51 protein-coding genes and 1 tRNA gene (1 of these 52 cut by a window edge) are annotated in these 56,059 nt (G+C 65.9%); 24 read left to right on the top strand and 28 right to left on the bottom strand.

Features of this window, described 5'->3' with window-relative positions:
• Positions 1-730: the 5' portion of a LacI family DNA-binding transcriptional regulator gene (locus U1E69_RS18315; RefSeq protein ID WP_322245861.1), read on the bottom strand. Its footprint begins 299 nt before the window's first position; only the first 730 of its 1,029 coding nucleotides appear in the window; its start codon is at positions 728-730; the stop codon falls past the left edge of the window.
• Between the two features lie 78 nt (positions 731-808).
• Positions 809-934: a hypothetical protein gene (locus U1E69_RS18310; protein ID WP_322245860.1), complete on the bottom strand. Its 126-nt coding sequence runs from the start codon at positions 932-934 to the stop codon at positions 809-811.
• Between the two features lie 47 nt (positions 935-981).
• Between U1E69_RS18310 and U1E69_RS18305 the strand changes: the two genes are divergently transcribed.
• From U1E69_RS18305 to U1E69_RS18295, 3 genes are all read left to right on the top strand, one after another.
• Positions 982-1,752, top strand: coding sequence for a GNAT family N-acetyltransferase (locus U1E69_RS18305; protein WP_322245859.1), 771 nt, complete (start codon positions 982-984; stop codon positions 1,750-1,752).
• A 153-nt stretch (positions 1,753-1,905) separates the two neighbouring features.
• A complete protein-coding gene (locus U1E69_RS18300) occupies positions 1,906-2,691 on the top strand; it encodes a phytanoyl-CoA dioxygenase family protein (protein WP_322245858.1) in 786 nt (261 codons plus the stop codon).
• A gap of 102 nt (positions 2,692-2,793) precedes the next feature.
• Positions 2,794-3,786: a tellurium resistance protein gene (locus U1E69_RS18295; protein WP_322245857.1), complete on the top strand. Its 993-nt coding sequence runs from the start codon at positions 2,794-2,796 to the stop codon at positions 3,784-3,786.
• Between the two features lie 139 nt (positions 3,787-3,925).
• Here the strand turns inward: U1E69_RS18295 and U1E69_RS18290 are convergent, their stop codons facing one another.
• On the bottom strand, positions 3,926-4,624 hold the full coding sequence (locus tag U1E69_RS18290; RefSeq protein ID WP_322245856.1) for a type 1 glutamine amidotransferase: 699 nt from the start codon (positions 4,622-4,624) through the stop codon (positions 3,926-3,928).
• Between the two features lie 145 nt (positions 4,625-4,769).
• Between U1E69_RS18290 and guaB the strand changes: the two genes are divergently transcribed.
• Complete coding sequence (gene guaB, locus U1E69_RS18285; RefSeq protein WP_322245855.1) at positions 4,770-6,218, top strand: IMP dehydrogenase; 1,449 nt, start codon at positions 4,770-4,772, stop codon at positions 6,216-6,218.
• On the opposite strand, the gene U1E69_RS18280 is transcribed toward guaB, so the two are convergent.
• Complete coding sequence (locus U1E69_RS18280; RefSeq protein WP_322245854.1) at positions 6,203-7,267, bottom strand: zeta toxin family protein; 1,065 nt, start codon at positions 7,265-7,267, stop codon at positions 6,203-6,205. The two genes, guaB and U1E69_RS18280, sit on opposite strands and share 16 nt — an antisense overlap.
• Complete coding sequence (locus U1E69_RS18275) at positions 7,258-7,473, bottom strand: hypothetical protein (protein ID WP_322245853.1); 216 nt, start codon at positions 7,471-7,473, stop codon at positions 7,258-7,260. Before U1E69_RS18275 ends, U1E69_RS18280 begins: the two co-directional genes overlap by 10 nt.
• Positions 7,474-7,653: 180 nt before the next feature.
• Between U1E69_RS18275 and U1E69_RS18270 the strand changes: the two genes are divergently transcribed.
• Positions 7,654-8,799, top strand: a complete 1,146-nt coding sequence (locus U1E69_RS18270) for an RsmB/NOP family class I SAM-dependent RNA methyltransferase (protein WP_322245852.1) — start codon at positions 7,654-7,656, stop codon at positions 8,797-8,799.
• A 236-nt stretch (positions 8,800-9,035) separates the two neighbouring features.
• Positions 9,036-10,961 (top strand): ATP-binding protein, encoded by a 1,926-nt coding sequence (locus U1E69_RS18265; RefSeq protein ID WP_416200304.1) that lies wholly within the window; start codon positions 9,036-9,038, stop codon positions 10,959-10,961.
• A gap of 94 nt (positions 10,962-11,055) precedes the next feature.
• On the opposite strand, the gene hemB is transcribed toward U1E69_RS18265, so the two are convergent.
• Positions 11,056-12,054, bottom strand: a complete 999-nt coding sequence (gene hemB, locus U1E69_RS18260) for a porphobilinogen synthase (RefSeq protein ID WP_322245850.1) — start codon at positions 12,052-12,054, stop codon at positions 11,056-11,058.
• 120 nt (positions 12,055-12,174) lie between these two features.
• Here hemB and U1E69_RS18255 point away from each other — a divergent pair, with 120 nt between their 5' ends.
• Together U1E69_RS18255 and mfd are read left to right on the top strand one after the other, a co-directional pair.
• The gene (locus tag U1E69_RS18255) at positions 12,175-12,699 is read left to right on the top strand and encodes a component of SufBCD complex (RefSeq protein WP_322245849.1); all 525 of its coding nucleotides are present in this window, start codon (positions 12,175-12,177) and stop codon (positions 12,697-12,699) included.
• Positions 12,700-12,728: 29 nt separating this feature from the next.
• Positions 12,729-16,175, top strand: coding sequence for a transcription-repair coupling factor (gene mfd, locus U1E69_RS18250; RefSeq protein WP_322245848.1), 3,447 nt, complete (start codon positions 12,729-12,731; stop codon positions 16,173-16,175).
• On the opposite strand, the gene U1E69_RS18245 is transcribed toward mfd, so the two are convergent.
• From U1E69_RS18245 to U1E69_RS18235, 3 genes are read right to left on the bottom strand one after another with little or no spacing between them, the layout of a single operon-like run.
• Entirely contained in the window at positions 16,172-17,377 is a 1,206-nt protein-coding gene (locus U1E69_RS18245; RefSeq protein ID WP_322245847.1) for a multidrug effflux MFS transporter, read from the bottom strand. The genes mfd and U1E69_RS18245 overlap by 4 nt on opposite strands.
• On the bottom strand, positions 17,374-18,021 hold the full coding sequence (locus tag U1E69_RS18240; protein ID WP_322245846.1) for a DsbA family oxidoreductase: 648 nt from the start codon (positions 18,019-18,021) through the stop codon (positions 17,374-17,376). Before U1E69_RS18240 ends, U1E69_RS18245 begins: the two co-directional genes overlap by 4 nt.
• Positions 18,018-19,550: a class I adenylate-forming enzyme family protein gene (locus U1E69_RS18235; RefSeq protein WP_322245845.1), complete on the bottom strand. Its 1,533-nt coding sequence runs from the start codon at positions 19,548-19,550 to the stop codon at positions 18,018-18,020. The genes U1E69_RS18240 and U1E69_RS18235 overlap by 4 nt, the downstream gene beginning before the upstream one ends.
• A gap of 25 nt (positions 19,551-19,575) precedes the next feature.
• Here U1E69_RS18235 and U1E69_RS18230 point away from each other — a divergent pair, with 25 nt between their 5' ends.
• Positions 19,576-20,199, top strand: coding sequence for an XRE family transcriptional regulator (locus U1E69_RS18230; RefSeq protein ID WP_322245844.1), 624 nt, complete (start codon positions 19,576-19,578; stop codon positions 20,197-20,199).
• Between the two features lie 105 nt (positions 20,200-20,304).
• On the opposite strand, the gene U1E69_RS18225 is transcribed toward U1E69_RS18230, so the two are convergent.
• Together U1E69_RS18225 and U1E69_RS18220 are read right to left on the bottom strand one after the other, a co-directional pair.
• Positions 20,305-20,418 (bottom strand): entericidin EcnA/B family protein, encoded by a 114-nt coding sequence (locus U1E69_RS18225; RefSeq protein WP_295079026.1) that lies wholly within the window; start codon positions 20,416-20,418, stop codon positions 20,305-20,307.
• A 14-nt stretch (positions 20,419-20,432) separates the two neighbouring features.
• Positions 20,433-22,253 carry an extracellular solute-binding protein gene (locus U1E69_RS18220; protein WP_416200303.1) on the bottom strand — a complete coding sequence of 607 codons (1,821 nt, stop codon included), beginning with the start codon at positions 22,251-22,253 and terminating at the stop codon, positions 20,433-20,435.
• Between the two features lie 258 nt (positions 22,254-22,511).
• Here U1E69_RS18220 and U1E69_RS18215 point away from each other — a divergent pair, with 258 nt between their 5' ends.
• Both U1E69_RS18215 and U1E69_RS18210 read left to right on the top strand, forming a co-directional pair.
• Positions 22,512-23,285 carry a 3-hydroxybutyrate dehydrogenase gene (locus U1E69_RS18215; RefSeq protein ID WP_322245843.1) on the top strand — a complete coding sequence of 258 codons (774 nt, stop codon included), beginning with the start codon at positions 22,512-22,514 and terminating at the stop codon, positions 23,283-23,285.
• Positions 23,270-24,295 (top strand): patatin-like phospholipase family protein, encoded by a 1,026-nt coding sequence (locus U1E69_RS18210; protein ID WP_322245842.1) that lies wholly within the window; start codon positions 23,270-23,272, stop codon positions 24,293-24,295. The genes U1E69_RS18215 and U1E69_RS18210 overlap by 16 nt, the downstream gene beginning before the upstream one ends.
• Here the strand turns inward: U1E69_RS18210 and U1E69_RS18205 are convergent.
• The 5 genes from U1E69_RS18205 to U1E69_RS18185 form a co-directional block, all read right to left on the bottom strand.
• Positions 24,292-24,975, bottom strand: a complete 684-nt coding sequence (locus U1E69_RS18205) for a DUF502 domain-containing protein (RefSeq protein ID WP_322245841.1) — start codon at positions 24,973-24,975, stop codon at positions 24,292-24,294. The genes U1E69_RS18210 and U1E69_RS18205 overlap by 4 nt on opposite strands.
• An 81-nt stretch (positions 24,976-25,056) precedes the next feature.
• Complete coding sequence (locus U1E69_RS18200) at positions 25,057-25,974, bottom strand: pseudouridine-5'-phosphate glycosidase (RefSeq protein WP_322245840.1); 918 nt, start codon at positions 25,972-25,974, stop codon at positions 25,057-25,059.
• On the bottom strand, positions 25,967-26,536 hold the full coding sequence (locus U1E69_RS18195) for a DUF1349 domain-containing protein (protein WP_322245839.1): 570 nt from the start codon (positions 26,534-26,536) through the stop codon (positions 25,967-25,969). The genes U1E69_RS18200 and U1E69_RS18195 overlap by 8 nt, the downstream gene beginning before the upstream one ends.
• Positions 26,533-27,423 (bottom strand): PfkB family carbohydrate kinase, encoded by an 891-nt coding sequence (locus U1E69_RS18190; RefSeq protein WP_322245838.1) that lies wholly within the window; start codon positions 27,421-27,423, stop codon positions 26,533-26,535. The genes U1E69_RS18195 and U1E69_RS18190 overlap by 4 nt, the downstream gene beginning before the upstream one ends.
• Before the next feature lie 40 nt (positions 27,424-27,463).
• Positions 27,464-28,630: a mandelate racemase/muconate lactonizing enzyme family protein gene (locus U1E69_RS18185; RefSeq protein ID WP_322245837.1), complete on the bottom strand. Its 1,167-nt coding sequence runs from the start codon at positions 28,628-28,630 to the stop codon at positions 27,464-27,466.
• 240 nt (positions 28,631-28,870) lie between these two features.
• Between U1E69_RS18185 and rpsB the strand changes: the two genes are divergently transcribed.
• Together rpsB and tsf are read left to right on the top strand one after the other, a co-directional pair.
• On the top strand, positions 28,871-29,641 hold the full coding sequence (gene rpsB, locus U1E69_RS18180; RefSeq protein WP_322245836.1) for a 30S ribosomal protein S2: 771 nt from the start codon (positions 28,871-28,873) through the stop codon (positions 29,639-29,641).
• 78 nt (positions 29,642-29,719) lie between these two features.
• On the top strand, positions 29,720-30,628 hold the full coding sequence (tsf, locus tag U1E69_RS18175; RefSeq protein WP_322245835.1) for a translation elongation factor Ts: 909 nt from the start codon (positions 29,720-29,722) through the stop codon (positions 30,626-30,628).
• A gap of 319 nt (positions 30,629-30,947) precedes the next feature.
• Here the strand turns inward: tsf and U1E69_RS18170 are convergent, their stop codons facing one another.
• The 4 genes from U1E69_RS18170 to ndk all read right to left on the bottom strand — a co-directional run bounded on the left by U1E69_RS18170 (position 30,948) and on the right by ndk (position 33,849).
• Positions 30,948-31,730: a helix-turn-helix transcriptional regulator gene (locus U1E69_RS18170; RefSeq protein WP_322245834.1), complete on the bottom strand. Its 783-nt coding sequence runs from the start codon at positions 31,728-31,730 to the stop codon at positions 30,948-30,950.
• A gap of 175 nt (positions 31,731-31,905) precedes the next feature.
• The gene (gph, locus tag U1E69_RS18165) at positions 31,906-32,574 is read right to left on the bottom strand and encodes a phosphoglycolate phosphatase (protein WP_322245833.1); all 669 of its coding nucleotides are present in this window, start codon (positions 32,572-32,574) and stop codon (positions 31,906-31,908) included.
• Positions 32,567-33,256 carry a ribulose-phosphate 3-epimerase gene (gene rpe / locus U1E69_RS18160; RefSeq protein ID WP_322245832.1) on the bottom strand — a complete coding sequence of 230 codons (690 nt, stop codon included), beginning with the start codon at positions 33,254-33,256 and terminating at the stop codon, positions 32,567-32,569. Before rpe ends, gph begins: the two co-directional genes overlap by 8 nt.
• A 170-nt stretch (positions 33,257-33,426) precedes the next feature.
• Positions 33,427-33,849 (bottom strand): nucleoside-diphosphate kinase, encoded by a 423-nt coding sequence (gene ndk / locus U1E69_RS18155; RefSeq protein ID WP_322245831.1) that lies wholly within the window; start codon positions 33,847-33,849, stop codon positions 33,427-33,429.
• 127 nt (positions 33,850-33,976) lie between these two features.
• Between ndk and U1E69_RS18150 the strand changes: the two genes are divergently transcribed.
• The 3 genes from U1E69_RS18150 to U1E69_RS18140 all read left to right on the top strand — a co-directional run bounded on the left by U1E69_RS18150 (position 33,977) and on the right by U1E69_RS18140 (position 37,259).
• On the top strand, positions 33,977-35,827 hold the full coding sequence (locus U1E69_RS18150; RefSeq protein ID WP_322245830.1) for an ABC-F family ATP-binding cassette domain-containing protein: 1,851 nt from the start codon (positions 33,977-33,979) through the stop codon (positions 35,825-35,827).
• A gap of 184 nt (positions 35,828-36,011) precedes the next feature.
• Positions 36,012-36,632 carry a MarC family protein gene (locus U1E69_RS18145; RefSeq protein ID WP_322245829.1) on the top strand — a complete coding sequence of 207 codons (621 nt, stop codon included), beginning with the start codon at positions 36,012-36,014 and terminating at the stop codon, positions 36,630-36,632.
• Between the two features lie 51 nt (positions 36,633-36,683).
• Positions 36,684-37,259, top strand: a complete 576-nt coding sequence (locus U1E69_RS18140) for a retropepsin-like aspartic protease family protein (protein ID WP_322245828.1) — start codon at positions 36,684-36,686, stop codon at positions 37,257-37,259.
• Positions 37,260-37,411: 152 nt separating this feature from the next.
• Here the strand turns inward: U1E69_RS18140 and U1E69_RS18135 are convergent, their stop codons facing one another.
• Together U1E69_RS18135 and U1E69_RS18130 are read right to left on the bottom strand one after the other, a co-directional pair.
• The gene (locus tag U1E69_RS18135; RefSeq protein WP_322245827.1) at positions 37,412-37,879 is read right to left on the bottom strand and encodes a DNA polymerase III subunit chi; all 468 of its coding nucleotides are present in this window, start codon (positions 37,877-37,879) and stop codon (positions 37,412-37,414) included.
• Between the two features lie 82 nt (positions 37,880-37,961).
• Positions 37,962-39,431, bottom strand: a complete 1,470-nt coding sequence (locus U1E69_RS18130; protein WP_322245826.1) for a leucyl aminopeptidase — start codon at positions 39,429-39,431, stop codon at positions 37,962-37,964.
• Positions 39,432-39,594: 163 nt separating this feature from the next.
• Here U1E69_RS18130 and lptF point away from each other — a divergent pair, with 163 nt between their 5' ends.
• From lptF to rsmA, 6 genes are read left to right on the top strand one after another with little or no spacing between them, the layout of a single operon-like run.
• A complete protein-coding gene (lptF, locus tag U1E69_RS18125) occupies positions 39,595-40,710 on the top strand; it encodes an LPS export ABC transporter permease LptF (RefSeq protein WP_322245825.1) in 1,116 nt (371 codons plus the stop codon).
• Positions 40,707-41,804, top strand: coding sequence for an LPS export ABC transporter permease LptG (lptG, locus tag U1E69_RS18120; RefSeq protein ID WP_322245824.1), 1,098 nt, complete (start codon positions 40,707-40,709; stop codon positions 41,802-41,804). Before lptF ends, lptG begins: the two co-directional genes overlap by 4 nt.
• A gap of 1 nt (position 41,805) precedes the next feature.
• A complete protein-coding gene (locus U1E69_RS18115; protein WP_322245823.1) occupies positions 41,806-43,944 on the top strand; it encodes an LPS-assembly protein LptD in 2,139 nt (712 codons plus the stop codon).
• A gap of 49 nt (positions 43,945-43,993) precedes the next feature.
• Entirely contained in the window at positions 43,994-45,223 is a 1,230-nt protein-coding gene (locus tag U1E69_RS18110) for a peptidylprolyl isomerase (RefSeq protein WP_322245822.1), read from the top strand.
• Positions 45,220-46,173 carry a 4-hydroxythreonine-4-phosphate dehydrogenase PdxA gene (gene pdxA, locus U1E69_RS18105; RefSeq protein WP_322245821.1) on the top strand — a complete coding sequence of 318 codons (954 nt, stop codon included), beginning with the start codon at positions 45,220-45,222 and terminating at the stop codon, positions 46,171-46,173. The genes U1E69_RS18110 and pdxA overlap by 4 nt, the downstream gene beginning before the upstream one ends.
• A 55-nt stretch (positions 46,174-46,228) precedes the next feature.
• Positions 46,229-47,065 carry a 16S rRNA (adenine(1518)-N(6)/adenine(1519)-N(6))-dimethyltransferase RsmA gene (rsmA, locus tag U1E69_RS18100; RefSeq protein ID WP_322245820.1) on the top strand — a complete coding sequence of 279 codons (837 nt, stop codon included), beginning with the start codon at positions 46,229-46,231 and terminating at the stop codon, positions 47,063-47,065.
• Here rsmA and U1E69_RS18095 read toward each other — a convergent pair.
• The 4 genes from U1E69_RS18095 to U1E69_RS18080 form a co-directional block, all read right to left on the bottom strand.
• Positions 47,062-47,943, bottom strand: a complete 882-nt coding sequence (locus U1E69_RS18095) for a choline/ethanolamine kinase family protein (RefSeq protein WP_322245819.1) — start codon at positions 47,941-47,943, stop codon at positions 47,062-47,064. The two genes, rsmA and U1E69_RS18095, sit on opposite strands and share 4 nt — an antisense overlap.
• Before the next feature lie 152 nt (positions 47,944-48,095).
• On the bottom strand, positions 48,096-52,022 hold the full coding sequence (locus U1E69_RS18090; RefSeq protein WP_322245818.1) for a PAS domain-containing protein: 3,927 nt from the start codon (positions 52,020-52,022) through the stop codon (positions 48,096-48,098).
• A 404-nt stretch (positions 52,023-52,426) separates the two neighbouring features.
• On the bottom strand, positions 52,427-52,786 hold the full coding sequence (locus U1E69_RS18085) for a DUF1304 domain-containing protein (RefSeq protein ID WP_322245817.1): 360 nt from the start codon (positions 52,784-52,786) through the stop codon (positions 52,427-52,429).
• Positions 52,783-53,949 carry a M20 aminoacylase family protein gene (locus U1E69_RS18080; protein ID WP_322245816.1) on the bottom strand — a complete coding sequence of 389 codons (1,167 nt, stop codon included), beginning with the start codon at positions 53,947-53,949 and terminating at the stop codon, positions 52,783-52,785. The genes U1E69_RS18085 and U1E69_RS18080 overlap by 4 nt, the downstream gene beginning before the upstream one ends.
• Positions 53,950-54,186: 237 nt before the next feature.
• On the opposite strand from U1E69_RS18080, the gene U1E69_RS18075 reads away from it, so the two are divergent.
• On the top strand, positions 54,187-54,339 hold the full coding sequence (locus tag U1E69_RS18075; RefSeq protein ID WP_322245815.1) for a hypothetical protein: 153 nt from the start codon (positions 54,187-54,189) through the stop codon (positions 54,337-54,339).
• 101 nt (positions 54,340-54,440) lie between these two features.
• Entirely contained in the window at positions 54,441-54,779 is a 339-nt protein-coding gene (locus tag U1E69_RS18070) for a TfoX/Sxy family protein (protein ID WP_322245814.1), read from the top strand.
• Between the two features lie 42 nt (positions 54,780-54,821).
• Here U1E69_RS18070 and U1E69_RS18065 read toward each other — a convergent pair whose 3' ends face one another.
• Positions 54,822-55,337: a Hint domain-containing protein gene (locus tag U1E69_RS18065; protein WP_322245813.1), complete on the bottom strand. Its 516-nt coding sequence runs from the start codon at positions 55,335-55,337 to the stop codon at positions 54,822-54,824.
• Positions 55,338-55,920: 583 nt separating this feature from the next.
• A tRNA-Thr gene (locus U1E69_RS18060) sits at positions 55,921-55,996 on the bottom strand.
• Between the last annotated feature and the right edge of the window lie 63 nt (positions 55,997-56,059).

The raw sequence follows: 56,059 nt of genomic DNA, 5'->3' as shown, positions 1-56,059 counted from the left end.
CGGTCGGCGCCTGCGGCAGGGCCAGCATCCGCTGGGCGGCGCGAAAGCCTGCGACCTCGCTCATCTCGTCGGAAGACATCAGCATCGGGTCGGGTTTCACCCCGCGCGCCTCCAGTGCCTCGACATAGCCACGGCGGCGGCGGATGGCGAAGTCCATGTATTCCAGACCATTGATCAGGGCGACGTGGCGGTGGCCCAGGTCAAGAAGATAGTCCGTCGCCCGCAGGAAGGCGCGGCGGTTGTTCACGTCCAGCCAGGAATAGGGTGCCGTAGTGCCGGTGGCACGGCCGTGGACGACGAAGGGCAGGCCGATCTCAATCAGCAGCGGGATGCGGGGGTCGTTTTCGCGTGGCGAGTGGACAATGACGCCGTCGACGTTCCCCTTCACCTTCATCGCGCGGTAGGTCTGTGCCTCGTCCTCGTCCGGGACGACGGACAGAAGCATGTCGTAATCGTTGCGGCTGTAGGTCTCGCCGGCCCCGGCGATGAAATCGGCGAAGACGGGATTCACGATCTCATGACGGGTGGCGATCGGGATGACGTGTCCGACGGCCATCGCGCGGCCCGTGGCCAGGCGGATGGCGCGGGCGTTCGGGTGGTAGTTGTGTTCCTTGGCCGCCGTCATGACCCGTTCGCGGGTCGCCTCGTTGACCTCGGGGTAGCCGTTCAGCGCGCGCGAAACCGTCGTCGGCGACAGGCCGAGCTTCTGGGCGAGTTCCTTCAGGTTCATCGCGGGGCGGCTACTCAATACGGCTGGGACCGGGGGACCATAGCCGCGGGGGCCGGGGGCGTCAAAGATTAACGCGGGCTAAAGCCGGATGAGCGCCAGAAGGCCAAGCCAGGCAAACGAGAGCGCAAGCGCGATGCTGGCGGGAACCCAGAGGGTAAGCCGCGGAGTCGGGGCCGGAGTCTTGCGAAGCGAGACACGTTTCATCCGGGCATTAAGGGCATGGAAAGGTTTCATCGTCGTTAATGGGCCCCATGTTCGATTGCGGTGAAACCGCGGCCTACGTGCCGTTGCAACAAAGTGCCGTCTATGCGGCGGCCGTCGCGTCCTGTGGTGCGCGGGTGCGCTGGCTGGACGGCGTGCTGGCGGTCGAGCGGGGTCCGCTGCGGCTGATCTCGCGCGTGGGCGGGCTGGACCGGGCGGGGCTGCGGCAGCTCGCGCGCTGGCCGGGGGCGACGGTGGTGACGCCCGAGGATGCGGTTGCGGGCTTCGGCCTGGTGCCACTGGTCACGCCAATGCACCACGCGGTGTGGTCGCTGGGCGAAGACCTGCGGGCGGGACTTTCCGGCAAATGGCGCAACCGGCTGGTCGCGGCAGAGCAGTCCGGGGTCCGGGTCCGGCGCGGTGGCCAGGCGGTGCTGGAGGCTTTGCTGGCGGCCGAGGGCGCTCAGCGCCGGCAGCGGGGCTATCGGGCGCTGCCGGAGGGGTTTTCGCGGGCGCTTCCCGACGGCGCCCTGCGGCTGTGGGAGTGGCGGCAGGCCGGGGCCTTCGGCGCGGGAATGGCCTTCGTCGTGCATGGCCGATCGGCCACCTATCACCTGGGCTGGGCATCGCAAGCTGCCAAGGCTGCGGGCGTGCATGGAGTGATGCTGATGCGCGCGGCCGAGGCCTTGCGCGCCGAAGGGGTGCGCTGGCTTGACCTCGGCTTGGTCGATACAGAAGCGGCCCCGGGGCTGGCGCGGTTCAAGCTGGGCACCGGGGCGCATCTGCGGCGGTTGGGCGCGACCTGCCTGGTCGTGCCGTGACGTCCTATCCGTGCGGACTTCCCCTCACCTCCCCGCGGACTTCCCCTCACCCCCAGCCCCTCTCCCCCCCGGGGGAGAGGGGGGGCACCCCTTTGTCGGGCCTTGCACCCCTGATGCCCGCGCGGCAGGGTGGGGCCGACGGGGAGGTGTCGCATGGTCACGGTGACGGACGAGATGATTCAGGCCTATCAGCGCGACGGAGTTGTGCTGGTGAAGGGGCTTTGGGCCGATTGGGTCGAGATGCTGCGGGCGGGTGTTGCGCGGAATATGGCGGCGCCGACGCATCAGATGGCGACGCTGAAGCCTGGCGAGCCCGGGTACTTCTTCGACGACTACTGCAACTGGCAGAAGGTGCCCGAATTCGGCGCGGTGATCCGGCAGTCGGGGGTGGCCGAGGTGGCTGCGAAGCTGATGCAATCGGACCGGGTGCAGATGTTCCACGATCATGTGCTGGTGAAGGAACCCGGCACGACGAAGCCGACGCCCTGGCACACGGACGGGCCTTACTACTTCGTCGAGGGGCGGCAGACGGTCAGCTTCTGGTCACCCTTGGACCCGGTGAGGGAGGCGGCCTTGCGCTGTGTGGCGGGGTCGCATCTTTGGGCCAAGGACGTGCTCCCGACACGGTGGATGAGCGAGACGAATTTCTATCCGGGCGAGGACGACTATATGCCCGTTCCGGACCCCGAGGCCGAGGCGATGGAAATCCGGGAATGGGAGATGGAGCCCGGCGATGCCGTAGCCTTCAACTTCCGCACCTTGCACGGGGCGCGCGGGAACACGACCCGGAACCGGCGGCGGGCGTTCTCGTTGCGGCTGGTGGGCGAGGATGCCCGGTATGTCGAGCGTCCGGGGCCGACCTCGCCGCCGTTTCCGGGGCATGGGATGGAGGCCGGGCAACGGCTGCGCGAGGACTGGTTTCCGGTCCTGCGCGGGTGAGGCGCCCACGCAGGACCAGGCGTCCGGGTTGAGCAGGATCAAGGACTTGGGCGCGGGCATTTGTGATAGGTTCACCCTGTCCATCGCCGTCAGGAGTGTTGCATGACCCGTGAGCCGCGCCCCAAGCGCTATCCCCCGCCCGAGTTTCCGGCGCGGCGACCAGCGATGTTCGCAAAGACGCCGCCGGCGATCTTCCCGTCGATCCTGGGGCTTCTGGGGCTGGTGATTGCGCTGCGGATTGCCCTGGCGCGGCTGGGGCTGGACCAGGGACCGGCGGACCTGCTGGCGGGGATTGCCGTGGGCCTGTGGCTCTTTGCGGCGGTTGCCTATCTGGCCAAGATCGGACGGCGGTCAGGGGTGGTGGTCGAGGACCTGCGGGTCCTGCCGGGCCGGTCGGGGCTGGCTGCGTTGACAATGGGCGGCATGGCTGCGGCCGCGCTGATCGCCCCCTTTGTCCCCGAGACGGCCTGGGCGCTGATGGTCATGGCGCTGCTGGGTCACCTGGCGCTGGCGGTGCAACTGGTCCGGCTCATGCTGTCGCTGCCGCCGCCCGGCCGCGAGGTCAATCCGACCTGGCACCTGAGCTTCGTCGGCTTCATCGTCGCGGCTCCCGCCGCGCTGGCGACGGGGTGGGGCTGGTTGGCGGTGGCCTTGTTCTGGACCACCTTGCCGGTCGCGCTGGTGATCTGGGGGTTGAGCGCGCTGCAGTTCCTGCGCCAGGTGCCGCCCGCGCCGCTGCGGCCCTTGCTGGCGATCCATGTCGCCCCGGCGGCGCTCTTGGCGACAGTGGCTGCGCTGCTTGGGATGCCGGTGCTGGCGGGGGTGTTCGTGGTCCTTGGGGCAGGTCTGGCCGCAGTGCTTGCGGTCGCGGCGCGGTGGGTCGCGGCCTCAGGCCCAAGCCCGCTGTGGGGCGCGTTCACCTTTCCGCTGGCGGCGCTGGCGACAGCGATGCTGGTGGTGGGTGGCCCGTGGAACGTGGCCGGACTGGTGCTGGCGGCGGTCGGTCTGGCGGTGATCCCGGCGATTGCCTGGTGGGTGCTGAAACGCTGGCCGGGGGGCAAGCTTGCAGCGGTGACCAACGCCGCCGAGGCGTGACGCCCCCCTCACCCTGGCCCTCTCCCCCGATGGGGAGAGGGAAGCGCTTACTTGGGCGAGCCTTGTCCTGTGGGGAAACCTTGGGGGTTTTCCACCCCCAACCCCCCGGAGGATATTTGGAGCCAGGTGAAAGGGCTGGTCAGCCGACAAGCCCGACCCAGGCGCGGGCGAGGGCGAGGCCGTGGGCGTCGGCCAGTGCACCCCGGGTGCGGGCCAGGTCAGGGTGGGTCCGGGTCCAGCCGGGGGACATCCGCTCGGTCAGGTCGGGGAAGGTCCGGGTCCAGTCCTGGACCACGCTGCGGCTCGCCTCGAAATGGAACTGGGTGCCATAGGTGGCGCGTCCGATGCGAAAGGCCTGGTGTGCGGCCGTGGCGCTGTGGGCCAGATGCACCGCACCTTCGGGCAGCGTGAAGGTGTCGGAGTGCCACTGGAAGATCGGGAAGGTCTGGGGCACCTGTGACAGGACCGGATCGGCGCGGCCTGCATCCGTGAGGCTGACATCGACCCAACCGAACTCTGGCGCGGTGCCGAGATGGTTTTCCGCCCCGAAGGCGCGGGCGAGAAGCTGAGAGCCGAGGCAGATGCCAAGGACGGGTTTGCCTGTGGCGGTGTAGGCGGCCATCAGGTCGGCAAGAGCGGGGAGGTAGGGATGGGTGTGATCATCCGTCGCCGCCTGTTCGCCGCCGAAGACGACAAGGGCGTCGGCCGCGTCGGTGGTGGGCAGCAGGTTGTCGGCCCAGGGTCGCCACTGGTCGATCAGCGCGGCCCTTTCGTGCAGCGCCACGCCGACTTGGCCGTGGTGGGTGATCCGGGTGTTCTCGACAATGGCGACGCGCATGGGATGTCCTTTGCTGCCCTGGTAATCTGCATGGGTCGGCGGTGGCTGCAAGGGGCATGGTGGCCGACGGATTTGGCCTTGCATTGCGCCAAGCGCCGTGAAAAGGGGAACCGCCAAACGAGGCTTGCTCCCGGAGGGAAAACCCATGGAGATTCGTGAGGCTCTCACCTTTGATGACGTGCTTCTGGTGCCTGCGGCATCCAGCGTCCTGCCGTCGGATGCGGATACGTCGACCTGGGTGACCCAGTCGATCCGGATGAACATCCCGCTCTTGTCCAGCGCGATGGACACGGTGACCGAAGGCCGGATGGCGATTGCCATGGCGCAGGCCGGCGGGATCGGGGTGATCCACCGCAACCTTGACCCCGAGGCGCAGGCGCGGGAAGTGCGACGGGTCAAGCGCTTTGAAAGCGGGGTGGTGTATCAGCCGATCACGCTGACGCCCGACCAGACCCTGGCCGATGCCAAGGTGCTGATGGAGCGGTATTCGATCACCGGCTTCCCGGTCGTGGACGACTTGGGCCGGGTTCTGGGGATCGTGACCAACCGGGACATGCGCTTTGCCAGCGACGACAAGACGCCGGTGCGGGTGATGATGACCTCGGACAACCTGGCGGTCCTGCGGGAACCGGTGGACCGGGCCGAGGCGATTTCCCTCATGAAGGCGCGGCGGATCGAGAAGCTGCTGGTCACGGACGGGCAGGGCAAGCTGACCGGCCTTCTGACGCTGAAGGACACCGAGAAGTCGGTGCTGAACCCGCAGGCCTGCAAGGATGAGCTGGGGCGGCTGCGCGTCGCGGCGGCGTCCACGGTGGGGGATGCGGGGTTCGACCGGAGCCAGGCGCTGATCGACGCGGGCGTGGATCTGGTGGTGATCGACACGGCGCATGGACACAGCGAAGGGGTGGCCCGGGCGGTGGAGCGGATCAAGCGGTTGTCGAACACGGTGCAGGTCGTGGCCGGGAACGTCGCCACCGGCGAGGCGACGCGGGCGCTGATCGGGGCGGGTGCGGATGCGGTGAAGGTGGGGATCGGGCCGGGCAGCATCTGCACGACGCGGATCGTCGCCGGCGTGGGTGTGCCGCAGCTGACCGCGATCATGGATGCAGGCCGCGCGGCGGGCGATGTGCCGGTGATCGCGGATGGCGGGATCAAGTACTCCGGCGATTTCGCCAAGGCCATCGCGGCGGGGGCGTCCTGTGCGATGGTGGGGTCGGCAATTGCGGGAACGGATGAAAGCCCAGGCGAGGTGATCCTGTGGAACGGGCGGTCGTTCAAGGCCTACCGGGGGATGGGGTCCTTGGGCGCGATGGCGCGGGGCAGTGCCGACCGGTATTTCCAGAAGGACGCGGCCAGCGACAAGCTGGTGCCCGAGGGGATCGAGGGGCAGGTGCCCTACAAGGGCAGTGCGGCGGCGGTCATTCACCAGATGGTCGGGGGCCTGCGGGCGGCGATGGGCTACACCGGCTGTGCCACGGTGGCCGAGATGCGGACGCAGTGCCAGTTCGTGCGGATCACCGGGGCGGGGCTGAAGGAAAGCCATGTCCACGATGTGCAGATCACGCGGGAAAGCCCGAACTACCGGGTCGGCTGACCGGCAATCCGGCTGACCAGCTGCAAAAGTCGCTGGCTGCGCGGGGCAAGATCTTGCCGCGCCTTGACCTCGGGGCTGGCTTGGACGGCGGCAAGGTCGGCGCTGAGGCGCGCGATCCAGGCTTTGGCGGCGGCGGGGTCCGGGTCGGGCGCGTTCAGGTCGAAACGGCTGGCTGGATCGGCGACCAGCGCGCGGAAGTGGCGGTCGAAAGCCTCGGTCTCGGCAGGCGGCCAGGCGCAATGTCCCTCGGCGGTGATGCGGGGCAACAGCGCCTCCCAGTCGGCAAGAAGCGCCGCAAGGGTCGCGGTGGACCGCGGACGGGCGCGTTCGACCATCAGCGATTCAAAGGCGAAGGGGGGGTCGGACCACTGCCGCTGCTTGGGCGGGCCCTGGACCTGGTTGTCGAAACAGACCACGGCCTCGCGGTCGAGGATCGTGATCCGGTCAAAGGTCAGATCCTGTTCCACCCGGTCCAAAACCACCGGCCAGCGCAGGGCGGTTTCTGCGACCAGGGGCCAGCCGATCCGCATCGCGCGGGTGTCCCCCGCATCAAGGGCGGTCAGGCAGCGGCCAAGCGCGCCAATCCAGCTTTCCTCGACCGGGGTGGCCAGCACCAGACATTCGACCCGGTAGCCCAGTTGCCGCAGAGCGATCGCCAGACGCTCGATATTGCCGGGAATCGCGCGTTCCCACAGGATGTGCGAGCGCTGCGCGACGGCGTGGTCGGCAAGACGCTGGCAGTGGATGGCGCAGTGGGTCAGCCCATAGGCTTTGAGCGCTGCCCTGGCGACGGGGGTGTCCGCGTGCAGCAAGTCGAGACTGAAGACGAGGTCGTCGGGCACGATCCTCTGCGTTTCGTGCGGCCCGAGATCGGCCAGAAGCGCGTCGAGCGCGGTGGATTTGCCGCTGCCCTGATGGCCTGTGACGAAGATGCAGCGGGGCTGTGGTTGCCCGCCGCGACCGACCGCAAAAGCAGGATGGATGCGATCCCGGTAGACCGCATCCCAATCCGGTTCAGCGGCTTGGCTGCCCGTTTTGGTCAGCCGCACACGCTGATGCAAGGCTGCGGCGGGACCGGATCATCATCGTTGGACGAGATCAAGAGCCCGATGGCAACCACCGCCAGAAGCGGAATGATGATGTTCGACGTGGGGCGTTCGGCCACGACCTCGGTATCCTCCAGCAGAACCGGGCCACCGGCCATTGCCGGCGCGGCCAGGGCGGCCACCAGCGTCGCAGTCAGGGTCTTCTTCATCGCAAAGTTCCTTTGTAACAACTTATGCAGAAGTCTTGATACATCCGGATGGCAGCGGTCAACTCCTGTCGCAGGGTGTGCGTCGGACTGTTGCACAAAGGATGCGCGAGAGTGCATTCCGGCTTGTCCGGACGCGGAAAACCGGGGATCACGCGACGCAAATCGGAAAGATGGAATCGGATGACCCCTTCGGCACGACTTTCCGCGGCGATTGCCGTGCTTGACCGGGTCCTGACCGGCGAGCCGGCAGAGAAAGCCCTGACCAACTGGGGCCGGGCCAGCCGCTTTGCGGGCTCGGGCGATCGGGCGGCGGTGCGCGATCTGGTCTATGACGCGCTGCGCAAGCGGGCCTCGTCGGCGGCGCGGGGGGGCGGGCTGACCGGGCGCGGGCTGGTGCTGGGGCTGATGCGCGAGGCCGGGCAAGAGGCGCTGTTTTCAGGCGAAGGTCATGCCCCCGCAGGTCCCGGGCCAGAAGACTTCGGGCGGGAGCCGGACGCCGAAGCGGCGCTGGATCTGCCGGGCTGGCTGCTGCCCGAGCTGCGCAAAGGCCTGGGGGCGGACACAGGCGCGGTGGCCGCGGCGCTGCGGTCGCGCGCGCCGGTCTTTTTGCGGGTCAACCTGGGCAAGACCGACCTCGCCGCGGCTCAGGCTGCGCTTGGCGCGGAGGGGATCGTGGCGGTGCCGCATCCCCTGGCCGCGACGGCGCTGGAAGTGACCGAAAATGCTCGCAAGGTGCAGACCTCGGACGCCTATCTGACCGGGCTGGTCGAGTTGCAGGATGCCTCGTCACAGGCAGTGGTCGAGGCGCTGCCTCTGGTCGAGGGCATGAAGGTCCTCGACCATTGTGCGGGTGGGGGCGGCAAGACGCTGGCGATGGCGGGGCAGGCAAAGCTGCGGCTTTGGGCGCATGATGCCAACCCCCGTCGGATGACGGACCTGCCCGAGCGGGCCAGGCGCGCCGGGGAGAAGGTCGAGGTGACGGAGAAGCCCGAAGCAGGCGCGCCCTATGATCTGGTGCTGGTCGATGCTCCCTGTTCCGGCTCGGGCAGCTGGCGACGCGACCCCGAGGGCAAGTGGCGGCTGACGCCTGCCGCGCTGGATCAGGTGGTGGCCATACAGGCCGAAATCCTGGACCGGGTGGCGCCGATGGTCGGACCCTCTGGCTGGCTGGCCTATGCGACCTGTTCGCTGCTGCCGCGCGAGAATCAGGCGCAGATCGCCGCGTTTCTGTCCCGCCACCCCGACTGGCGGTTGCAGCGCGACCACGCCTTTACCCCCTTGCAAGGCGGCGACGGCTTCTATCTTGCACTTCTACAGAGAAGCTGACATCCCAGACGCAACCTGGGCGTGCTTCCGGGCCAAGTTAACAGTCGATTAACCTTGTCCGGCGATGGTCCGAACCAGTCTGGCACGGGTCAAGGCAGGGGCGGAGGGCCGATTTGGCGGGGCATGGGCAAGTTGAACGCGTCGGGCTTGGTGTGCTTGTGGCATTGGGGGTGCTGGGTCTGGGCCTGGTCCTGGCCTGGGCGCTGACCGACGGGTCCGACGGTGTGGCGCGACTGATGGCCGGTCTGGTACTGGTCGTGATCGGCCTGGGGATCGCCTTCTGGCTGATGCTTGGCCGGCGCCCGGAAGAAGCGGCGAACCTGGCCGCCTTCCGTATGCTGGCCGCCGATCCCGCCCCCTGCTTCATGACCGACCCGTCCGGCCAGCTGATCCTGCGCAACGAGGCCGCCGAAGCGCGGTTCGGCGCGGATGTGCGGGTCCTGCACTCGGCATTGGAACGCCACGTCCTGAACCCGGGCGAGTTGATGCTGCGGCTGCAGAAGGCGGCTGAGTCGGTGGGTTCGGCCCGTGAGGATCTGGTCGGCCACACATCGATCCTGCGCCTGACCGTGCATCTCGCCAGCGAGAATCGTTTCTTCTGGCGCGCCGACGAGGTTGACCTGCCCCGCGAGGATCAGGTCTATGACCGCAGCGACCGGCCGGCGCCGATGGCCGTCAGCTCGGACCTGGAAGAGGTGCCGGTCGCGATCATGACCTTTGGCCCAGACGGGGTGATGCGGATTGCCAACCACGCCGCGCGCGAACTGATCTGGCGCGGCGATATCCGCGCCGCGATGTTCCACGACCTGTTCGAGGGGCTGGGGCGGCCGGTCTCGGAATGGCTGGCGGACGTCGTCGCGGGGCGGCATCCCGGCGGGTCCGAAGTGCTGCGGGTGCGGGGCGAGGAAGAGCGCTTCCTGCAGATCACGCTGCGCCGCTATGTCGATGGCGGGCGGCCGGGAGGCCTTGCGATCCTGAATGACGCAACACGGCTGAAGACGATGGAGGCGCAGTTCGCCCAAAGCCAGAAGATGCAGGCGATCGGTCAGCTTGCGGGCGGCATCGCGCATGATTTCAACAACCTGCTGACTGCGATCTCGGGGCACTGCGACCTGCTTCTGTTGCGCCACGGGCGCGAGGACAGCGATTTCGCCGACCTGGAGCAGATCCGGCAGAACGCGAACCGGGCGGCCTCGCTGGTCGGGCAATTGCTGGCGTTTTCACGCAAGCAGACGCTGAACCCCGAGGTTCTGGACCTTGAGGACGTGCTGGCCGACCTCACGCATCTGCTGAACCGGCTGATGGTCGACAAGGTCGAGTTGTCGCTGGGGCATCCGGGGCGGGACATCGGCAAGCAGCTGGGCAAGATCCGGGCGGACAAGCGGCAGATCGAGCAGGTGCTGATCAACCTTGTGGTGAACGCGCGCGACGCGATGCCGAACGGCGGCAGCATCCGGATCGAGACGGAACCCGTGACGCTGGCCGAAGACCTGAAACGCGATCGGGCGACGGTTCCTGCAGGCGACTACACGGTGATCCGGGTCGTGGACCACGGCATCGGCATCCCCGAACACCAGCTGCGGCAGATTTTCGAGCCCTTCTTCACCACCAAGCGCGTGGGAGAGGGCACTGGTCTGGGCCTGTCGATGGCCTACGGCATCGTCAAGCAGTCGGGCGGCTATATCTTCGTCGATTCGGTGGTGGGCGAGGGCACGACCTTCAGCCTCTATTTCCCGGTCTACGAGGGTGAGGACGAGGCCCCTGTCGTCGAAACCCGGCGCCTGGCTGCAAAGCAGGGCGAGGGCGTCATCCTGCTGGTCGAGGACGAAGCCTCGGTCCGGGCCTTCGCCAGCCGGGCGCTCAGTTTGCGGGGCTACACGGTGCTGGAGGCCGCGAATGCCGAAGAGGCGCTGGCCAGGCTGGACGACAAGACGCTGCACGTGGATCTGTTCGTGACCGACGTGGTGATGCCAGGAATGGACGGTCCCGCCTGGGTCCGCCGCGCGCATCTGGATCGGCCGGGGGTGAAGGTGGTCTTCATGTCGGGATATGCCGAGGACGGGCTTGCAGAAGACCAGGCGCGGGTGCCGAACTCGGTCTTCCTGCCGAAACCCTTCTCGCTGAACGACCTGACGAACACGGTGCAGGGGTTGTTGAGCTGAGTGCGTCGGATGCCACCGGGACCAAATTTCTTGAGGAAGAAATTTGACAAATTCCTTGCTTAAGGAATTTGGGTCCCGGCGGAACCGTGGTGCGCTATCCCCGCAGCAGCCGTGCCACGGCAGGCGCGAAATAGGTCAGGATGCCGTCGCAGCCTGCGCGCTTGAAGGCCATCAGGCTTTCGACCATCGCCTTTTCCCCGTCGATCCAGCCGTTCCGTGCCGCCGCCTGGATCATCGCGTATTCGCCCGAGACCTGGTAGGCGAAGGTGGGGGCGCCGAAGGCTTCCTTCACGCGCAGGCAGATGTCGAGATAGGGCATTCCCGGCTTCACCATGACCATGTCCGCGCCCTCGGCCAGGTCGCGGGCGACCAGCCGGATCGCCTCGTCACTGTTGGCGGGGTTCATCTGGTAGGTCTTCTTGTCACCCTTCAGAGCACCCGACGCCCCCACCGCGTCGCGGAACGGACCGTAGAAGGCGCTGGCATATTTGGCGGCATAGGACAGAATCGCCACGTCCTTGTGACCCGACGCCTCCAGCGCCGCCCGCATCGCGCCGATCCGGCCATCCATCATGTCAGACGGCCCAAGGATGTCGGCCCCGGCATCGGCCTGGGCCAACGCCATCTTGACCAGCGCCTCGACCGTCTCGTCGTTCAGGATGATACCGTCGACCACCAGCCCGTCATGGCCATGCGCGTTATAGGGGTCCAAGGCCACATCGGTCATCACTGCGATGTCCGGCACCTGGGACTTGATCGCCCGGATCGCGCGGTTGGTCAGGTTCTGGGGGTTCCAGGCCTCTTCGCAGGTCGCGGTCTTCAGCGACGGGTCGGTGTAGGGAAAAAGGCAGATCGCCGGAATGCCAAGCTCGGCCGCCTCGGCAGCCGCCTCGACCACCAGATCAAGCGAGCGGCGTTCAACCCCCGGCATCGAGGTCACGGGCTGACGCTGGTTCACCCCGTCGCACAGGAACACCGGCCAGATCAGGTCCCCCGTGGTCAGGGTGTTCTCCTGCACCAGGTTGCGCAACGCGGCTGTGCGGCGCAGGCGACGGAACCGGGTGACAGGGTGTGGCCCTTGGGTGGGTTGCATGGCTGGCTCCTTTCCTTCCCGATCAAGGGACTTGCGGCTTTCGCTTCTGCCTGACATGGAAAGAGAGCCGCCTCAAGATATCTATGCGGGACACGACGATACACGAAGGAGACCGGGCAGTTGGATGTCCTGGATACGGCGCTTGAAGTCATCGACCTGAGGTCGTTCTCCAACCTCTGGTACTGGATCGCCCTGGCGGCCATGTGGTCCTCGGTCAGTCACTGGGTGCTTGGCGTGCCGCATGACATGATCCAGCGCGCCCGGCGCGAGGGGGGGCAGGCCCAGGCCGATGTCGAGGATCTGGTGCGGATCAACATCAACCGGCTTTTGCATGTCGTGGACAGCGGCGCGCTTTTGATGGTGGCGCTGGCGGCCTTCTGGCTGGCCGCCCTGCTGGTCTTGGGCTTCTGGTATGACATCGAGTTTGCCCAGGCCGTGGTGCTTTTGTTCGCGCCGATCCTGCTGGTGGTCTGGTTCAGCGTCCGTGCCAGCCGGCGGATCGTTGCCGAGGCCGCAACGGGCGAGGCACTTTTCCGCAGGCTGACCATTCATCGAAGGGTGGTGCAGGTGATCGGCATGCTGGCGATCACCGTCACCGCCTTCTATGGCACCTGGCAAAACATCAGCGTGTCCATTCTCAACTGACCGGACCTGACCGGGGAACCTCGGGACCCATGACAGCAGAACGCATCTTGATGGGCGGCGCGCCCGAGGGGTTTGACGCCCGGATCCTGGTCCGCGAGCTTTCGCGTGGCCAGCCCGTCGTGCACATCGCGCGTGACGACAAGCGGGCCGAAGCGATGCGGGCCGCTCTTGCGGTGCTGGCCCCCGAGGTCGCGGTGCTGGACTTCCCGGCCTGGGATTGCCTGCCGTACGACCGGGTCAGCCCGAACCCCGAAATATGCGCGCGCCGGATGGCGACCCTGGCGCTGCTGGCGGACGGTTTGCCAAAACCCTTTGTCCTCTTGACGACCCTGAACGCCGCGACCCAGAAGGTCCCGACGCGCGACGTGGTGCGGGCCGCGTCCTTTCGGGCCGAGGTCGGCAGCCGGGTGGATGAGGCGCGGCTGAAGGGGTTTCTGGCGCGGATGGGCTTCACGCCGGTTTCTACTGTGGCGGAACCCGGTGACTATGCCCTGCGGGGCGGGATCGTCGATATCTTCCCTCCCGGACCCGGTGGACCGATCCGGCTGGATTTCTTCGGCGACGTTCTGGATGGTGCGCGGCGCTTCGACCCCGAGACGCAGCGGACCACCGAAAAGCTGAAAAGGGTCGAGTTTTCCGCCGTTTCCGAGGTGATCCTGGATGAAGCCGCCATTGCGCGGTTTCGGCAGAACTACCGGATCAGCTTTGGCGCGGCGGGGACGGACGATCCCTTGTACGAGGCGGTCAGCGCAGGCCGCAAGCATCAGGGGATGGAGCATTGGCTGCCGTTCTTCCATGAGCGGCTGGAGACGCTGTTCGACTATCTGCCGGGGGCCTCGGTGGTGCTGGACGACCAGGTGACGCCGGCTCGGCTGGCGCGGTGGGAGGGGATCGCGGACAGCTACGACTCCAGAGCCGAGGCGATGGGGGCCAAGGGGCGGATCGACACGGTCTACAAGCCGGTGCCGGCCGAGGACTTGTATCTGGATGATGCTGGGTGGGAAACGGCGGTGGCCGCAGTCCGCGTCGTGCAACTGTCGCCCTTGCCGCAAAGCCCGGGACCGGGCGTTCTGGACGCTGGCGCCAGGGACGGGCGAAACTTCGCCCCGGAACGTCAGCAGGAAAAGATAAACCTGTTCAGCGCCTTGGCCGATCATGTTCAAGCCCTGTCCAAGTCCGGGCAAGTCGTCATCGCCTCGTGGTCGGACGGCGCGCGCGAGCGGCTGAAGGGCCTTCTGGTCGATAATGGGGTGACCGGCGCGAAGGAGATCGCGGATTTCCGTGACGTGCCCGAGGGGAAGGGCGGCCTTTTCCTGGTGGTCTGGCCGCTGGAGGCGGGGTTCGTCGCACCCGACCTTGCCGTGATCTCGGAACAGGACGTGCTGGGCGAACGGCTCGTCGGCAAGCCGCGCCGCAAGCGCAAGGCCGACAACTTCCTGCGCGAGGTCGATACGCTAAGCGTGGGCGATCTTGTCGTGCACGTCGAGCATGGCGTCGGGCGCTATCTCGGGATCGAGACGATCACCGCCCTGGGCGCCCCCCATGCCTGCGTGATGCTGGAATATGCCGAGAATGCAAAGCTTTACCTTCCGGTAGAGAATATCGAACTCCTCAGCCGCTATGGCCATGAAGAGGGCCTGCTGGACCGCCTCGGCGGCGGGGCCTGGCAGGCCAAGAAGGCCAAGCTCAAGGAACGGATCAAGGAGATCGCCGACCGGCTGATGCGGGTCGCGGCAGAGCGCGCCCTGCGCCACGCGCCGATCCTGGAAGCGCCCCATTCGATCTGGGAGGCCTTTGCGGCGCGGTTCCCCTATCAGGAGACCGACGATCAGCTGTCTGCGATCGCCGATGTTGTGGCGGACCTGGAGAAGGGCTCGCCGATGGACCGGCTGGTCGTGGGTGACGTGGGCTTCGGCAAGACCGAGGTCGCGATGCGGGCGGCTTTCGTGGCGGCGCTTTCGGGGATGCAGGTGGCGGTGATCTGTCCGACCACGCTGCTCGCGCGGCAGCACTATCGCAGCTTTGCCGAGCGGTTCCGCGGTTTTCCGATTTCGGTCAAACCCTTGTCGCGCTTTGTTCCAGCCAAGGAGGCCAACGCCACTCGGGCCGCCATAGCGGACGGATCGGTTGATATTGTCGTCGGCACCCATGCGCTCTTGGCCAAGGGGATCAGCTTCAAGAAGCTGGGCCTTCTGGTCATCGACGAAGAGCAGCATTTTGGTGTGACCCACAAGGAACGGCTGAAGGAGATGCGGTCCGAGGTCCACGTGCTGACCCTGACCGCGACACCGATCCCGCGGACCTTGCAGCTAAGCCTGACCGGGGTTCGCGATCTGTCGATCATCGCGACGCCGCCTGTGGACCGGCTGGCGATCCGGACTTATGTTTCCGAATTCGATACAATCACCATCCGCGAGGCGATCCTGCGCGAACGCTTCCGGGGCGGGCAGACCTTTTACGTCGTGCCACGCATCGCTGATCTGCCCGAGATCGAGGACTTCCTGAAGACCCATGTGCCAGAGGCGTCCTATGTCGTGGCACACGGGCAGCTGGCGGCGGGCGATCTGGATGACCGGATGAACCAGTTCTACGACGGGAAGTATGATGTGCTGGTCGCGACGTCGATTGTTGAAAGTGGGCTGGATATTCCTACCGCCAACACGATGATTGTTCACCGGGCGGACATGTTTGGCCTGTCGCAGCTGTATCAGATCCGCGGCCGGGTGGGCCGGTCGAAGACCCGGGCCTATTGCTACCTCACGACCAAGCCGCGCGCGCCGCTGACGCCGCAGGCCACGAAGCGGCTGCGGCTCTTGGGCAGTCTCGACTCGCTCGGCGCTGGGTTCAACCTTGCCAGCCACGATCTGGACCTGCGCGGGGCGGGAAACCTTCTGGGTGAGGAACAGTCGGGGCACATCCGGGAGGTGGGGTACGAACTTTATCAGCACATGCTTGAGGAAACGATCGCCAAGATCAAATCGGGTGAATTGCAGGGGCTGACCAGCATCGACGACGACTGGTCGCCACAGTTGAACCTGGGCGTGCCGGTGATGATCCCCGAGAGCTATATCCCCGACCTCGACATCCGGCTGGGTCTTTACCGGCGGCTCTCAAGCCTCACCTCGAAGGTCGAGCTGGAGGGTTTTGCCGCCGAGCTGATCGACCGCTTCGGCCCGCTGCCAAAGGACGTGAACACGCTGATGCTGATCGTCCGCATCAAGGCGATGTGCAAGCGGGCGGGGATTTCCAAGCTGGACGCCGGGCCGAAGGGCGCGACGATCCAGTTCCGCAATGACAAGTTCGCCAATCCGGCGGGGCTGGTGGACTTCCTCAAGGCTCAGGGGCCCGCCGCACGGGTGAATGGCAACAAGATCGTGCTGACCGGCGAGATGAAGACCGAAGCCGACCGGATCAAGGGCGCGTTCAACATCGCGCGCGATCTGGCAGAAGTGGTGAAGGCGGGCCGGAAGGGCTAGCTTCGCGGCTCGCCCAGGGTTCTCAGCGACAGGATCAGCGTCAGACCGATCAGGACCGTGGCGCCGATCAGAAGCGGCGTTGACGTGCCGTTGAAAGCAAGCCCGACCGGGATCGCCAGCATCACCGAACCCACGGTTGCAATCGACGAGATGACCGAGGCGGCAAGACCGGCGATGTGGCCGACAGGCTCCATCGCCAGGGCGTTAAGGTTGCCCATCGTCAGGCCCATCATCGAGAAAATGCCAATACACCAAGCCATTTGCATGGCGAAGCTGAAGTTGCCCTGCAGAAGCCCGGTGCCAAGGGTGACCAGCGCGATCAGCGACAGCACAAGGACCGCGGCATAGGTGCGCTGCACAACGCGGCGCATGCCCAGGGTCATCACGATGCGACTGTTCAGCAGGCTTCCCCCCATCGAGGCGACAGCGATCACGGCAAACCACAGCGGGAAGTTTTCCGCCCGGTCGAACTGGCGTTCGAAGATGCCCTGCAGGCTGGAGAGTGTGGCGAACAGCACCGCGAGGGTCAGGGTCTGCAGGAGGGTGGACACCACGATGATGCGGTAGGTGAAGAGCTCTTTGGTGCCGCGCCAGAGGTCGGCAAGGTGAAGCGGGCGACGTTTGTCGAGGGGCAAGGTCTCGGGCTGACGAAGGCCGAGCCACAGCATGCACAGGCCGGAAAACAGGATGTAGGCCAGGAAGATGGAGTGCCAGCCGCCAAGCGCAATGATGCTCTGGCCCATCAACGGCGCAAGGGCGGGGACGATGGTGAAGATCATCATCACGAAGGACATGATCTTGGCCATCTCGCGCCCCGAGAAGAGGTCGCGGACCATGGCGATGGCCACGGTGCGGGGGGCAGCGGCGGCAAGGCCCTGAAGGAGGCGGGCGGCGAGGAGGATCTCCAGGCTGGGGGCAAAGAAGCAGGCCAGGGCGGCCAGGGCGTAAAGGCCGGAGCCGACCAGAATCACGCGCTTGCGGCCGAAAGCGTCCGAGAGGGGGCCGGTGAACAGGGTGCCGATGCCCATCCCCAGGACGAAGCTGGTGACGACCAGCTGCGCCGCGTTTGGGGCGTCGGGCGACAGTGTCGCGGCGATTTCCGGCAGTGCGGGCAGCATAGCGTCGATCGAGATCGCGATGGTGGCGAAGAGCATGGCGACAAGCGCCACGAATTCCGTCTGCGAGGGGCGGGACTGGGTCACGAGGGTTGGCCTGTCAGCTCGGCGATGACCTTTTCCCAGGTCTCGGGCGGCTGCGCGCCGGAGACGACGTATTGCTGGGCGATGAGGAAGGTCGGCACGGCATTCACCCCCTTCTGCCGGGCGTCCTGGTCGCGGGCCTGGATGTCGTCGGCATCGGCGTCCGACTGCAGCAGGCGCAGGGTTGCGGCGCGGTCCATGCCGTTTTCACCGGCGATGTCGGCAAGGGTGGGAAGGTCGCCGATGTCGCGGCCCTCGGTCCAGTAGGCGCGCATCAGGGCGTCGACGACGACTTGCTGGACGCCCTCGATCCCGGCCCAGTGGATCACGCGGTGGGCGTTCAGCGTGTTGGGCATCCGCTGCGGCTTGTCAGGGTCCATGTCGACGCCTGCACCACGCGCGACCTCACGCAGGCGTTCGTGGATGGCGTCGACGCGGGCCTTGCCGCCGAACTTCTGTTCCAGGTAGGCGCGTTTGGCCACACCTTCGGCGGGCATGTCGGGGTTCAGCTGGAACGGATGCCACTGGACCTGGAAGGGGTGGTCGGGGTGTGCAGCAAGCGCGCGGTCAAGGTTGGCCTTGCCGACATAGCACCAGGGGCAGACCGGGTCAGAGAAGATATCCAGGCGGATGGCGGCGGGGGTCATTCGGGTCTCCTGTAGCGGGCGGCCAGCGCCTTGCGGATCAGCTTGCGGGTGCCGGTTCGGGGCAGGGCGTCAAGGCGCTGGTAGTGCCTTGGCTGCTTCCAGCGGGCAAGGGTCTTTTCCGCGCTCTGGCGCAGAGTGAGGGCGTCGATTTCGCAGGGGGCTTCGTAGAACAGGGCAATGATCGTGGTGCCGGGGGTGGGTTCCACCTGGGTTGCGGCGCAAGCAGTAAGGGGGAGATCGTGGAAGGCGGCCCCGACTTCCGCGGGTGAAACGCGGAAGCCACCGGCGTTCAGAAGGTCATCCTTGCGGCCAAGGTGGGTGATCGCTCCGTCGGGGGCCATGACGGCCGCATCGCCGGTGCGGAACCAGGGGCCTTGCGGGGGCGGGTGGCCAAGGTAGTGGCGCATGAGGCCAGGGTCGGCGGTAGAGACGGCGAGTTCTCCCGGCTCACCGCACGGGATGGGGTGTCCGTGGTCGTTCAGGATGGCGATGTGGCGGCCGGGTTGCGGGTAGCCCGCGGTGCCCTTGGGCGCGGGGCGGATCGGCGCGCCGGAGAGGTAGGTTGACACTTCGGACATGCCAAGGGCCTCGTGCAGGTCAGTGCCGGTGCGGGCGCGCCATTGCTGGCGGAGGGTATCCGGCAGGGATTCGCCAGCAGACAGTCCGTGGCGGAGGTGGGGCAAAAGCGGCAAGTCCGCGCGGAGAAGCTGGCGATAGACGCCGGGGGCGGCGGCGAAGATGGTCGCACCAGACCGGTCCAGAAGCGCGGGAAGGCCGGTTGGCAGGGTTCCCGCGGCGGGGATCAGGGCGGTGGCCCCAACGGTCCAGGGATCAAGCAGACCGGTGCCAAGGGTGTAGGTCCAGTTCAGCGCTCCGGCATGAAGGAGGCGGTCGGTCGCCCCAAGGCCCTCCCAGTGCTGGTGCATGGTCTGGCGGGCAAGGATCGCACGCTGCGCATGAGAGACCGCCATCGGACTGCCCGAGGTCCCAGAGGTGAAGACGATATAGGCCTCATCTTCCGGATCGCTCAGGTGAAGGGGGGAGGGGGGCAGGGTGGACCAGAGGGGAAGGTCGGGGGTGATGCGGGGGGCGGGGTGGTCGGGAAGCGCGATGCCAGGCTCGACGGCAACAAGGCGTGGCTGGACGACGGCGGCGAGTCTGGTGATTTCGGGCGCGGTCAGGGCTGACGAAGTGGGGATCGGAACAAGGCCAGCCCAGATCGCGCCAAGATAGAGGATCGGAAAGGCCAGCGTGTTGCCCAGGCGAAGCAGAATTCGGTCCCCCGGGTGCAGGTCCTGGGCCAGAAGGGCGGTGGCTGTGGACTGGGTCAGGCGAAGCAGCTGCGCGTAGCTGAGGGTTTCGTCACGTTCTGGATGCAGGATCGTCAGCGCGGGCTTGTCCAGCGTTGTGGCATTGGCAAGCACGTGGCCGGCAAGGTTGAAGGCCTGGGGCACGGTCGGGAACGGGCGGGTGTCGATCTCGGAAAGCATCGGCAAGGGGTAGGGGGCCTCTGCGACGGTTGCAAGCATGGGCAGGCTGCACTATCGGGGACACATGGCTTTGACCGATCCGAAAAGCATGATCCGCGTGGCGCGCGAAGCGGGCGGCGAGGCGCATGTCGAACCGCTGAACCTGGGCGAGCGGGTGCGCGAGTTGCGCCGGTCCCTGGGCTGGACGCTGGAAGAGGCGGCCAATCGGGCCGGGCTGGCGCGGTCGACCTTGTCGAAGATCGAGAACGGGCAGATGAGCCCGACCTATGACGCCTTGAAGAAGCTGGCCGGGGGGCTGGCGATTTCAGTGCCGCAGCTGTTCACGCCGCCCTCGACGCAGCAGGTCATGGGCCGGATGGCGGTGACGAAGGCGGGGGAGGGGCAGTCCCAGGCGACAGTCACCTACGAGCACGAGTTGCTGGCGGCGCATCTGTCGAAAAAGCAGATGCTGCCCTACCGCGCGACCATCCGGGCGCGCGACCTGGAGGAGTTCGACGGCTGGGTGCGCCACGACGGCGAGGAGTTCCTGTATGTGCTGACCGGGGTGATCCGGCTTTACACCGAATTCTACGAGCCGGTCGAACTGCGCCGGGGCGACAGCGCCTATTACGACGCGGCGATGGGGCACAACGTCATCAGCCTGTCCGAGGAAGACGCGACGCTTTTGTGGGTCACGTCCCTGGTTTGACCGAGCTTGCAGTCGGCTTCGACGGTCTGCCGGCGATGGCGTGTCCAGGCCGCCCGGTCCAAACCAGGGGCGGGCGGCAGCCCCACACCAGGGGGCCGCCATCCCTTAGAACGCGTCCTGCACCGTGCGAGCGCCAGCCGAGACATCCTCGCCCACGCCCGCGATGGTGTTGCAGCCTGCCAGGGCCGCCAGGACGGCCAGAAGTGCCAGTTTCTTCATGCTCTTTGCCCTTTTCACTTTGCCTGCGCCCACCAGGTGTCGGGCAGAAAGCCCGTCCAGTCCCCGTAAAGCGGTATCTTTTCGGGATACTTCAGGTCGGAGGAATATGCCAAGCGGGAAAGGTCGGAATACCAGATCGGGATCACGTAGCGGCCCGAGGTCAGGACCCGGTCCAGCGCCTTGGTGGCGGCGGTGAATTCCTCGGCGTTCGGCGCCTTCAGCATGGCGGCGATCATCGCCTCGACGGCCGGAGAGTTCACGCCCATCCAGTTGCGCGTGCCGGGTTCGGTCACGCCAGGGGCACCCCAGTAAAGCAGCTGCTCGTTGCCGGGCGACAGCGACAGTGACCGGATGTAATGCGTCATGTCGAAGTCGTAGTTCGTCGTGCGGTCCTTGTACTGCGCGTCATCGACCTTGGTCAGTCGCGCCTGAATGCCAAGGGCTTTAAGCGCCTCGATATAGACTTCGGCAGCCGAGCCCATTTCGTCCTGACCGGTGACAAGCAGGATCTCGAAGGCGAAGGGCTCGCCTTGGGCGTTCTTCAGGATGCCATCGTCGCCCACGGTCCAGCCCGCCTCTTCCAGCAACTTGGCAGCGGCGCGGATGTTCTTGCGGTTGGTCTGGTCGCCTTCCGAGACGGGGAGCGCATAGCCCTCGATCGCGCCGGGCGGGAGTTCGGCGGCGAAGGGTTGCAGAAGGTCCAACTCGCGGCCTTCGGCGGGTTTGCCGGGATCCATGCCCAGGAACGAGTTGCCGAAGTAGGAGGGGATGCGGGGCAGGACGCCCGCGTTCAGGGTCTGGTTGATGAATTCGAAGTTGAAGGCCAGGATCATCGCCTCGCGCACGCGCCAGTCGGCGAAGATCGGTTTGCGGGTGTTCATCACGAAACCCTCGATCCCCGAGGGGCGGCCGTGCGGGATTTCGGCCTTGATCACATCGCCCGAAGCCACCGCGGGGAAATCGTAGGACGACTGCCACTTGGCCACGTTCGCCTCGCGGTAGGCCGAGACCTGGCCGGCCTTGAACGCCTCGAAGATGGCTTGCGGGTTGGCGTAGTAGTCGTAGCGGATCTGATCAAAGTTCCACTGGCCGCGGTTGAAGGGCAGGTCCTTGCCCCACCAGTCGGGGTTGCGCTTGTAGGTCACCTGGACGCCCAGTTCGGAGCTGTCCAGCACGTAAGGACCCGAGCCGATGGGCACCTCCATCGTCGCTTCGGCGAAGTCCTTGCCCTCCCACTGCGCCTTTTTCAGGATCGGGCGCAGGCCCAGGATCAGCGGCAGTTCCCGGTCTTCGACGTTGAAGGTAAAGCGGATGGAGCGTTCGCCCGTCTTCTCCATCGTGGCGATCTTCTTCCAGGCTGCGGCGTAGCGCGGGTTGCCCTGGGTGCCCAGAGCCTCCATCGACCACATCACGTCGTCGACCGTCACAGGCGAGCCGTCAGAGAATCGGGCCTCGGGTCGCAGGGTGAATTCGACGTAGGTGCGGGCCTCGTCGGTGTCTATCGATTCGGCCAGAAGCCCGTACAGCGAGAAGGCCTCGTCATAGTTCCGGCCCATGAGTGTCTCGACCGTCAGGGTCGAAATGCCGATCGCGGGGCGGCCCTTGGTGACATAGGGGTTGAAGCTGTCGAAGCTGCCCGCCTCGCCCCAGCGGTAAGTGCCACCCTTGGGCGCATCGGGGTTCACCTGTGGCAGGGACACAAAATCCGGGGGGAGAGCGGGGTCGCCATACATAGCTATGCCGTGCATCGGTTCGGCCTGAGCGCCTGCGGCAAAAAATGCCAATGCGGCCGTGAGGGCGAACTTGTGCAAACCGGACCTCCGTTCCCCGTTCATTATCCGATGCTCCCATATCCAGCGGTTGTGTGGGCCGACAGTAAGGGGGAGATTGAATCAATTCAAACTTTTAGCTTGGCCATCGGCGGAGAGGGGACTATAAAGACCCTACTGCTCGATAGGTTTCTTGCCTGTATGAAACCTGCCTCAAAGACTTAACGCCGGCTTCGCGCCGGCGTTTTTTTATGCCTTCCGACTGGAAACTGGAACCAAAGGGGTCGTATGATCCTTTTGCAGGTGCAGCATTTGGAGGACGGCATGAGCTTCGGTGGCAAGCGGGCGATCATCACCGGGTCAAATTCGGGAATCGGGCTTGGCGTGGCCGAGGCGCTGGCGGCAGCCGGGGCCGAGGTGATTCTGAACAGCTTGACCGACCGGGCCGAAGATCACGAGCTGTCCGCCGAACTGGGCGCGCGGCATGGGGTGGTGGCGCGGTACATCGCGGCGGACATGTCGAAGGGGGCGGAATGCCGGGGCCTGATCGAAAAGGCCGGCGGCTGCGACATCCTGGTGAACAACGCGGGCATCCAGTTCGTCAGCCCGATCGAGGACTTCCCGGTTGAAAAGTGGGATGCGATTCTGGCGATCAACCTGTCTTCGGCCTTTCACACCATTGCGGCAGCTCTGCCGGGGATGCGGGCGAAGGGGTGGGGGCGCATCGTCGATATTGCAAGCGCGCATGGCCTGACCGCCAGCCCCTACAAAAGCGCCTACGTCGCCTCGAAACATGCAATCGTGGGACTGACCAAGACCATCGCCCTGGAAACTGCAGGGCAGGGCATCACCGTCAACGCCGTGTGCCCGGGCTATGTCCTGACGCCCTTGGTCGAAGCGCAGATCCCCGAACAGATGAAGGTTCACAACATGGACCGCGAAACCGTGATCCGCGAGGTTATGCTGCAACGCCAGCCCAGCCGTCAGTTCGCCACGACCGATCAGGTCGGTGGAACGGTGGTCTTTCTGTGCAGCCCCGCCGCGGACCAGATCACCGGCACGACGATCAGCGTGGATGGTGGATGGACGGCGCTGTGAGGCGGGTCAGTCTGGCCCTGCAGGGCGGTGGCGCGCATGGGGCCTTTACCTGGGGCGTCCTTGACCGGCTGCTGGAGGAGGAGGACCTGGAAATCGCCGGGATCTCCGGCACCTCGGCAGGGGCGCTGAACGGGGCGGCGCTGAAGGCGGGGCTGATCGCCGGGGGGCGCGGTGCGGCGCGGAAGCGGTTGGACCGGTTGTGGGACCACGTCAGCGAGATCGGCGATTTCCGCATGGTGCCGTGGATGGCGGCGTTCTTGCCCGCGATGCGCTTCTGGCAGACGGCTGGCGCGGCCATGCTACCCTTTTCGCCGCAGGCGGTCGCGGCGCAGTTCTACTCGCCCTACGTCTTCGGCAAGCGCTGGACCAACCCGCTGGAGCCAGTGGTCCGTGATCTGGATTTTACCCATGTCTGCGCCGAGGCCGGACCGCGGCTCTTCGTCAGCGCGACCAATGTGCGGACCGGCAAGATCAAGGTCTTCGGCGCAAGGGACATCACGCCCGAGGCGATCCTGGCGTCGGCCTGCCTGCCCACGGTGTTCCAGACGGTCGAGATCGGGGGCGAGGCCTATTGGGACGGCGGCTATTCCGGCAACCCCGCGCTCTTTCCGCTGTATGAACCCGACCTGCCCGACGACATCCTGGTGGTGTCGATCAATCCGATGCGGACCGAGAATATCCCGGACACTCCGCTGGAAATCCAGAACCGGATCAACGAGATCAGTTTCAACGCCAGCCTGCTGGGCGAGCTTCGGGCCGTCAACTTCGTCCGCCGCCTGATCGCGGACGGGCGGATGGAGGCGGGGAAGATGAAGTCGGTGAACATCCACATGATCGCCGACGACGGGCTGATGAACGAGCTTTCGGCGGATTCGAAGCTGTCCCCCACACCCCTGCTGCTGGAGCGGTTGAAAGCTGCAGGCCGCGCGGCGGCCGAGCGGTTCCTGCAGAACGGCGGGTCGAAGATCGGGCAAGAGCCTAGCGCCGACCTGCAGGGCCTTCTGGGCTAGACCAGCGGCTCTTTCGGCACGGGATAGACCAGGCCGCCCGAGACGATCAGCTTGGCCGCGTCGTCGACGCCCATGTCCATCACGATCAGGTCTTTGGTCGGCACGAAAAGCAGCATCCCGCTGGTAAAGGGGGTCAGGCCAACGAAGACCGCCGACATGTCGGGACCGATGGCGGCAAGACGCTCGGCCAGCTCGCCCCTGGGCCGGGTCGACATGAACCCCAGCGCCCAGGACCCGGCGCGCGGAAACTCCACCAGCACGACCTTGTCGAAGCTTTTGTCCTTCTTGTTGAAGAAGGTCTCGGCCACCTGCTTGATGCCGGAATAGACCGAACGGACGACTGGCATCCGTTCGACCAGATTCTCGCCCGAGCGGATGACCGAGCGGCCGATCAGCCCCTTGGCCAGCCAGCCGATGATGATGGTGACGATGAGAAAGACCAGGACGCCGACGCCACGCACGGGGAATTCGTATTCGGGGCCGAACCAGCGGCCGATCAGGGCGTCGGGCTGATAGGTGGCGGGGATCAAGGGCAGGATCCAGCCATCAAGCCAGCCGATGAAGGCCCAGACGATGTAGATCGTCAGCCCGATCGGCAGCACGACGACCAGGCCCGTCAGGAAACTGGCGCGCAAGCTGGCAAAAAAGCCGCGGCGGTGGTGCGGGTTCGGTTCAGTCACGTGTGGTGGTCCCCTTCGGCCCCTTATCTAGGGGGTCCGCCCGTCGCAGTGCAATGGCGCCTGCGGACAAACACGGGAATTTCAGGCCGCACCAGCAAGTTCGCGGGCAATCGCAGCCCCAAGCCGCGCGTTGTTCAGCACAAGCGCGATGTTCGAGGCAAGCGAGCGGCCCTCCGTCAGCTCGTAGATGCGCTGCAGCAGGAAAGGCGTGACGGCCTTGGCGGCGATGCCCTGCGCTTCTGCCTCGGCCAGGGCGGCCTCGATATGCGGGGTGATCTCGGCGCGGGAGATTTCGGCGTCGATCGGGATCGGGTTGGCGACAAGCTGGCCGCCGGGCAGACCCAGACGGGCGCGCATCAGATGGGCGGCGGCGATGTCGGCGGCATGATCCATGCGCAGGGGGGCCTTCAGGCCCGAAGACCGCGACCAGAAGGCTGGAAAGTCATCCTGACCGAACGCAATGACCGGGACTCCCAGGGTTTCCAGGTATTCCAGCGTCTTCGGCAGATCGAGGATCGCTTTTGCCCCCGCAGCGACGACGGTGACGGGCGTCTCGGCCAGTTCGCGCAGGTCGGCCGAGATGTCGAAGCTGGTCTCGGCCCCGCGATGGACCCCGCCGATGCCGCCGGTGGCGAAGACCCCGATCCCGGCAAGATGGGCGCAGATCATCGTCGCGGCGACAGTCGTGGCTCCGGTGCCCCCCGTGGCAACGCAAGCCGCAAGATCGGCGCGCGAAAGCTTTGCGACGGACTTCGCCTGGCCCAAAGCGTCCAGTTGCGCGTCGGTCAGGCCGATGTGGATGCGGCGGTCCATGATCGCGATGGTGGCGGGGACGGCCCCTTGGGCGCGGATCTCGGCCTCGACCCGGCGCGCCGTTTCCACATTCTGCGGGAATGGCATGCCGTGGGTGATGATCGTGCTTTCAAGCGCAACAATCGGCGCACCGTTCGCGCGGGCTTTGGAGACTTCGGGGGAAAGGGTCAGGGGCAAGTCAGTCATGAAGCGTCCGATCTATGGCTGGGCCGCAGGTGTAATCGTGAAACTGGGCGGTGAAGCCCGCGCGTTCGGGTGAGCAGGCCATGACGCCGATCTGCGCCGGACCTGCCTCAAGATAGCCAAGTCGGGTCATCAGCCAGCTGCCATCCGGGCGCTGGACCTGGACGCGCAGCGCGTCCGAATGGCGGGTCAGGCGCAGGCGCAGGCGGTCGGCGGGAAAGGGCAGGGCGACGATGGACCAGTCGGACCGGTCGTTGGTGATGACGGTGGAAAAGAACGCCTGGCCGTCGGTGTATTCGATCCCCGCCTTGACCCAGCGCGTTTCGTCCAGGCGCAGCATCAGGCCCGCCTGATCATAAAGCGCCTCGTAGTCGGCGGCGATGGTGACTTCGGCGGTGAAGTCGCCGCTCACCGGGTGGTGCAGGAAGTGGCCAGTGTCGCGGATGAAGCCATAGTGGGTCTTGCGCCAGAAATCAGTGCGGTCGCCCGTGGTGAGGGTCAGAGCGCCGCCGTCGATGCGGGACTCTGGCGGCGGGTTGAGCCACGTCATGTCGCTGAAGGTCACGATCCGATGTCCCCCGAGACATAGGTTGCAGCGGCACGCAGAGCCTCGTCCAGCGCCTCTTGCCGGTGGGTGCCGCGGCGTTCGGCGACAAGGTGCGCGGCCATGAACGTGTCGCCCGCCCCGGTGACGCGGGTTACCAGAACCTTGGGCGGCTGGCCCATGATCACGCCTTCGCCTTTGCGGCCCTCGGCAGCCAGGTCGCCGCCATTGGTGACCAGGACCCGGCCCGCGCCCCGGGCAAGCAGCGCCTGGGCTGCCTCGGGCGCGGTGGCGGCTTCGCTGCGGGCCAGGATGTTCGCCTCTTCAAGGTTCACATACAGCGTGGCCGAGGGGTGGGTGAGGAGCGGCAGAAGCCGACCCGCCTTGCCGGGCGAAGCGGGGGCTACACGCAGGTCGGCAGCTGCGAACAGGGGAGAGACGGCGATTTCGGCCAGAAGGGATTCCGTCAGGTTACCGTCCAGCGCGATGGGTCCGGTCCAGGGCGCAGCCTCAGTCCCCAGGCGACCGTCGGCCAAGGGACGCAGGATCTTGTCGCCCGCCGCCTCCAGCGAATGGGCGTCGGCGATGGCGGCGATCAGGCCGTTCGCACCCTCGATGGCCATGTAGCGGTCGGTGGGCAGGTCGTCGGACCGGTAGACGGTCCCCGTCTCCAGCCCCAGCAGATCAGAGGCGGCAATGATCTCGTCGCCCTCCGCGTCGCGACCGATGGCGGTCAGCAGGGCCGGGGTCATCCCGAACCGCCGCAAGGTCATCGCGATGTTCATCGCCACGCCACCGGGAAGCCGGGTGATCCGCCCCGGCACGTCCGAGCCAAGCCGCATCGAGGTGGGCGAGCGGCCGATGATGTCCCACAGGACCGAGCCGATGCAAAGGATATCCGGTGTCATGGCTGCGTTCTGGCGGAAGGTGGGCGTTGGTGCAAGGCCCCTAGCGTTTGCGAAAACCGCTGCCATAGCCGCCATCGCGGCCACTGGGGAACGCGCCTTCGGCAAGGTAGCGATCATGGCAGCGTTGCAACGCGGTGCGGTCGAGCGTCACGCCAAGACCGGGGCCGGTCGGGACTTGCGTCACGCCATTTTCCAGCGCGAAGGGGCCGCCCTCGATCACGTCGTCGGCGTACCAGTGAAACAGCGTCTGGCTGGCCCCCCGCACATGGTCCAGTGCGGCAGAGAGGTGCAGGTAGGCCGCTGAAGCGATCCCCGTCTCGCCGGAATGGAAGCGAAAGCCGACGCCCATCGCCTCGCAGGACCGGATGAAGTCGCGGGTCCGGGCAATGCCGCCGTGTTCGTTGATGTTGGTGACGATGGCATCGGGGCAGCGCAGGGCGTGGGCCTTGGGCAGGTCGATGGCATGGGCCGAGAAATTGATCGGCGAATGGCGGCGGAGGTCGGCCATCTCCTCATAGGTCTCAACCGGTTCCTCGAACCAGCTGATGTCGAAGGGGGCGAGCCGGGCCAGGGCCTCGCGCGCGGTGGGGACGGTCCAGCCGCCGTTGGCATCCAGCTGCAAGGGCCGGTCGCCGATGGCGGCGCGGACTTCGCGGACCATCTGCACCTCTTCGGCCAGAGGGACGGTGCCGACCTTGCCTTCAAAGACCTTCGATCCGTGGCGTTCGATCATCGTGGCACAGTAGCGGGCGACGTCGGTGGGGGTCGCCTCGCCGGGGTCGGTGCCGGGGAAGCGGTAGCTGAAGTATTCGGTCAGCGCGATCTCGGCCCGGACCGCCCCGCCCAGAAGCAGCGACAGCGGCACGCCCTCGGTCTTGCCGCGCGCGTCCCACATCGCCATCTCGATGCCGCCAAAGACCCGGCGGGCGGCGGTCACGTTGCCCCAGGGGGTGTAGCGCATCGCGGGGACACTGCGACCCTCGGCTGTGGCGATGTCGCGCACATCGAGGCCGATCAGCCGTTCCCCTGCCTTCATCACCTCGGCCGCGCGGTCACCGTCGGCACATTCGCCCAGACCGGTGACGCCATCTTCGGTGACCAGTTCGATCACCGTCTTGGTCAGCGACGCGATGGCGCCATAGCTGAACCGATAGGGCGCCCGGAACGGGATGTTGACGGGCAGGGCGGTGATCTGGCGGATCTTCATGGGCGTCCGGTCTTGCGGGGGGCTTAAGCGTTCCTTAGGCCAAAGATCCAGGCCTTGCCCGGCGATCTGCGACGAATCCTGGCGGTTTTCACTTGCAGGCCGCGGAAAGCCGGGGTAATGCGCCCGCACTTCACAGGTGTGGCTGGGTCCGATGCGGGGAGAAATCCCGTGCGGTCCACCGGTTGCCCCGCAAGGGGTGAAGACGGCCGCACCGAGGATCAAACCGGAAAAGGATAAGGCATGGCTCTTCCCGAGTTCACCATGCGTCAGCTTTTGGAAGCTGGCGTTCACTACGGCCACCAGACCGCTCGCTGGAACCCCAAGATGGGCGAGTACATCTATGGTGACCGCAACGGCATCCACATTCTCGACCTCACCCAGACCGTTCCGCTGCTGGATCAGGCGCTGAAGGTCGTGCGCGACACGGTCGCCAAGGGCGGTCGCATCCTTTTTGTCGGCACCAAGCGTCAGGCCCAGAAGCCGATCGCCGACGCCGCCGAAAAGTGCGCGCAGTTCTACATGAACCACCGCTGGCTGGGCGGCACGCTGACCAACTGGAAGACCGTTTCGCAGTCGATCCAGCGTCTGAAGCAGCTGGACGAAGTTCTGGGCGCGGGCGGCGAAGGCCTGACCAAGAAAGAGCGTCTGGGCATGGAGCGTGACCAGGCCAAGCTGCAGGCCAGCCTGGGCGGCATCCGCGAAATGGGCGGCACCCCGGACCTGATCTTCATCATCGACGTTGGCAAGGAAGACCTGGCCATCCTGGAAGCGCAGAAGCTGGGCATCCCGGTCGTCGGCGTGGTCGACACCAACTGCTCGCCCAAGGGCGTGACCCATGTGATCCCGGGCAACGATGACGCGGCCCGCGCGATCCAGCTTTATTGCGACCTGATCAGCCGTGCGGCGCTGGACGGCATGTCGGCCCAGATGGGTGCGGCAGGCGTCGACCTGGGCGCGCTGGAAGCCGCTCCGGAAGAAGAAGCTGTCGCCGAAGCTGCCGTCGAAGCCTGATCGGGCCTTCGCGTCACAACACTGTCACCCGGCGGGCCTAAGCCCCGCCGGGACCCGCATTTCCAAGGAGTGGAAAACATGACGATCACCGCCCAGATGGTGAAGGAACTGCGCGAATCCACCGGCGCAGGCATGATGGATGCCAAGAAAGCCCTGACCGAGGTCAACGGCGACATGGAAGCCGCGGTCGACTGGCTGCGCACCAAGGGCCTTGCCAAGGCCGCCAAGAAGGCTGACCGCGTCGCGGCCGAGGGTCTGATCGGCGTCGCCGTCAGCGATGGCCGTGGCGTCGCGATCGAGATCAACTCGGAAACCGACTTCGTCGCAAAGAACGCCGACTTCCAGGCGCTGGTCCGGGAAGTCGCCAACGTCGCGCTGACCACCGGCGACGACATCGAGGTCGTGAAAGCCGCGCATCTGAACGGCAAGACCGTGGAAACCGTCCTGCAGGAAGCCATTTCCCGCATCGGCGAAAACATGACCTTCCGCCGCATGCACGTGCTGGAGGGCGACACCGTGGTGTCCTATGTCCACAACGCGGCGACCGCGGGGATGGGCAAGATCGGCGTCCTGGTGGCGCTGAAGGGCGACAAGGCCAAGGCCGAGGATATCGGCAAGCAGTTCGCGATGCACATCGCCGCGACGAACCCGCTGTCGCTGTCGGAAGCCACCCTGGACCCGTCCGTGGTCGAGCGTGAGCTTGCCGTGCAGACCGCCAAGGCGCTGGAAGAAAACGCCTCTTCGGCCAAGCCCAAGCCCGAAGCCGTGATCCACAACAACATCATCCCGGGCCGGATGAAGAAGTTCCTGGCGGAAAACACGCTTCTGGGCCAGGCCTTCGTGATCAACCCCGACCTGACCGTGGAAGCCGCGGCCAAGGAAGCGGGTGTCGAGATCACCGGTTATGCCCGCGTCGCCGTTGGCGAAGGGATCGAGAAGAAGACCGAAGACTTTGCCGCCGAAGTCGCCAAGGCGCTGCAGGGCTGATTTTCCCAGCAATGGGGCAGGGGGCCGGTGCAGCGATGTGCCGGCCCTTTTGCTTTTATCGGTCGCAGATGCTTTCATGGGTCGCGGAAAATGAAACGGCGCGGTTCCGGGGAGAACCGCGCCGCAAGTCCTGCCCCGACCTTTGGGGATGAGGTTTGGCAGAGCAAGACATCAAGTCGGCCGACTGAATACGCGGCCCGGGATCAGGCGAATAACGCAGTGCCAGCCAAGGTTTGCTGGTCCGCATGACCGTCAGGTTTCCCTTGGGTCACTTTGACTTTGTGCCACGTGGACCTGTGCCGGGCGAGTGCGGAATACCCTACCTCGCAGCCTGGGCGACTTCGGGCTGGCGCTGGAAGATCATGTTCAGAAGCGCGCCCTTGGCCACAGCCTGAGCCGTGGTCTCGACCGCCAGCGCTTCGCGTGCCAGGCGCAAGTGCTTTTCGACCATCGCCGGAGACACCCCCATCAGAAGGGCAACGTCCTGCGTGGTCTTGCCATCCGCAACCCATTCCAGCGCCTCGCGCTGACGCGGGGATAGCGCCCGGTGACGCGACAGCTGCGGCAGATGCACAATGGTCAGGTGCATCATGTTCGCCACCGCGAGGATCTCTTCCTTGCGGGCGGCGAATATCTCGTCAACCCGTTCCGGGGTCAGCCCGGGATCGGCGATCAGGCCCAAGGCGCCCTTCGACCGGGACGAGACCTCGGGGAAGCTGACCGACATGCCCGCGACGATCCCTTGCGCCGCGTTCTGGCGCACGGCTTCCGCCTCTTCGGCCGACAGGCGGCCGGCCTCGAAGGCCTGCTTCACCCAGCTCCAGGTGCAGGCGCCCGAATTGTGCTCGGCCCAGCGAAAGACCGGGGTCTTGGCGTAAAACGCGCCCTGGAAGTACCGCTTGACGTAGTCGGCGTCGCAGGTCGTCAGGAACAGCGCGTCCTCGGGGTCGCCGATGGTCTTCAGGTGCTTGAAGCGGGTGAAACCGTAATTTGCGCGCCGGAAGCCCAGGCTCGCGAAATGGCCGGTGGCGCGCTCCCAGGCCTCGTCGATCGACGACGCGGAAGCGATGCGGTTCAGCAATGCGAGAATGGTGTTACTCATCTTCTGTCTTCCCTGTTGCCCTGAAGTGCCGCGTCAGAAGACCCTGACCCAACGGCATTTCGAACTTTGACGCGAGATAAGGCCGGTTTCCTTGGCTTGTCTACGGTTTCGGTACCGAATTGGCTTGCAAAGCGGCCAGATGACGGAAGTTGTCACCGATTTGGGGCAATTCGCGCTAGAGACGAGCCGCCACGTGGTCAATAAGGCCGGGCAGGGCCGCGTGATCGTCAAAAATCAGTCTGGCCCCGAGCGATTCTGCCGGGGCCTTGCGGTACCCGCTTGTGAACAGCGCAAACGGAACGCCAGCACGCAGCGCCGTTTCGGCGTCCACCTCACTGTCCCCGACGAAAAGCGACTTGCCGGGGCCAAGTGCGGCCAGAGCCACACGCAACGGGGCCGGATCAGGCTTGCGCTGGGGCAGGGTATCCCCTCCGATGATGACCGGGAAGAGTCTCGCCAGGTCGAAGTGGTTCAGGACCGCGCGGGTCGGACCCTCGGGCTTGTTGGTGCAGATCGCAAGGTGGTGACCTGCGTCCGACAGGGTGGTCAATGCCGTATATACGCCCGAGTATAACGTCGTCAGATCAAAGGCTTCTTCGTAGATCTTGATGAAGCTTTCCACCAGTTCGGCCTGAAGCGTGGCATTGCTTTCGATGCCCTGATGCGCCATCAGCCGACCGACCAGGACGCCCACACCGTTCCCGATGAACCCGCGGACGGTTTCGCTGGAAAAGGGCGGCAAACCCTTGTTTCCGAACACGATATTCGCTGCAGCATGAATTTGTGGCGCGCTGTCGATCAGCGTGCCGTCCAGGTCGAAGGCCAGGTTCAGCCTGTCAGCCAAGCGCTGCCTCGGCCGCGGCCCGGATCGCCTTGATGTTCGCGCCGTAAGGGGCCGGATCGTTGACCGAGCCACCCTTGAACACCGCCGAACCCGCCACCAGCACATCGGCACCAACGGCGCTGACCAGAGGAGCCGTGGCGGTCGTGATCCCGCCATCAATCTCGATGTGGATCGGGCGGTCGCCGATCATCTGCCGCAGCTGCGCGATCTTGGCGACCTGGCTTGCGATGAAGCTTTGCCCGCCAAACCCGGGGTTCACGGTCATGACGCAGACGAGGTCGACCATATCCAGAAGCTCGGCCACGGCCTCGACCGGAGTGCCGGGGTTCAGTGCCAGACCAGCCTTTTTCCCAATTGCGCGAATGGCTTGCAGCGTGCGGTGAATGTGCGGGCCAGCCTCGACATGGGCGGTGATCACGTCGGCGCCAGCCTTGGCGTAGGCCTCAAGGTAGACGTCCACCGGAGAGATCATCAGGTGGACATCCATCACACCCTTGATGTGCGGCCGGATCGCAGCGCACATCGCCGGGCCAAAGGTCAGGTTCGGGACAAAATGGCCGTCCATCACATCCACATGCACCCAATCCGCGCCTTGCGCCTCGATCGCGCGACATTCGGCACCAAAGTTGGCAAAATCCGCGGCCAGGATGGAGGGAGCGATCTTGATGGAACGGTCGAACATGGGGCAGGCTCCAGCTGTTGGCGCCTCATATCCCGGCGTATCCAACCTTTCCAGCACCCATTACATTACATATTACTGATTACACGATATCTGGATGAAGGAAGGCACACCCGCCCCCAATGAAAACGGCCCGGTCAATCGACCGGGCCGCATCGCGGATCAGACGGAACTCAGCCGACCAGTTCAAGGCCCGAGAAGAAGAACGCGATCTCGCGGGCGGCTGAAGCCTCGCTGTCCGAACCGTGGACCGAGTTCTCGCCCTTGGACAGCGCGAACTCCTTGCGGATCGTGCCATCGGCAGCGGCGGCCGGATCGGTCGCGCCCATCACTTCACGGTTCTTGGCAATCGCGCCTTCGCCTTCCAGGACCTGCACCACGACCGGCTCGGACGCCATGAACGCGCAAAGCTCGCCGTAGAAGCCACGCTCCTTGTGTTCGGCGTAGAAGGCTCCGGCCTGGGCGGCCGACAGATGGATGCGCTTCGAAGCGACGACGCGCAGGCCGGCATCCTCGAACTTGGCAACGATCTTGCCGGTCAGGTTGCGCTTGGTCGCATCGGGCTTGATGATCGACAGGGTACGTTCAACGGCCATGTGGCTCTCCATCGGGTTTGGGGCCAGCTTGGCCCTCTTCGGATGGCCGGGCTGCTATCACGCGCGCACGCCTTTGAAAAGGTGCAGTGGCATTGACCTTCCCGTCGGCATCGGGCAATGCCCGCGCATGCTGAAGATCGAGGACATCACCTACAACGTCGAAGGCCGCCCTCTGTTCGAGGGCGCATCGGCCACCATTCCCACCGGCCACAAGGTCGGGCTTGTGGGCCGCAACGGCGCGGGCAAGACCACGCTTTTCCGGCTGATCCGGGGCGAGCTGGCGCTGGAGGGCGGGTCGATCACCCTGCCCCAGCGCGCCCGCATCGGTGGCGTCGCCCAGGAAGTGCCGTCGTCCGAGACCTCGCTGATCGATACGGTGCTGGCGGCGGATACCGAGCGTGCCAGCCTGATGGCCGAGGCCGACACGGCGCAGGACCCGCACCGCATCGCCGAGATTCAGGCGCGGCTGGCCGACATCGACGCCTGGTCGGCCGAGGGTCGGGCGGCCAGCATTCTCAAGGGCTTGGGCTTCGATGCTGAGCAGCAGCTGATGCCCTGCTCGGCCTTCTCGGGCGGCTGGCGGATGCGGGTCGCGCTGGCGGGCGTGCTCTTTGCCCAGCCCGACTATCTGCTTTTGGACGAGCCGACCAACTACCTTGACCTTGAAGGCGCCCTCTGGCTGGAAAGCTACCTGCAGAAGTATCCGCATACGGTCCTGATCATCAGCCATGACCGCGGCCTTCTGAACCGCGCGGTGCAAGGCATCCTGCATCTGGACAACCGCAAACTGACCTACTGGACCGGCCCCTACGACCAGTTCGCCCGCCAGATGGCCGAACGCCGCGCCGTGCTGCAGGCCGAGGCAAAGAAGGTCGACCTTCAGCGCGCCCATCTGCAAGCCTTCGTCGACCGCTTCAAGGCCAAGGCCTCCAAGGCCGCACAGGCGCAGTCGCGCGTGAAGATGCTGGAAAAGCTGACCCCGATCACCGCGCCCGAAGATGCCAAGAAGGTGGTCTTCACCTTCCCTGCCCCCGAGGAACTGGCACCGCCGATCATCAACCTGGATGGTGCAGCGGTCGGTTACGGTGGTCCGTTGATCCTGAAGAAGCTGAACTTGCGCATCGACCAGGACGACCGCATCGCGCTTCTGGGTCGGAACGGTGAAGGAAAATCCACGCTTTCCAAACTGTTGGCCGGAAAACTTCAACCAGCCGAGGGCAAGTTCTCGCGGTCCTCCAAGCTGCGGATCGGCTATTTCGCCCAGCACCAGGTCGACGAGTTGCATCTGGATGAGACGCCGCTTCAGCACATCATGCGGCTGCGGCCGGCGGAAGGTCAGCCGAAACTCCGCGCGCGGCTGGCGGGGTTCGGGCTGATGGCCGATCAGGCCGACACGGTGGTCGCTCGGCTGTCGGGCGGACAGAAAGCGCGATTGTCACTGCTTCTGGCAACAATAGACGCGCCACACCTGCTGATTCTGGACGAACCGACCAACCACCTGGATATCGAGTCGCGGGAAGCACTGGTCGACGCGCTGACCGAATACTCTGGCGCGGTGATCCTGGTTTCGCACGACATGCACCTTCTGGGCCTGGTCGCTGACCGCCTGTGGCTGGTCAAGGGCGGCGCAGTCACGCCCTATACCGAAGATCTGGAGGCCTATCGCCGCCAGCTTCTTGCGGGTGAGGACGAGGTGAAGGTTGTCGCCAAACCCGTTGAAAAAAAGCCGAAACCCAGCCGTGACGAGATGCTTGCCCTGAAGGCCGAGGTCCGCAAATGCGAGGAGCGGCTGGGTAAGTTGAACGACATGCGGGACAAGCTTGCGAAAAAACTGGCCGACCCGCAGCTTTACGAGGACGGTCGCAAAGGCGAGCTTGAGACCTGGAACAAGAAGTATGCCGAGGTGATGGACGCGCTCGACAAGGCCGAGGGGCTTTGGCTGGCGGCGCAAGAGAAGCTGGAATTGAGCGGCGTCTAAGCCACATTGTATATACAGCAATTTCGTGAGTGTATATACGAAATTGTCGCATAAGTGGAAATAGTCCCGGGTCTTCCCGACCGATGGACGGAACCCGCTGGAACCCACCTCACCCTGAGGCGCCCATGTTCCGCTTCCCAAAACCCATGCCTCCGCCTAGCCTGTCGCGAAACCTGGAGCGACGATGCCAGAAGCCGCCTTCCTGATCACCGCCTTCGCCACGCTTTTCGTGGTGATCGACCCGCCCGGCCTGGTGCCGCTTTTCATCGCGTTGACCCGAGGCATGGGACCGCAGAAGCGGCGCGCGATGGCGCGGCGGGCCTGTCTGATCGCGGCGGTGCTTTTGCTGCTTTTCGGGGTGGCGGGGGAAGCGATCCTGACTTTCATCGGAATCTCGATGCCCGCTTTCCGGATCGCGGGCGGGATCCTTCTGTTCCTGACTGCGCTGGACATGCTGTTCGAACGCCGGACCCAGCGGCGCGAAGGGCAGCAGGCCGAGCCGGATCATGACCCCTCGGTCTTTCCGCTGGCAACGCCGCTGATTGCCGGACCGGGGGCCATCGCCTCGGTGATCCTTTTGGTGGGTGAGGCCGGTCCGGGATGGCCGGGGACGTTGGCGGTGCTGGGGCTGATGCTGGTGATGATGGCGGTGACCTATGCGTTCCTCCTGGCCTCGCCACCGTTGGAGCGGTTGCTGGGCCGGACCGGGGTGATCGTCATCACGCGGCTTCTGGGGATGCTTCTGGCCGCGCTGTCGGTGCAGTTCGTGATCGACGGGGTGCGGGGCACGGGATTGATCGGGTGATCTTTCCAAGTCAGCCCCCTGCCCCCATATCTGCCTGAACCGGAGGTTCGGATGGACGGAGAGACCCTGGCCCGCGTGGGCTATCTTGCGCTGATCCTGGCCGCGTTGGGCGGCTGGGTGCTGGTCGAGTTCCGCCAGAGGATGGGTCAGGCGCTGCGGATGGCGCTGGCCTGGGGGCTGATCTTCGTCGGCATGATGGCGGGATACGGGCTGTGGTCGGACATCCGGCGCGACGTCATGCCGATCCAGGAGGTGGGCGCGGCGGGAGAGGTCGAGGTGCCGCGGTCGATGGACGGGCATTACTATTTGACGCTGATGATCGACGGGACGGCGGTGCCGTTCATGGTCGACACCGGGGCAAGCGGGATGGTGCTGGCCGCAAAGGATGCCGAGCGGCTGGGGATCGATCTGGCGACCCTGGAGTTTCGGGGGCAGGCCAACACGGCCAACGGGGTGGTCCGGACGGCGCGGGTCACGCTGGGGGCGGTAGAGTTGGGGCCGTTCCGGAACGAGCGGTTCGGGGCCTTCGTGACCGAGGGGGCGCTGGAGCAGTCGCTTCTGGGGATGGACTACCTGGGGCAGTTCCGGATGGAGTTCGACGGCGGCAAGCTGGTGCTGCGCCAGTAGTGTCCACGGTGGACAAGCGCGGTGTTTCCTTTGCGATCAAGGACTTGCTATTTTCTGTTAAGTCTTTGGAAAGGTTTCGAAAACGGGAGAGACAAAATCCTTGAGTAAGGATTTTGACAAATTTCTTGCTTAAGAAATTTGGGGCCCGGCCTTCAGCGGGCGGCGCTTTCGGCCTTCTTTTCCCAGCGACCCGATTCCTCGGACCAGTACTGTGCGGCGTGGCCTGCCGTGGTCATCGCCTTCCACTGCGCGCGCGCGGCTTGCAACCGGGCCGGGTCGTTTCCGTCGAAAAGGACCCAGACACGCTCCATCGCGGCGATCTCGGCGTCGGTCGCTTCGGCCCCGTCGATCAGCGCCAGGACCTTTGCCCCGTTGACCGGTTGACCAAGGCCAAGCAGCACCGGCTGGTCCGCGTCATGCGGCCCGCCGTCCAGCCCATGCGGCAGGAAGCTGTCGTCCCCGCCCTTAAGCCAGAGCGCCTGATCCAGAAGGTCCAAGGCGGCAGGGTCGGTCCCGCGCACCATGACCCGCCAGCCCTGCCCCAAGGCACGCGGCGCATTGACAGCCAGCGTATCGGCGGGAGCCGATTGCATCAGGTGGAAGAACATCACCGTGCCCATTGCGGTCCGCTCGTCGTGCGTCTTCGACTTCTCCTCGCTGGGGCGGTCCGCGAGGAGCGACGCGGAACGCGAGCGAGGAGCCTCACTTCTCGAACCGGTCGCGGATCAGCCGGTCCAGCGCCATGACGCCCCAGCCGGTCGCGCCCTTTGGCGCCAGCGTGGTGTCGGCCTTCAGAAGCGCGGTCCCGGCAATATCAAGGTGGCACCAGGGCATGTCCGGCTTGACGAAGCGCTGCAGGAACTGCGCCGCGGTGATCGCGCCGCCGTCGCGGCCGCCGACGTTCATCATATCGGCGATGCGCGACTTCAGCTTGGCGTCATAGGCATCGCCCATCGGCATCCGCCAGGCACCTTCGCCCTCGGCCTTCGCCGCGGCGAGGAAGGCGTTGCAAAGCGCGTCGTCGTTGGAAAAGACGCCCGTGTTCTCATGCCCCAAGGCAATGATGATCGCGCCGGTCAGGGTGGCGAGGTCGATCATGCCTGTGGGCTTGAAGCGTTCCTGCGCGTACCACATCACATCGGCCAGGACCAAGCGGCCCTCGGCATCGGTGTTGATCACCTCGATCGTGTCGCCCTTCATCGATTTGACGACGTCGCCGGGACGCTGCGCGCGGCCGTCGGGCATGTTTTCCACCAGCCCCACCAGGCCCACCACGTTCGCCTTGGCTTTGCGCAAGGCCAAGGTTCGCATGACCCCGGCGACGACACCGGCCCCACCCATGTCCATCGTCATCTCTTCCATGCCCGCCGCGGGCTTGATCGAGATGCCGCCGGTGTCGAAGACCACGCCCTTGCCGATCAGCGCAAACGGTGCTTCGCCCTTGGGACCGCCATGCCATTGCATCACCACGACCTTCGAGGGGCTTTCCGACCCCTGCCCCACGCCCAGAAGCGCACCCATGCCAAGCTTCATGAGCTGGTCTTCTTCCAGGATCTCGACGTCGAGGCCAAGTTCCTGCATCGCGGCCAACCGGGCGGCGAAGTCGTGTGTTGTCAGCACGTTGGCCGGTTCGTTGACCAGGTCGCGGGTGAAGAACACGCCTTCGGCGACAGCGGCCATCGGCGCGGCGGCCTTGGCGACGGCCTCGGGGTTGGCGGCCATCAGGGTCACGGGACCGGGGACGGGCTTTTCGCCGCTTTTGTGGGTGTCGAAGTCATAGGCGCGCATCGCAAGACCAAAGGCGATGTCGGCGGCGCGGGCGTGGCCCTCGGCCAGGACCAGCGAGCCCCCTGCCCCATGCGCCTTGCCCACCGCCGACCCGGCCTTGCGAGCCTGAGTCTGGTCGGCCTTCTTGCCCAGCCGGATCAGCTGCACGGCATCGGCGGCCAGGCCCGGCAGGTAAGCCAGATCCATCGCTTCGCCCGGTTTCAGCTTGCCGAACGCCTCGGACCCGGCGGCGCGGGACAAGGCCCCCCTGGTCAGCCGATCAAGCCGCTTGAAGCCGGGGCTGGTCGGCTGGTCTGCGTCGGCCAGCACGGCGATACGGCCCTTCTGGGCGGCAAGAGCTTCAAGATCGGTGGCCTGGAACTGGATCGGCAGGGGCTTCGGCATTGCGTTCTCTTTCGTCAGACGGTTTTCCGCATATGGCTTTCGACACTCGGCGGCGGCTTGCCGGGACGCTACAACCCTGCCCGGCGCTTGGCCAGATAGCAGTTTTCGCCGCTGGTGAATTCCGCTAGGGTCGCGCCTAGATGTTGTAGGGGCCGGCGCGCGCGTGTCTAGATTCGACAGATATCTGATGTCGCAGCTGTTGTCGCTGTTCGGCTTCTTTGCGCTGGTGCTGGTCGCGGTCTACTGGGTCAACCGGGCCGTGGGGCTGTTCGACCAGCTGATCGGCGACGGGCAATCGGCGCTGGTGTTCCTGGAGTTTTCGGTCCTGACCCTGCCGAACGCAATCCGGCTGGTGCTGCCCATCGCGGCTTTCGCGGCGACGGTCTATGTCGTCAACCGTCTGATGCAGGAAAGCGAGCTGGTGGTCATGCAGGCGACCGGGTTCTCGGCCTTCCGGCTGGCGCGGCCGGTGCTTTACTTCGGGCTGACGGTGATGGGGATGCAGCTGGTGCTGACCAATATTCTGGTTCCCGCCAGCCAGCGCATCCTGAGCGAACGGTCGGCCGAGATTTCGCAGAACATCACCGCGCGGTTCCTGACGGCGGGGCAGTTCATGCATCCGTCGCAGGGGATCACGCTATACATCCGCGAGATCAGCCCGACGGGTGAAATCCTGGATCTGTTCCTGGCCGATGAGCGGTCCGAGACCGACCGCGCGGTCCATACGGCGCGCAAGGCTTTTCTGGTGCGCGGCGAGGTGGCGCCGAAGCTGGTGATGGTCGATGGTTCGACCCAGCGGCTGACCCGCAAGGACGGACGGATGGCGGTCACGCGGTTTTCCGACTTCACGCTGGACCTTGCGGGCCTGATTTCGGTCGGGGGTGCAGGACAGATCGCGCTGAACGCGCTGCCGACGCGGGTATTGCTGGAGGCCTGGCCCGAGGCGGCGGCAGCGACCGGCGCAAGTGTCGCGCAGATGCAGGAAGAGGGTCATTCGCGCCTTGCGGCCCCGCTTCTGGCGGTGGCCGCGGCGCTGATCGGCTTTGCGGCGTTGATGCAGGGCAGTTTCTCACGCTTCGGGCTGTGGCGGCAGATGGCGCTGGCAGTCGGGCTCTTGATCGCGTTGCAGCTGGTCTGGACCTGGGGTGGCAGCGTCGCGCTGGAGCGGGAGGGGGCCTGGCCTGCGGTCTATGCGGGTCCGCTGGTGGGCATCCTGGTGGCAGGCGCGATGCTGTGGTGGGCGCAGCAGCCCAGGCGACGGGGGCGGATCTTCGCATGACGCTAAGCCTTTACATCGCGCGGCGGTTCCTGGGGTCGGTGGGCCGGGTCTTCCTGGCGTTCTTCGTGATCCTGCTCCTCATCGACATGATCGAGCAGCTGCGCCGCTTTTCCGACGCGGGCGTGGGTCTGGCGGGGGCGGCGCGGCTGTCGCTCCTCAGCGTGCCTGAAACGCTGTACCGCATCCTGCCGCTGATCCTGATCCTGGGGGCAATCGCGAATTTCCTGGGGCTGGCGCGGTCGTCGGAGCTGGTCGTGGTGCGCGCGGCGGGGCGGTCGGCGCTGCGGTTTCTGGTGACGCCGCTGGTGGTCTCGGTGGGCCTGGGGCTGCTGGCGGTGGCCTTCTTCAACCCCTTGGTGGCGGCGACGTCGAAAGCCCATGACGACGCGCGGTCCCAGCTAAGTCAGGGCGGGCGATCGGTCCTGTCGGTGGCAGACACGGGCCTTTGGCTGCGGCAGGGCTCGGGCGAAGGGCAGACGGTGATCCAGGCGGCGCGGTCGAATCTGGACGGGACCGAACTTTTCGGGGTGACGTTCCTGGGCTTTGACCAGGACGGCCGTCCGACACGGCGGATCGAGGCCGAGACGGCGAAGCTGGTCGAGGGCGCGTGGGAGCTGACGGGGACCAAGACCTGGGACCTGACCTCGGCCAACCCCGAGCTGACGGCGGTCAAGGCGGCAGGGCCGATCGCCCTGCCCTCGGACCTGACGCCGGAACGCATCCGCGACAGTTTCGGCACGCCCTCGGCCATCGGGTTCTGGGACCTGCCGGGCTATATCGCCGATCTGGAACGGGCCGGTTTCTCGGCGCAGGCTTACAAGCTGTGGTACCAGATGGAACTTGCGCTGCCGATGCTGATGGCGGCGATGGTGCTGGTCGCGGCGGGGTTCACCATGCGGCATGTCCGTTTCGGGGGAACCGGGCGGATGGTGCTGTTTGCGCTGCTGGCGGGCTTTGGCTTCTACTTCCTGCGCAACTTCGCCCAGGCGCTGGGGGACAGCGGGCAGATCCCGATCCTGCTTGCGGCCTGGAGCCCTCCGGTCGCAGCGGTGATGCTGTCGCTTGGCCTGCTACTTCACCTGGAGGAAGGCTGACATGGCGCGGCTTCTGGCCCTTCTTGCGATCCTGCTGTCCCTGTCCCTGCCCGCCCGCGCGCAGGACAGCGCGACGCTGGTGTCGGACAGCCTGCAGATCACCGGGGATACCCGGCTGATCGCCGAAGGCAATGTCGAGGTCTTCTTCAAGGGCAGCCGCCTTAAGGCCAGCCGTATCGTCTTTGACCAGGCAACTGACCGGCTGGAGATCACCGGACCCATCGTCCTGACCGAAGAGACCGGGGAAATCCTGATCCTCGCCAGTCAGGCCGATCTTGCTGCCGACCTGTCCGAAGGCATCCTGACGAGTGCCCGGCTGGTCCTGAACCAGCAGCTGCAGCTGGCCGCGAACCGGATGATGCGCGTCTCGGGCCGTTATACGGCGTTGCAGACCGTCACCGCATCATCGTGCAAGGTCTGCCCCGGCAGTCCGACGCCCCTGTGGGAAATCCGCGCCCGCCGCGTGGTGCATGACGAGGTGAAGCGCCAGATCTACTTTGACCAGGCGCAGTTCCGGCTGGCGGGCGTCCCGGTCATGTACATCCCCCGCCTGCGGATGCCGGACCCGTCGCTGAAGCGGGCCACGGGCTTTCTCATGCCGTCGATCCGCACCACCTCGGACCTGGGGACCGGCATCCGGGTGCCCTACTTCATCGTGCTGGGCAAATCGGCCGACCTGACCCTGACCCCCTACCTGACCGCACGGGACAGCCAGACGCTGGGCCTGCGCTATCGCCAGGCCTTTGCGACCGGGCTTCTGACGCTGGAAGGATCGGTCAGCCGCGACGACCTCGAGCCGGGCAAGACCCGCGGCTATCTGCGCGCGCGTGGCGATTTCACCCTGCCCGAACGGTTCCAGCTGAGTTTCGACGGCCAGACCGTGACCGATCCGGCCTATCTTCTGGACTACGGCATCGACAACTCCGACCGGCTGGACAGCCGGATCGAGGTCAAGCGGACGCGGCGCAACGAACATATCTCGGCCCGGATCATCAGCTTCCAGACCCTGCGCGACGACGAGGACAACACGACGATCCCGACGGTGATCGCCGACCTGACCTTCCACCGGCGCTTTTCGCTTGGTCCCCTGGGCGGCGAGGGCGGCTTGCGGCTGCAGACGCACAACCATTCCCGCAGTTCGGTCAGCCCGGTGGACGGCAATGGCGACGGCATCGCCGATGGCCGCGACGTGGGCCGCATCTCGGCACGGATCGACTGGCGGCGCAGCTTCTTTCTGCCGATGGGCGTCGAAGCCACCGTCCTTGGCGAGCTGACAGCCGACGCCTACACGATCACCGACGACGCCACCTTTGGTGGCAACACCTCGCGCACGCATGGCACCGCGGGGGTCGAGCTGCGCTGGCCCTTCGCCAAGACCGAGGCCAGTGGCGCGGTCCAGGTGATCGAGCCGGTGGTGCAGCTTCTGTTTTCCTCCTCCAACGCGGAAAGCCTGCCGAACGAGGATTCAGTCCTGGTCGAATTCGACGAGGGCAACCTCTTTTCCCTGGACCGGTTCCCGGGGTCCGACGCGGTGGAACGCGGGCGGCGCGCCAATGTCGGGGTCAGCTGGACGCGGCACGATCCCAAAGGCTGGTCGATGGGGGTCACGGTGGGCCGGGTCTTCCGTGAGGCCGACCTTGGTCAGTTCGGGCCAGGATCAGGGCTGGCCGGGTCGACCTCGGACTGGCTGGCGTCGGCGACATTCACCCTGTCGGACAGCGTGGCGCTGACCGGGCGGATGGTGCTGGACGACGACTTTAGCGTCACCAAGACTGAGGCGCGGCTGGCGCTGAGCGGGCCGAAGACCGCGCTGTCGACCTCGATGATCTGGGCGGTGGCCGACCCGCAGGAGAACCGGCTGGAGCCGACGCAAGAGGTCACCTTCGACGCCCGGCGCAAATTGACGCCCAACTGGACCGCCAAAGCCTCGGGGCGCTATGATTTCGAGGGCAATCAGGGCACCCTGGCCGGGCTGGGTCTGGAGTTCCTGAACGAATGCGTGCGGTTTGATGTTTCCCTCTCGCGTCGCTTCACGTCATCTACTAGTGTGACGCCGACGACGGATTTCGGCCTGTCGCTGGACCTTGTGGGCTTTGGCGGTGGGGTTACCGGGGGTCCGGCACGGACCTGCAGGCAGTAGGCAAGGGCGGGCCAAAGACCCGCGGGAATAAGGAAGAGCGGCGGAATTGATGCGATTTTCGGTTCTGAAACGGCAGGCCGCAGCAGCGGCATTCGGCCTTGTGCTGGCGGCACCGGTGACGGTTGCCCCGGTTATGGTGGCTCCGGCCTTGGCGCAGGACCTGTTTGCGCCCCGGCTTTACATCAATGACCGCGCGATCACCGAGTATGAGGTGCAGCAGCGCGCCCTGTTTCTGCAGGTGCTGCGCGCGCCCGGCAACCCCGAGGAAGAGGCGCTGAAAGCGCTGGTCGCGGACCGGCTGCGCCAGACCGAGGCCGAGCGGCTGGACATCACGCTGACCGAAAAGGACCTGACCGACGGTCTGGCCGAATTCGCCGGTCGCGCGAACCTGACGACCGAGCAGTTCGTGGCCGAACTTGCCAAGGCCGGGATCGCGCCCGAAACGTTCCGGGATTTCGTGTCGGCGGGCATTCTGTGGCGGCAGGTGGTGCGGGCGAAGTTCCTCGGTCAGGTCCCGATCAGCGAGGCGGATGTCGACCGGGCGCTGGCAGCCTCGGCCCGACCAAAGGCACTGCAGGTCCTGGCCAGCGAGCTGGTGATCCCCGCGCCTCCCGGTCAGGAGGCGGAGGCCTTGGCGCAGGCGCAGGAGCTGTCGGACAGACTGTCGGGCGAGGCGGAATTTGCGGCGGCGGCACGGCAGTATTCGGCGGCTCCCACGGCGGGCGCTGGTGGACGGCTGGACTGGCTGCCCCTGTCGAACCTGCCCGCAGCCATCGGGCAGAAGATCCTGGCACTGGACGCGGGCGAGGTTTCGGACCCCGTCTCGGTCCCCGGGGCGGTGGTGCTGTTCCTGTTGCGTGACGTGGCCGAGGATACGGCGGCAGAGCCGATCTCGGTTTCGGTGGAATGGGTCGAGCTTCTGGTCCCGGACGATGCGGCAGAGATTGCCCGTATCCGCGCGGCGGCAGATGACTGCGACATGCTGCAGGCCGAGGCGGGTGGCCAGACCGACCGCGTGACACTGACGAAGGCGGGTATGGGCGAGGTGCCGGGCGACGTCGCGCTGGAACTGGCGAAGCTGGACCCGGGCGAGACCTCGGTCGCGCTGACGCGGGGCGGCTTGCGGCGGATGCTGATGCTCTGCGGGCGCGAGGCGGTTCAGGACCCGGCGCCGACACGCGACCAGGTGCGCGACCAGGTCATCAACCAGAAGCTGGAAGGCCTGGCCGAGGGCTATCTGGAGGAACTCCGCGCGGCCGCGATCATCCGCGAGCCGTGAGCGCGCCGGTCCTTCTGACCTGCGGCGACCCGTCCGGCATCGGGCCGGAAATCGCGGCCAAGGCTTGGGCGGCGGGCGAGCGCTTTGTCTGGATCGGCGACCCGCGGCATCTGCCTTCGGGGACAGAGTGGCGGGCGGTGGCCGAGGGCGAGGGCCCCGGCGACGGGGCGATGGCGGTTCTGCGGCTGGATTTTGCGGGGCTGGCGGCTCCTGGGCGGCCGGACCCGGCCAATGCGGCGGGCGTCGTCGCGGCAATCGAGCGGGCGGTTCGGCTGGTGCAGGCGGGACTTGGCGCGGCGGTCTGCACGGCTCCGATCAACAAGAAGGCGCTGAAGGACGGGGCGGGCTTCGCCTTTCCCGGCCATACCGAGTTTCTGGCGCATCTGGCGGGGGTTGGGCGGGTGGTGATGATGCTGGCCTGCCCCGGCCTTCGGGTGGTCCCGGCGACGATCCATATTCCGATTTCCGAGGTCCCTGCGGCGCTGACCGAGACGCTGCTGGACGAGACGATCCGCATCACGCAAGCCGGGTTGATCCGGGATTTCGGCATTGCGGCCCCCCGGATTGCGGTGGCGGGGCTGAACCCCCATGCGGGCGAAGGCGGCGCGATGGGCTGGGAGGAAGAGCGGATGATCCGCCCCTTGCTGGCGCGACTGAAGGCGGACGGACTGGACGTGACCGGTCCCTGGCCTGCGGACACGATGTTCCATGCCGCGGCGCGGAAGTCCTACGACGCGGCGGTCTGCGCCTATCACGACCAGGCGCTGATTCCGATCAAGACCATCGACTTTGCCGGCGGTGTGAACGTGACACTGGGGCTGCCCTTCGTGCGGACCTCGCCCGACCACGGCACGGCCTATGACATTGCCGGGCGCGGTGTGGCGGACCCATCGAGCCTGATCGCGGCGTTGGCGATGGCGCGCGAGATGGTCGCGGCGCGCGGGCGGTGAGGGCGGGTGCCTCCGGCGGGGATATTTTGGCCAGTATGAAAGCTGGGGGATCTTTTTGGGCACGATAGACGGGCTGCCGCCGCTGCGCGAGGTCATCCGGGCGCATGAGCTGGTGGCAAGAAAGCAGCTGGGGCAGAACTTTCTGCTGGACCTGAACCTGACCGCCAAGATCGCGCGGGCGGCGGGGGATCTGTCGGCTTGCGACGTGCTGGAAGTGGGACCGGGACCGGGGGGCCTGACGCGCGGGCTGCTGGCCGAAGGCGCGCGGCGGGTGGTGGCGGTCGAAAAGGACGCCCGCGCCCTGCCCGCCCTTGCCGAGATCGCGGCGGCCTGTCCGGGGCGGCTGGAGGTTCTGCATGGTGACGCGCTGGAGCTGGACCTGGCCGCGCATCTGACGCCGCCGTTCAAGATCGTGGCCAACCTGCCCTACAACATCGGCACCGAACTTCTGATCCGCTGGCTGACACCGGAGGTCTGGCCTCCGCTTTGGTTATCGTTGACGCTTATGTTCCAGAAGGAAGTTGCAGAACGGATTGTTGCGAAACCAAGGACAGAGCATTATGGACGCCTGGCCTTGCTGGCACAGTACCGCTGCGAGGCCCGGATCGTCATGACCCTGCCGCCCGAGGCCTTCACCCCCGCGCCCAAGGTACATTCCTCTGTGGTGCAGCTGACCGCCCTGCCCCAGCCCCGGTTTCCCTGTGATTTCAAGACGCTGCAACGGGTAACTGCGAAGGCGTTCAACCAGCGCCGCAAGATGCTGCGGGCCAGCCTGAAGGGTCTGCGCCCGGATATCGAGACGGTGCTGGAGAGCGTCGGAATCGCGCCCACCTCGCGGGCCGAGGAGATCGGGCTGGAGGGGTTCTGCGCCCTCGCTCGCGCCGTGGCCTAGCGCGTGGTGGCGGCCAGCGCCTGCCGGTAGGTTTCGAGGTACTCGGCCGTATAGGTCCGGTAATCGAAGTCGAGCTTCGAGTGGATTTCCTGCACCATCGACCACATCGCCTCACGCAGGGCGGCGGCGGCTTTCATGGCGCGGTACCGGCGCCAGAGGTCGGCATCAGGCGGGGCGCCGAAATAGGCCTCCAGCAGCCAGGCCTCTTGCGTGGGATCAAGGCCGTTGTTCGCGGCAAGTCCGCCCAGGTCGAACAGGGGCGAGCCCCAGCCAGCATAGTCCCAGTCGATCAGCCACATGCGGGTGCCATCGTGCAGGAAGTTGCCGGGCAAAAGGTCGTTGTGGCCGAGGACCATCTCGATCCGGCCCACGGCGCGCTCCAGCGCCTCGGCTTGCGACAGAAGGTCGGGCAGGATCGGCAGGTGGCGCGACCTGCCGTCGTGCAGCGTGGCGGCATAGTCGCGGACCACCTGGAAGACCCAGAAGGTCAGCGCGGGGCCACGCAGGTGGCGCGGGATGTCACGGTGGGCATGCATCACCAGAGCAAGCGCCTGCTCCAGCAAATCCTGGTCGCGCAGGTCCGTGGCCGTCATGGTCCGGCCCTCGACAAAGTCGATGACCAGAGCACCCGGTTCGTGGTGGATCACGCCAGGCGAGACTCCGGCGGCATGGGCGGCGCGGCTGGCGGCCAGCTCGTTGAAGCGCATGATCTGGTGGACGGGGATGTCGTCGCCGATCCGCACGACGGCGCAGCGGGCGGCATCGGTCACCAGCACATTCAGATTGGTGATCCCGCCGCCCAGGGGCGTGGCCGAAGCCTTGCCCTGCCAGATCGGCAGCGCCAAGGCCCGCGTCAGAGGATCGAGACGGTCATTCATGGCACCTCCGCGCTGCGACAGGTGAGGATCGCAAGGGCAGTCTGGCCAGGGACTGCACCGCCGCCACCGTCACCAGCTCCCCGGGCACACTTTGCGCCCAAGCTCAGGATGCGGCCAAGCGGATGACCTGTCAAAGCAAACCCGGTGCCGGTTCAGCCTTCCACCGGATGATCCACGCAGTGCCAGAGCGCCTGGCCCAGCATCTCGATCCGGATCGGCTTGGCCACGACCGCAGCGAAGCCGTGGCCGAGATAGTCGTTGACCTGGTGGGTCATCACGTTGGCGGTGACCGCAATGGCGCGGGGTGCGGGGCGCCCAAGGTCCGCCGCAAGCGTGTTCAGCGCCTGCAGCGTGTCCAGCCCGTCCATCCCCGGCATCGCGATGTCCAGAAGCACCGCGTCGAATCCGCCGTCGCGGAAGCGGTGCAGCGCCTGGGGGCCGTCGGCCACGATCACCGTTTCCACCCCCAGCGACTGCAGCATGCTTTGCAGGATGATCCGGTTGGTCGCATTGTCTTCTGCCGCCAGCACCCGCAGCGCCGGAAGCGGGCGGACCTCGGGCCCAGCGTCATGCGTAGCGCCTTCGGCAAGCACCGGGATCTTCAGCACGACCCGGGCGGTGACGCCCTGCCCCTGGGCCGAGTGCAATTCGACATCGCCGCGCATCAGTCGGGCAAGGCGGCGCACGATGGGCAGGCCAAGGCCGGTCCCGACATGGCTGCGGCGCGAACCGCCCATGCCTTGGGTGAACTCTTCGAACGAGCGGGCGATTTCCTCGGGCGACATGCCGATGCCGGTGTCCTGGACCTCGATCATGATGGCTTCGGGGTCCGAACAGTCGATCTCGACCCGAACATGGCCCGTGTCGGTGAACTTCAGCGCGTTGCCCATCAGGTTGTGCAGGATCTGGATCAGCCGCATCTCGTCGCCGAGCCGCATCTCGCCGCCCGCACCGCCGCTGCAATGGATGATCAGCTGGACGCCCTTTTCGGTCGCGGTGATCTGGTGCAGCGAGGCGACGCGCATCAGGATATCCGGCAGGCGGATCGGGCGCGGGTCCAGCACCATGCGTCCGGCCTCGATCTTGGCCAGGTCGAGGATGTCGTTGATGACGCCCAGAAGATGCTCGCCGGAATCACGGATCACCCGGACCATCGCCTGTTCCTGCGGGTCGGAAAGCCGCGCGCCAAGCACGGTGGCCATGCCAAGGACGCCGTTCAGGGGGGTGCGGATTTCATGGCTCATCGCGGCCAGGAAGTCGGACTTGGCGCGGTTGGCCGTCTCGGCGGCGGTCATCGCGGCGCGAAGCCGGTCCTGGCTTTGCACCTCGTCGGTGATATCGGTGAAGGTGCAGACGACGGCGGTTTCGGCCCCGGCAGCCGACAGCCGGGCCGAAGTGACCGCCACGACGCGGCGTTCGCCCGAGGGCCAGTAAAGGTCGCGGCGGACCGCGTGCATCCCCGGTTCGCCAGCCAAGGCGCGGGCGATGGGCAGGCCGTCGGGCGGGATGTGGTTGCCGTCGGAGTCTTTGACATCGTCGGTACCGATCAGCGACAACAGCATGCTTCCCGCGCTGACCTTGCGCCCGATGACACGTTCGGCGGCAGCGTTGGCGAAGATCACGGCGCCCCGTTCGTCGACCACGACGATGCCAGAGACCGAGGCCTCCATCACCCGGGCCAGGGTGTCGCGTTCCCGGGCCAGCGCGAACTCCAGCGACTTGGCGGCCGAGATGTCGAGGTTGATGCCGCTGGTCTTGACCGGGCGGCCATCCTCGTCCCATTCAGAGACCTGGGCACGGGTCAGGACCCAGACCCAATGCCCGTCGCGGTGGCGCAGGCGGACCTCGTGTTCGACCTGCCACTGGCCAGCCTCGAAGGCTTCGCGTTCGTGGCTGATCAGGCCATCGACATCCTCGGGATGCAGCATGTCCAGCCAGCCCTGCAGCGGGATCGGGTTCAGCTCGACCGCGCGGAAGCCCAGGATCTCGGCCCAGCGGTCGCTGACCAGCGTGATGCCGGTGCGCATGTCATGTTCCCAGGTGCCGACCTGGGTGCCGTCGATCACATGGGCCAGACGCTGCTCGGCCTCGGCCTGGACGGACACGTCCAGCGTGATCCCGGAAATCCGGCGCGGGCTGCCGTCGGCCCACCGCGCCGCGACATGGCCGCGCGTCAGAAGCCAGACCCACTTGCCGCTTTGGTGGCGCATCCGGCAGCGCAGCGAGAAGGTCCCGCTGCCCGACAGAAACAGCTCGCGCTGTGCCTCGGCGACGGCAAGACGGTCTTCGGGATGAACAAGTTCGATCAGGTCGGCCAGCGCTCGCGCCGAGCCGAGGCCAAGCATCGTCTCCCAGCAGTCGTTGATCGTGGTGAACCCGTGGTCCGAGGCCCAGTCCCAGACCGCGATGCCGCCCCCGTCGACAACCTGTTCAAGCCGGCGGTCGGCAAGGCGACGGGCAGTGACGTCCTCGTAAAGGCCGACGGTTTCCTGCGAGGGGGTGGCGCGTTCGCGGACCCAGATCAACCGGCCGTCGGCCAGTTCGTCCTCGTTGTCCCAGATCTCGGTCAGCGGGCGGTCCAGGCGGCGCTGCAGATTGGCATCGTCGCGCTCCCCTTCGGCCCCGAAGACCCCCCGGGCGATGGCGGCGCGCAGAAGGTCGTCGTACAGCGCGCCCTCGCGGATCAGGTCGGCAATCTTGTCGAAGACCCGGACATAGGGCGTGTTCCACAGGACCAGCCGGTCGTCGGCGTCGAAGATGGCAAAGCCGTCGTCCAGCGCCTCGATCGCGGCCAGGAACCGGGATTTCGTCGCTTCCAGGGCATCGCGGCCAACTTGCAGCGCGGCTTCCTTCGCGCGGATCTCGATGATGTTTTCGATCAGTGACCAGACCAGGCGGCGTCCGTTGGGATCGACACTCATGAAGCAGCGCACCACCGCCGGGAAGGCATGGCCGGCCTTGCAGCGGAACATCGCCTCGACCGGGCCATAGGTCTGGGCGGCCTTCAACGCGTTCTTCGCCCCTTCGATCACCCAGGTTGCGTCCACAGGCAGGATCTGCTGCACCTGCAGGTTGATCCCTGCCTGCGGGTCAAAGCCGAACACCTCCTTGAACGCCCGATTGCCGTCGACGACTTCGCCGGTGTCGAAGTCGTTCACCAGGATCGGATGCGGGCACATCTCGAAAAAGGCGGTGAACTGCCCCTCGCGGAACGAGGTCATCTCGCTGGACCGGTCCGAGGCGGCGATGTCGCGGATCACCACAATCAGGTTCGCCTGCTGCCCCGAGGCCGCGGGGCTTAGCCGGGCGACAGAAACCTCATAGCGATGCGGCGTCACCAGGGTCGAGACCCCGACCCGCCGGGTCACGGACGAGGTATTGCCCGGGGGGGCGGCAAGGATTTCCGTCATCACCTGCGCCAGCGGCAGCGGCAGGACCTGCGCCACATGGCGGCCGATCCCGGACCGCACCAGGCCGGACAGCCACGGCAGCTTGTCGCTTTGGCAGGCGACGATCTCGCCGGTCGGGGCCAGCTCGATCACCAGATCGGGCAGCGCGTTCAGCGTGGCGGCAAGGTGACGGCGCGAGGCAGCCTCGGCCCGCGCTGCCTCGACCCGAAGGATGATCGACGAGACCGCCCGCCCGATCGAGGTCAGCAGAAAGACCGCGTCGTCCTGCCACTGCCGGTCCGGGCGGCAGCAGTCGAAGCCGATCACTCCGAACAGCCGGTCCCCGTCACAAAGCGGCACCATCAGTGTCGAATGCACGCCGATATCGGTCAGGAACTGATGCTCGGGCGAGCCTTCGGGAAGTTCGGACCGGTCCAGGACAGCGACAATCCGGCCCTCCACAAAGGCCTGATGCCAGGCGGGACGGACAACCGGGGCGGCCCCCTGCATCACCGGCTTCAGCGGTTGCACACCGGGCGCCACCCATTCGTTCGTGTTCCGGTACCCGATGGCCGCCCCGTAGCGAAAGAGAAAGGTTCGGGCAAAACCATAGCCTTCCCCCAGCGCTGCCAGCACGGCGTCAATCTCGCTGTCGATGGTGTCGGAGGTCACGTCGAGCAGACGATTCATCAACTCGACCACGCGCAGTTCTACCCGCGCAGGTTGTGCAGTCCCGGTGTCAGGCTGGCCTGCGTGTCCCATCCGTCCTCGATCCAAGGTCCTAAATTATCTGCCAGATGTCACCATCCCGCAAGTCTGCTTGTCGTCAGGGTCAGGCGCGGGCCACATCGTCTTTGCAACCCTTGAGATAACCCCGCTGGTCCGGTCCGCCAGCCCGGCCCCGGAACGCCCTTCAACGCTTTGCCATTTGCCCCGGAACGGCTGGACAACGTCCCTTGGAAAGACCCGCCCCTGGCGGCAGCCATGAACCATATGAAAACTGTTTTCATTCAGATCGCGCGAATTGCTGCATTGCAGCATTTCTTTCGGCGCATCACGCCCTCCCCAACCTGAAGCGCGCCCCTGCACCCCGGTCAAACTTCGGCCAGAACCGCGCCCAGGGCCAGAAGAGCGGGGGCTGCCTGCACATAAAGTATCCGCCGCCCGACTGTCGCTGCGCCGTAAAGCCCGGCGACGATCACGCAGGCCAGGATGAACAGCGCCAGCCCCTGCCCCGGACCGGGCAGACCCTGGATCAGTGCCAGGACCAGCCCAGCGGCAAGAAAGCCGTTGTAAAGCCCCTGGTTCGCCGCCAGCACCCGCGTCGCCGCAGCAAAATCGGGCGTGGTGCGAAAGATCGACCGGACGCGTGGCGTCTCCCACAGGACCATTTCCATCAGAAGGATGGCAAAATGGATCACGGCCACCAGTGCAACCAGGGTCGCCCCGATCATGCGGCGGGCATCCGGGTTTCGGCCATTTCGGCATACCAGCTGGAGCCAAAGGGGATCGCGCTGTCATCGAAGTTGTAGGCCGGGTGGTGCACCATCGCAGTGTCGCCATTGCCCAGGAAGATATACGCGCCGGGGCGTTCGTTCAGCATGAAGCTGAAATCCTCGGCCCCCATCAGAGGCGCGGTCTCGGTGTCGACGTGGCCCGAGACCTTGCGGGCAACCTCGGCCGCGAAGGTGGTGTTTTCGGGCGCGTTGACCGTCACCGGATAGCCGCGCTGATAGTGAACCTCGGCCCGTGCCCCCAGCGCCAGGGCCGTGCCCTCGACGATCTGGCCGATGCGGGCTTCGACAAAGTCTTGCACCTTGGCGTCCATCGTGCGGACGGTGCCCTTCATCTTCACCACCTGAGGAATGACGTTGTGCGCGGTGGAATCAGTCTCGACCGTGCAGACGCTGACCACGATCTGCTTCAGGGGGTCGACGTTGCGGCTGGCGATGGTCTGCAAGGCCACGATGATATGCGCGCTGACGACTGTGGTATCGACGCAGTCATGCGGCTTGGCGGCATGGCCGCCCTTCCCGGTCACCACGATCTCGAACTGATCGGCGGCGGCCATCATCGCGCCGGGTCGGATCGCGAAATGGCCGACGGGGATGCCGGGCATGTTGTGCATCCCGTAGACTTCCTGGACGTTCCAGCGCGACAGCATCCCGTCCTTCACCATCTCGCGCCCACCACCACCACCTTCTTCGGCGGGCTGGAAGATGCAGACGACAGAGCCGTCAAAGTTTCGCGTCTCGGCCAGGTACTTCGCGGCGCCCAGCAGCATCGCCGTATGCCCGTCATGGCCGCAGGCGTGCATCTTGCCGGGGGTTTTCGAGGCATAGGGCACCCCGGTCTGCTCTTTGATCGGCAGCGCGTCCATATCGGCGCGCAGGCCTACGACGCGGCCCTTGGAGTCGCTGCGCCCCTTGATGACCGCGACGACACCCGTGCGCCCGATGCCTTCGACAACCTCGTCGCAGCCGAAGGACCGGCACAAATCGGCCACGCGGGCGGCGGTGCGGTGGACGTCGAACAGCAGTTCAGGGTGTTCATGGAAATCGCGGCGCCAGGCGGTGATCTCGGGCAGAAGCTCGGCGAAACGGTTCTTGGGCGGCATGTCAGGTCTCCTTTGGCGTGACAGGGTGAACCCGATGCGGCAAAACGGCAAGCCCTGCGGGGAAAGCCCAAGAAGGCTGGCGCCAGGTCGGGGTCAGGAAAACCGGAATGTGATCAAGCACCTGTTGCCGATGTCGCACGTTTTCGCCATATCGTCGCAAAATCGACATATCCCGGGCTTGCTGCGGCCAAAGACCAGCGCAATATGGGAAAAACGAGAGCCAAACGGAGCAGTCAGATGGCCAAGACCCCCAGCCAGCCTCAGCAAGGCGGCAGCAGTACCCCCAGCCAGCAGCAGCAAGGCCAGCAGGCCGGCGGGTCGACCCAGCAAGCCGGTGGGTCCAGCCAGCAGACCGGCCAGCCAATCTTCCGCGACTGGGCCGCGATCTGACCTTTTTCCCCGCTTGACCGAAAACCGGGCAAGACACGCGCTTGACAACACACGGGCCAGCCGCGAGGCTGGCCTTGTTTTGTTCTCATGCCCAGCCCATCATGCCCAGCCCCGTCTCCTCGATCCCGAACCTTGGTCCGGCCTCGGAAGTGGCCTTTGCCCGTGCCGGGATCACCTCGGCCGAAGAGATCCGCGATCTGGGCGCTGATGAGGCTTACCGGCGCCTTCTGGACAGCGGCGCGCGCCCGCATTTCATCGGCTATTATGTCCTTGTGATGGGGCTGCAGGGCCGCCCGTGGAACGACTGCAAGGGTGACGAGAAGAAGGCGCTGCGCAAACGGTTCGACACGCTGTGCGCCGGGTTCAACCGGTCAGACAGCAAGCTGCGCGCGGATCTTGAGCAGACGCTCAGTTTCCTGGGTGTGATCGAACGCCGGTAATGCGGAAGGAGGCGCCTGAATTGCCGCAGTATCTGACGTCAATCAGGGGGCAACGCGGACCCAAAGCCCGTCTACGCGAACAATCGCCGGCGCGCCGCAATGGAAACGGATATAGGTCAATCCGGTGCTTTGTGCCAGATCCGGATTGAACCTGCCGCGCAATTCACTGGCCTTGACGAAAGTCGACACGACATGCAGATCCGATGAAATCTCTTGCCCGGGAGAGAGGTACATATCCTGCGACGGCCGCCCCGTCCCGAAGGCATTTGCCGGAATACGGATGGGCAGCGCGCTTGGCTGTTTGCGCAGGAACTCTTCATCCAGGTGAATCCGGTCCACCGACTGCACCTGCACGGTCGCGCCCGAATGGGTACGCAGATCGTCGCGAACGCGAAGCACTTCGATCGGAAGGTCGCCGAACACGGTTCCGACCTTTGATTTCCCTGATAATCCAGGTAGATACCAGGATAGCCTTGGCTCCGCCTTCTCGGCCACCTCGGGGCGCATGAGTCCGGACAGCGCCTCCTTGATCCGACGGAACTTGTCGAATTCGATCACCGAACCTGAAGCGGGCATTTTGCTTTATTCCTGAGTATTGGTAATGCATCGGAAACAGTGATGCGAGATATTTACTTGAAATGAACCAATAAGGTTTGGTGTCTAAGCACCTTTAACCCCGCGTCAAAGATATCAGGTCAAGCAAGGCGGGGTAACCTGTCCATTTCGACAGGTTTTATTCGGCCATCTGCGACAGTTCCCACCAGGGCGCCCCGATTGGATGCGGGCAGCATGTTTTGCGCAACTCTCAGTTGGGTGATTGCTGGTTGGACAAAGTCAGGTGATTCTGTCTGCAGTTCAATGGCGCGCCAGAGTTTCACAATCCTGGATTGCATCGATCATAGGATCGGCACTGCCTTCCCAAAACTGTCTTTCTACTGCCCTTGTCTTGCCGGAGTTGCGGTCCACCAATGGATGATGCAAGGCGGTGACGTCCCCCTTTCCGCCCTGCACGTACGATCACCTGCTGTTTGCATCGGCCCGAAAAGGGTCAACCTGCCACCCGGCCCTTCCCCAAGTCCGCCGGGTGGCAGGCCTTTTGCCGCAAGGACCCGACCGGGGTGCGCCGTGGTGAGACAGGGTGTGGTGCCCCCAGAGAGACTCGAACTCCCGACCCTCTGATTACAAATCAGATGCTCTACCAGCTGAGCTATAGGGGCCACGCCCTTCAGATACCCTTGCCGTCCGCCCCGCGCAAGGGTTCAGTCCTGGCGGCGGGCGAC

This window comes from Tabrizicola sp. (assembly GCF_034366665.1).
In the GTDB taxonomy this organism is placed as follows: Bacteria; Pseudomonadota; Alphaproteobacteria; order Rhodobacterales; family Rhodobacteraceae; genus Tabrizicola.
This window is presented reverse-complemented; position numbering and strand designations above follow the sequence as displayed.

What these genes read in the sequence shown, in the direction of transcription:
- U1E69_RS18310 (WP_322245860.1), bottom strand. Translation starts at nt 934, where the DNA reads ATGAAACGTGTCTCGCTTCGCAAGACTCCGGCCCCGACTCCGCGGCTT.
- U1E69_RS18305 (WP_322245859.1), top strand. Translation starts at nt 982, where the DNA reads ATGTTCGATTGCGGTGAAACCGCGGCCTACGTGCCGTTGCAACAAAGT.
- U1E69_RS18300 (WP_322245858.1), top strand. Translation starts at nt 1,906, where the DNA reads ATGGTCACGGTGACGGACGAGATGATTCAGGCCTATCAGCGCGACGGA.
- U1E69_RS18295 (WP_322245857.1), top strand. Translation starts at nt 2,794, where the DNA reads ATGACCCGTGAGCCGCGCCCCAAGCGCTATCCCCCGCCCGAGTTTCCG.
- U1E69_RS18290 (WP_322245856.1), bottom strand. Translation starts at nt 4,624, where the DNA reads ATGCGCGTCGCCATTGTCGAGAACACCCGGATCACCCACCACGGCCAA.
- guaB (WP_322245855.1), top strand. Translation starts at nt 4,770, where the DNA reads ATGGAGATTCGTGAGGCTCTCACCTTTGATGACGTGCTTCTGGTGCCT.
- U1E69_RS18275 (WP_322245853.1), bottom strand. Translation starts at nt 7,473, where the DNA reads ATGAAGAAGACCCTGACTGCGACGCTGGTGGCCGCCCTGGCCGCGCCG.
- U1E69_RS18270 (WP_322245852.1), top strand. Translation starts at nt 7,654, where the DNA reads ATGACCCCTTCGGCACGACTTTCCGCGGCGATTGCCGTGCTTGACCGG.
- U1E69_RS18265 (WP_416200304.1), top strand. Translation starts at nt 9,036, where the DNA reads ATGGCCGGTCTGGTACTGGTCGTGATCGGCCTGGGGATCGCCTTCTGG.
- hemB (WP_322245850.1), bottom strand. Translation starts at nt 12,054, where the DNA reads ATGCAACCCACCCAAGGGCCACACCCTGTCACCCGGTTCCGTCGCCTG.
- mfd (WP_322245848.1), top strand. Translation starts at nt 12,729, where the DNA reads ATGACAGCAGAACGCATCTTGATGGGCGGCGCGCCCGAGGGGTTTGAC.
- U1E69_RS18240 (WP_322245846.1), bottom strand. Translation starts at nt 18,021, where the DNA reads ATGACCCCCGCCGCCATCCGCCTGGATATCTTCTCTGACCCGGTCTGC.
- U1E69_RS18235 (WP_322245845.1), bottom strand. Translation starts at nt 19,550, where the DNA reads ATGCTTGCAACCGTCGCAGAGGCCCCCTACCCCTTGCCGATGCTTTCC.
- U1E69_RS18230 (WP_322245844.1), top strand. Translation starts at nt 19,576, where the DNA reads ATGGCTTTGACCGATCCGAAAAGCATGATCCGCGTGGCGCGCGAAGCG.
- U1E69_RS18225 (WP_295079026.1), bottom strand. Translation starts at nt 20,418, where the DNA reads ATGAAGAAACTGGCACTTCTGGCCGTCCTGGCGGCCCTGGCAGGCTGC.
- U1E69_RS18220 (WP_416200303.1), bottom strand. Translation starts at nt 22,253, where the DNA reads ATGAACGGGGAACGGAGGTCCGGTTTGCACAAGTTCGCCCTCACGGCC.
- U1E69_RS18215 (WP_322245843.1), top strand. Translation starts at nt 22,512, where the DNA reads ATGAGCTTCGGTGGCAAGCGGGCGATCATCACCGGGTCAAATTCGGGA.
- U1E69_RS18210 (WP_322245842.1), top strand. Translation starts at nt 23,270, where the DNA reads ATGGACGGCGCTGTGAGGCGGGTCAGTCTGGCCCTGCAGGGCGGTGGC.
- U1E69_RS18200 (WP_322245840.1), bottom strand. Translation starts at nt 25,974, where the DNA reads ATGACTGACTTGCCCCTGACCCTTTCCCCCGAAGTCTCCAAAGCCCGC.
- U1E69_RS18190 (WP_322245838.1), bottom strand. Translation starts at nt 27,423, where the DNA reads ATGACACCGGATATCCTTTGCATCGGCTCGGTCCTGTGGGACATCATC.
- U1E69_RS18185 (WP_322245837.1), bottom strand. Translation starts at nt 28,630, where the DNA reads ATGAAGATCCGCCAGATCACCGCCCTGCCCGTCAACATCCCGTTCCGG.
- rpsB (WP_322245836.1), top strand. Translation starts at nt 28,871, where the DNA reads ATGGCTCTTCCCGAGTTCACCATGCGTCAGCTTTTGGAAGCTGGCGTT.
- tsf (WP_322245835.1), top strand. Translation starts at nt 29,720, where the DNA reads ATGACGATCACCGCCCAGATGGTGAAGGAACTGCGCGAATCCACCGGC.
- U1E69_RS18170 (WP_322245834.1), bottom strand. Translation starts at nt 31,730, where the DNA reads ATGAGTAACACCATTCTCGCATTGCTGAACCGCATCGCTTCCGCGTCG.
- rpe (WP_322245832.1), bottom strand. Translation starts at nt 33,256, where the DNA reads ATGTTCGACCGTTCCATCAAGATCGCTCCCTCCATCCTGGCCGCGGAT.
- ndk (WP_322245831.1), bottom strand. Translation starts at nt 33,849, where the DNA reads ATGGCCGTTGAACGTACCCTGTCGATCATCAAGCCCGATGCGACCAAG.
- U1E69_RS18150 (WP_322245830.1), top strand. Translation starts at nt 33,977, where the DNA reads ATGCTGAAGATCGAGGACATCACCTACAACGTCGAAGGCCGCCCTCTG.
- U1E69_RS18145 (WP_322245829.1), top strand. Translation starts at nt 36,012, where the DNA reads ATGCCAGAAGCCGCCTTCCTGATCACCGCCTTCGCCACGCTTTTCGTG.
- U1E69_RS18140 (WP_322245828.1), top strand. Translation starts at nt 36,684, where the DNA reads ATGGACGGAGAGACCCTGGCCCGCGTGGGCTATCTTGCGCTGATCCTG.
- U1E69_RS18135 (WP_322245827.1), bottom strand. Translation starts at nt 37,879, where the DNA reads ATGGGCACGGTGATGTTCTTCCACCTGATGCAATCGGCTCCCGCCGAT.
- U1E69_RS18130 (WP_322245826.1), bottom strand. Translation starts at nt 39,431, where the DNA reads ATGCCGAAGCCCCTGCCGATCCAGTTCCAGGCCACCGATCTTGAAGCT.
- lptG (WP_322245824.1), top strand. Translation starts at nt 40,707, where the DNA reads ATGACGCTAAGCCTTTACATCGCGCGGCGGTTCCTGGGGTCGGTGGGC.
- U1E69_RS18115 (WP_322245823.1), top strand. Translation starts at nt 41,806, where the DNA reads ATGGCGCGGCTTCTGGCCCTTCTTGCGATCCTGCTGTCCCTGTCCCTG.
- U1E69_RS18110 (WP_322245822.1), top strand. Translation starts at nt 43,994, where the DNA reads ATGCGATTTTCGGTTCTGAAACGGCAGGCCGCAGCAGCGGCATTCGGC.
- U1E69_RS18095 (WP_322245819.1), bottom strand. Translation starts at nt 47,943, where the DNA reads ATGAATGACCGTCTCGATCCTCTGACGCGGGCCTTGGCGCTGCCGATC.
- U1E69_RS18090 (WP_322245818.1), bottom strand. Translation starts at nt 52,022, where the DNA reads ATGAATCGTCTGCTCGACGTGACCTCCGACACCATCGACAGCGAGATT.
- U1E69_RS18085 (WP_322245817.1), bottom strand. Translation starts at nt 52,786, where the DNA reads ATGATCGGGGCGACCCTGGTTGCACTGGTGGCCGTGATCCATTTTGCC.
- U1E69_RS18080 (WP_322245816.1), bottom strand. Translation starts at nt 53,949, where the DNA reads ATGCCGCCCAAGAACCGTTTCGCCGAGCTTCTGCCCGAGATCACCGCC.
- U1E69_RS18075 (WP_322245815.1), top strand. Translation starts at nt 54,187, where the DNA reads ATGGCCAAGACCCCCAGCCAGCCTCAGCAAGGCGGCAGCAGTACCCCC.
- U1E69_RS18070 (WP_322245814.1), top strand. Translation starts at nt 54,441, where the DNA reads ATGCCCAGCCCCGTCTCCTCGATCCCGAACCTTGGTCCGGCCTCGGAA.